Annotated in this window: 56 protein-coding genes and 1 tRNA gene (1 of these 57 only partly in view); 30 read left to right on the top strand and 27 right to left on the bottom strand. The window is 64.5% G+C overall.

The genetic code is table 11. From position 1 onward, the window contains the following. From folK to pgi, 5 genes are all read left to right on the top strand, one after another. A protein-coding gene (gene folK / locus CSC73_RS12605; RefSeq protein ID WP_163840784.1) for a 2-amino-4-hydroxy-6-hydroxymethyldihydropteridine diphosphokinase crosses the window boundary here: on the top strand, nt 1-269 show its 3' portion. Its footprint begins 226 nt before the window's first position; only the last 269 of its 495 coding nucleotides appear in the window; its start codon lies beyond the left edge, outside the window; the stop codon is at nt 267-269. A 10-nt stretch (nt 270-279) separates the two neighbouring features. Further along, the gene (panB, locus tag CSC73_RS12600) at nt 280-1,092 is read left to right on the top strand and encodes a 3-methyl-2-oxobutanoate hydroxymethyltransferase (RefSeq protein WP_163840783.1); all 813 of its coding nucleotides are present in this window, start codon (nt 280-282) and stop codon (nt 1,090-1,092) included. Nucleotides 1,093-1,132: 40 nt separating this feature from the next. Next, entirely contained in the window at nt 1,133-1,975 is an 843-nt protein-coding gene (panC, locus tag CSC73_RS12595; RefSeq protein ID WP_163840782.1) for a pantoate--beta-alanine ligase, read from the top strand. A gap of 285 nt (nt 1,976-2,260) precedes the next feature. After that, nucleotides 2,261-2,641, top strand: a complete 381-nt coding sequence (gene panD, locus CSC73_RS12590; protein ID WP_163840781.1) for an aspartate 1-decarboxylase — start codon at nt 2,261-2,263, stop codon at nt 2,639-2,641. After that, the gene (gene pgi / locus CSC73_RS12585) at nt 2,638-4,155 is read left to right on the top strand and encodes a glucose-6-phosphate isomerase (protein ID WP_163840780.1); all 1,518 of its coding nucleotides are present in this window, start codon (nt 2,638-2,640) and stop codon (nt 4,153-4,155) included. Before panD ends, pgi begins: the two co-directional genes overlap by 4 nt. Before the next feature lie 182 nt (nt 4,156-4,337). Here pgi and queG read toward each other — a convergent pair whose 3' ends face one another. Further along, nucleotides 4,338-5,405 (bottom strand): tRNA epoxyqueuosine(34) reductase QueG, encoded by a 1,068-nt coding sequence (queG, locus tag CSC73_RS12580; RefSeq protein ID WP_163840779.1) that lies wholly within the window; start codon nt 5,403-5,405, stop codon nt 4,338-4,340. Between the two features lie 23 nt (nt 5,406-5,428). On the opposite strand from queG, the gene CSC73_RS12575 reads away from it, so the two are divergent. The 6 genes from CSC73_RS12575 (at nt 5,429) to CSC73_RS12550 (ending at nt 12,929) form a co-directional block, all read left to right on the top strand. Further along, on the top strand, nt 5,429-6,913 hold the full coding sequence (locus CSC73_RS12575) for an NAD(P)H-hydrate dehydratase (protein WP_163840778.1): 1,485 nt from the start codon (nt 5,429-5,431) through the stop codon (nt 6,911-6,913). After that, nucleotides 6,913-7,434, top strand: a complete 522-nt coding sequence (gene tsaE / locus CSC73_RS12570; protein WP_211840887.1) for a tRNA (adenosine(37)-N6)-threonylcarbamoyltransferase complex ATPase subunit type 1 TsaE — start codon at nt 6,913-6,915, stop codon at nt 7,432-7,434. Before CSC73_RS12575 ends, tsaE begins: the two co-directional genes overlap by 1 nt. Nucleotides 7,435-7,470: 36 nt before the next feature. Beyond that, nucleotides 7,471-9,069, top strand: a complete 1,599-nt coding sequence (locus CSC73_RS12565) for an N-acetylmuramoyl-L-alanine amidase (RefSeq protein WP_163840776.1) — start codon at nt 7,471-7,473, stop codon at nt 9,067-9,069. A 65-nt stretch (nt 9,070-9,134) separates the two neighbouring features. After that, nucleotides 9,135-10,988 (top strand): DNA mismatch repair endonuclease MutL, encoded by a 1,854-nt coding sequence (mutL, locus tag CSC73_RS12560; protein ID WP_163840775.1) that lies wholly within the window; start codon nt 9,135-9,137, stop codon nt 10,986-10,988. Nucleotide 10,989: 1 nt separating this feature from the next. After that, the gene (locus CSC73_RS12555; protein ID WP_163840774.1) at nt 10,990-11,943 is read left to right on the top strand and encodes a DUF1684 domain-containing protein; all 954 of its coding nucleotides are present in this window, start codon (nt 10,990-10,992) and stop codon (nt 11,941-11,943) included. An 11-nt stretch (nt 11,944-11,954) separates the two neighbouring features. Continuing rightward, nucleotides 11,955-12,929, top strand: a complete 975-nt coding sequence (locus CSC73_RS12550) for a TraB/GumN family protein (RefSeq protein WP_163840773.1) — start codon at nt 11,955-11,957, stop codon at nt 12,927-12,929. Between the two features lie 132 nt (nt 12,930-13,061). Here CSC73_RS12550 and rnfB read toward each other — a convergent pair whose 3' ends face one another. From rnfB to CSC73_RS12525, 5 genes are all read right to left on the bottom strand, one after another. Further along, nucleotides 13,062-13,478: an Rnf electron transport complex subunit RnfB gene (rnfB, locus tag CSC73_RS12545; protein WP_163840772.1), complete on the bottom strand. Its 417-nt coding sequence runs from the start codon at nt 13,476-13,478 to the stop codon at nt 13,062-13,064. 22 nt (nt 13,479-13,500) lie between these two features. Next, a complete protein-coding gene (metG, locus tag CSC73_RS12540) occupies nt 13,501-15,582 on the bottom strand; it encodes a methionine--tRNA ligase (RefSeq protein ID WP_163840771.1) in 2,082 nt (693 codons plus the stop codon). Between the two features lie 122 nt (nt 15,583-15,704). Next, nucleotides 15,705-16,145, bottom strand: coding sequence for a DUF2147 domain-containing protein (locus CSC73_RS12535; RefSeq protein ID WP_163840770.1), 441 nt, complete (start codon nt 16,143-16,145; stop codon nt 15,705-15,707). A 186-nt stretch (nt 16,146-16,331) separates the two neighbouring features. Further along, on the bottom strand, nt 16,332-18,329 hold the full coding sequence (locus tag CSC73_RS12530) for an alpha/beta hydrolase family protein (RefSeq protein WP_163840769.1): 1,998 nt from the start codon (nt 18,327-18,329) through the stop codon (nt 16,332-16,334). 117 nt (nt 18,330-18,446) lie between these two features. Further along, entirely contained in the window at nt 18,447-21,128 is a 2,682-nt protein-coding gene (locus tag CSC73_RS12525) for a TonB-dependent receptor domain-containing protein (protein WP_246197511.1), read from the bottom strand. A gap of 442 nt (nt 21,129-21,570) precedes the next feature. Between CSC73_RS12525 and apbC the strand changes: the two genes are divergently transcribed. Next, nucleotides 21,571-22,410, top strand: a complete 840-nt coding sequence (apbC, locus tag CSC73_RS12520) for an iron-sulfur cluster carrier protein ApbC (RefSeq protein WP_425502315.1) — start codon at nt 21,571-21,573, stop codon at nt 22,408-22,410. Nucleotides 22,411-22,488: 78 nt separating this feature from the next. Continuing rightward, complete coding sequence (dcd, locus tag CSC73_RS12515; protein ID WP_093280459.1) at nt 22,489-23,055, top strand: dCTP deaminase; 567 nt, start codon at nt 22,489-22,491, stop codon at nt 23,053-23,055. Nucleotides 23,056-23,148: 93 nt separating this feature from the next. Here the strand turns inward: dcd and pcp are convergent, their stop codons facing one another. From pcp to CSC73_RS12475, 9 genes are read right to left on the bottom strand one after another with little or no spacing between them, the layout of a single operon-like run. Then, nucleotides 23,149-23,802 carry a pyroglutamyl-peptidase I gene (pcp, locus tag CSC73_RS12510; protein ID WP_211840886.1) on the bottom strand — a complete coding sequence of 218 codons (654 nt, stop codon included), beginning with the start codon at nt 23,800-23,802 and terminating at the stop codon, nt 23,149-23,151. Then, nucleotides 23,799-24,767: a DUF979 domain-containing protein gene (locus CSC73_RS12505; RefSeq protein WP_163840766.1), complete on the bottom strand. Its 969-nt coding sequence runs from the start codon at nt 24,765-24,767 to the stop codon at nt 23,799-23,801. Before CSC73_RS12505 ends, pcp begins: the two co-directional genes overlap by 4 nt. Continuing rightward, on the bottom strand, nt 24,754-25,458 hold the full coding sequence (locus tag CSC73_RS12500) for a DUF969 domain-containing protein (protein WP_163840765.1): 705 nt from the start codon (nt 25,456-25,458) through the stop codon (nt 24,754-24,756). The genes CSC73_RS12505 and CSC73_RS12500 overlap by 14 nt, the downstream gene beginning before the upstream one ends. Continuing rightward, nucleotides 25,455-26,210 (bottom strand): 5-oxoprolinase subunit PxpA, encoded by a 756-nt coding sequence (locus tag CSC73_RS12495; protein WP_163840764.1) that lies wholly within the window; start codon nt 26,208-26,210, stop codon nt 25,455-25,457. Before CSC73_RS12495 ends, CSC73_RS12500 begins: the two co-directional genes overlap by 4 nt. A gap of 22 nt (nt 26,211-26,232) precedes the next feature. Beyond that, on the bottom strand, nt 26,233-26,406 hold the full coding sequence (locus tag CSC73_RS18375) for a LiaI-LiaF-like domain-containing protein (RefSeq protein WP_170299066.1): 174 nt from the start codon (nt 26,404-26,406) through the stop codon (nt 26,233-26,235). Nucleotides 26,407-26,456: 50 nt separating this feature from the next. Then, complete coding sequence (locus CSC73_RS12490; RefSeq protein ID WP_163840763.1) at nt 26,457-27,410, bottom strand: 5-oxoprolinase subunit C family protein; 954 nt, start codon at nt 27,408-27,410, stop codon at nt 26,457-26,459. Beyond that, nucleotides 27,407-28,105, bottom strand: coding sequence for a 5-oxoprolinase subunit PxpB (gene pxpB, locus CSC73_RS12485; RefSeq protein WP_163840762.1), 699 nt, complete (start codon nt 28,103-28,105; stop codon nt 27,407-27,409). The genes CSC73_RS12490 and pxpB overlap by 4 nt, the downstream gene beginning before the upstream one ends. Continuing rightward, nucleotides 28,102-28,509, bottom strand: a complete 408-nt coding sequence (locus CSC73_RS12480; RefSeq protein WP_163840761.1) for an HIT family protein — start codon at nt 28,507-28,509, stop codon at nt 28,102-28,104. Before CSC73_RS12480 ends, pxpB begins: the two co-directional genes overlap by 4 nt. Beyond that, on the bottom strand, nt 28,506-29,165 hold the full coding sequence (locus CSC73_RS12475) for a dienelactone hydrolase family protein (RefSeq protein WP_163840760.1): 660 nt from the start codon (nt 29,163-29,165) through the stop codon (nt 28,506-28,508). Before CSC73_RS12475 ends, CSC73_RS12480 begins: the two co-directional genes overlap by 4 nt. Before the next feature lie 243 nt (nt 29,166-29,408). Between CSC73_RS12475 and CSC73_RS12470 the strand changes: the two genes are divergently transcribed. After that, nucleotides 29,409-30,023, top strand: a complete 615-nt coding sequence (locus CSC73_RS12470; RefSeq protein WP_163840759.1) for a hypothetical protein — start codon at nt 29,409-29,411, stop codon at nt 30,021-30,023. 18 nt (nt 30,024-30,041) lie between these two features. Here the strand turns inward: CSC73_RS12470 and greB are convergent, their stop codons facing one another. The 3 genes from greB to CSC73_RS12455 are packed head-to-tail and all read right to left on the bottom strand — an operon-like array spanning nt 30,042 to nt 32,526. Further along, on the bottom strand, nt 30,042-30,545 hold the full coding sequence (gene greB / locus CSC73_RS12465; RefSeq protein WP_163840758.1) for a transcription elongation factor GreB: 504 nt from the start codon (nt 30,543-30,545) through the stop codon (nt 30,042-30,044). Continuing rightward, entirely contained in the window at nt 30,545-31,000 is a 456-nt protein-coding gene (locus CSC73_RS12460; protein WP_163840757.1) for a hypothetical protein, read from the bottom strand. The genes greB and CSC73_RS12460 overlap by 1 nt, the downstream gene beginning before the upstream one ends. A gap of 32 nt (nt 31,001-31,032) precedes the next feature. Continuing rightward, a complete protein-coding gene (locus CSC73_RS12455; RefSeq protein WP_163840756.1) occupies nt 31,033-32,526 on the bottom strand; it encodes a helicase HerA-like domain-containing protein in 1,494 nt (497 codons plus the stop codon). 136 nt (nt 32,527-32,662) lie between these two features. Here CSC73_RS12455 and CSC73_RS12450 point away from each other — a divergent pair, with 136 nt between their 5' ends. After that, nucleotides 32,663-34,231, top strand: coding sequence for a transglycosylase SLT domain-containing protein (locus CSC73_RS12450; protein ID WP_163840755.1), 1,569 nt, complete (start codon nt 32,663-32,665; stop codon nt 34,229-34,231). A 110-nt stretch (nt 34,232-34,341) separates the two neighbouring features. Here the strand turns inward: CSC73_RS12450 and asd are convergent, their stop codons facing one another. Beyond that, nucleotides 34,342-35,184 (bottom strand): archaetidylserine decarboxylase, encoded by an 843-nt coding sequence (gene asd, locus CSC73_RS12445; protein ID WP_163840754.1) that lies wholly within the window; start codon nt 35,182-35,184, stop codon nt 34,342-34,344. Then, nucleotides 35,181-35,834, bottom strand: coding sequence for an SCO family protein (locus CSC73_RS12440; RefSeq protein WP_163840753.1), 654 nt, complete (start codon nt 35,832-35,834; stop codon nt 35,181-35,183). Before CSC73_RS12440 ends, asd begins: the two co-directional genes overlap by 4 nt. Before the next feature lie 262 nt (nt 35,835-36,096). Here CSC73_RS12440 and prmB point away from each other — a divergent pair, with 262 nt between their 5' ends. The 7 genes from prmB (at nt 36,097) to CSC73_RS12405 (ending at nt 44,008) form a co-directional block, all read left to right on the top strand. Then, a complete protein-coding gene (gene prmB, locus CSC73_RS12435; protein WP_163840752.1) occupies nt 36,097-37,026 on the top strand; it encodes a 50S ribosomal protein L3 N(5)-glutamine methyltransferase in 930 nt (309 codons plus the stop codon). Nucleotides 37,027-37,263: 237 nt separating this feature from the next. Further along, nucleotides 37,264-38,367 (top strand): chorismate synthase, encoded by a 1,104-nt coding sequence (gene aroC, locus CSC73_RS12430; RefSeq protein ID WP_163840751.1) that lies wholly within the window; start codon nt 37,264-37,266, stop codon nt 38,365-38,367. Then, nucleotides 38,360-39,343, top strand: coding sequence for a 2-hydroxyacid dehydrogenase (locus tag CSC73_RS12425; protein ID WP_163840750.1), 984 nt, complete (start codon nt 38,360-38,362; stop codon nt 39,341-39,343). Before aroC ends, CSC73_RS12425 begins: the two co-directional genes overlap by 8 nt. A 139-nt stretch (nt 39,344-39,482) precedes the next feature. Next, nucleotides 39,483-40,502 carry an aspartate-semialdehyde dehydrogenase gene (locus CSC73_RS12420; RefSeq protein ID WP_163840749.1) on the top strand — a complete coding sequence of 340 codons (1,020 nt, stop codon included), beginning with the start codon at nt 39,483-39,485 and terminating at the stop codon, nt 40,500-40,502. A 144-nt stretch (nt 40,503-40,646) separates the two neighbouring features. Beyond that, nucleotides 40,647-42,371, top strand: a complete 1,725-nt coding sequence (locus tag CSC73_RS12415) for a motility hub landmark protein FimV (protein WP_343042723.1) — start codon at nt 40,647-40,649, stop codon at nt 42,369-42,371. Nucleotides 42,372-42,392: 21 nt separating this feature from the next. Then, the gene (gene truA / locus CSC73_RS12410) at nt 42,393-43,181 is read left to right on the top strand and encodes a tRNA pseudouridine(38-40) synthase TruA (RefSeq protein WP_163840748.1); all 789 of its coding nucleotides are present in this window, start codon (nt 42,393-42,395) and stop codon (nt 43,179-43,181) included. A 191-nt stretch (nt 43,182-43,372) separates the two neighbouring features. Continuing rightward, nucleotides 43,373-44,008 (top strand): phosphoribosylanthranilate isomerase, encoded by a 636-nt coding sequence (locus CSC73_RS12405; RefSeq protein WP_163840747.1) that lies wholly within the window; start codon nt 43,373-43,375, stop codon nt 44,006-44,008. Between the two features lie 9 nt (nt 44,009-44,017). On the opposite strand, the gene CSC73_RS12400 is transcribed toward CSC73_RS12405, so the two are convergent. Beyond that, nucleotides 44,018-44,914 carry a LysR family transcriptional regulator gene (locus CSC73_RS12400; protein ID WP_163840746.1) on the bottom strand — a complete coding sequence of 299 codons (897 nt, stop codon included), beginning with the start codon at nt 44,912-44,914 and terminating at the stop codon, nt 44,018-44,020. Between the two features lie 103 nt (nt 44,915-45,017). Between CSC73_RS12400 and trpB the strand changes: the two genes are divergently transcribed. From trpB to CSC73_RS12375, 5 genes are all read left to right on the top strand, one after another. After that, complete coding sequence (gene trpB / locus CSC73_RS12395; protein ID WP_163840745.1) at nt 45,018-46,235, top strand: tryptophan synthase subunit beta; 1,218 nt, start codon at nt 45,018-45,020, stop codon at nt 46,233-46,235. A 164-nt stretch (nt 46,236-46,399) separates the two neighbouring features. After that, nucleotides 46,400-47,200: a tryptophan synthase subunit alpha gene (gene trpA, locus CSC73_RS12390; RefSeq protein ID WP_163840744.1), complete on the top strand. Its 801-nt coding sequence runs from the start codon at nt 46,400-46,402 to the stop codon at nt 47,198-47,200. 74 nt (nt 47,201-47,274) lie between these two features. Beyond that, on the top strand, nt 47,275-48,174 hold the full coding sequence (gene accD / locus CSC73_RS12385; RefSeq protein ID WP_163840743.1) for an acetyl-CoA carboxylase, carboxyltransferase subunit beta: 900 nt from the start codon (nt 47,275-47,277) through the stop codon (nt 48,172-48,174). Nucleotides 48,175-48,307: 133 nt separating this feature from the next. Further along, complete coding sequence (gene glmM / locus CSC73_RS12380) at nt 48,308-49,663, top strand: phosphoglucosamine mutase (RefSeq protein WP_163840742.1); 1,356 nt, start codon at nt 48,308-48,310, stop codon at nt 49,661-49,663. A gap of 186 nt (nt 49,664-49,849) precedes the next feature. After that, entirely contained in the window at nt 49,850-50,788 is a 939-nt protein-coding gene (locus CSC73_RS12375; RefSeq protein ID WP_163840741.1) for an isopenicillin N synthase family dioxygenase, read from the top strand. A gap of 283 nt (nt 50,789-51,071) precedes the next feature. On the opposite strand, the gene CSC73_RS12370 is transcribed toward CSC73_RS12375, so the two are convergent. After that, nucleotides 51,072-51,878 (bottom strand): SDR family NAD(P)-dependent oxidoreductase, encoded by an 807-nt coding sequence (locus tag CSC73_RS12370; protein WP_163840740.1) that lies wholly within the window; start codon nt 51,876-51,878, stop codon nt 51,072-51,074. A gap of 81 nt (nt 51,879-51,959) precedes the next feature. Between CSC73_RS12370 and tpiA the strand changes: the two genes are divergently transcribed. The 3 genes from tpiA to CSC73_RS12355 all read left to right on the top strand — a co-directional run bounded on the left by tpiA (nt 51,960) and on the right by CSC73_RS12355 (nt 53,408). Then, nucleotides 51,960-52,712, top strand: a complete 753-nt coding sequence (gene tpiA, locus CSC73_RS12365; RefSeq protein ID WP_163840739.1) for a triose-phosphate isomerase — start codon at nt 51,960-51,962, stop codon at nt 52,710-52,712. A gap of 57 nt (nt 52,713-52,769) precedes the next feature. Further along, complete coding sequence (secG, locus tag CSC73_RS12360) at nt 52,770-53,273, top strand: preprotein translocase subunit SecG (protein WP_163840738.1); 504 nt, start codon at nt 52,770-52,772, stop codon at nt 53,271-53,273. Between the two features lie 50 nt (nt 53,274-53,323). Continuing rightward, a tRNA-Leu gene (locus CSC73_RS12355) sits at nt 53,324-53,408 on the top strand. A gap of 53 nt (nt 53,409-53,461) precedes the next feature. On the opposite strand, the gene CSC73_RS12350 is transcribed toward CSC73_RS12355, so the two are convergent. The 5 genes from CSC73_RS12350 to CSC73_RS12330 form a co-directional block, all read right to left on the bottom strand. Beyond that, the gene (locus CSC73_RS12350; protein ID WP_163840737.1) at nt 53,462-53,659 is read right to left on the bottom strand and encodes a hypothetical protein; all 198 of its coding nucleotides are present in this window, start codon (nt 53,657-53,659) and stop codon (nt 53,462-53,464) included. Beyond that, on the bottom strand, nt 53,643-54,119 hold the full coding sequence (locus CSC73_RS12345) for a class I SAM-dependent methyltransferase (protein WP_163840736.1): 477 nt from the start codon (nt 54,117-54,119) through the stop codon (nt 53,643-53,645). Before CSC73_RS12345 ends, CSC73_RS12350 begins: the two co-directional genes overlap by 17 nt. A gap of 38 nt (nt 54,120-54,157) precedes the next feature. Beyond that, a complete protein-coding gene (locus tag CSC73_RS12340; protein ID WP_163840735.1) occupies nt 54,158-54,442 on the bottom strand; it encodes a hypothetical protein in 285 nt (94 codons plus the stop codon). Beyond that, a complete protein-coding gene (locus CSC73_RS12335; protein ID WP_211840885.1) occupies nt 54,439-55,386 on the bottom strand; it encodes a hypothetical protein in 948 nt (315 codons plus the stop codon). The genes CSC73_RS12340 and CSC73_RS12335 overlap by 4 nt, the downstream gene beginning before the upstream one ends. 193 nt (nt 55,387-55,579) lie before the next feature. Then, entirely contained in the window at nt 55,580-55,753 is a 174-nt protein-coding gene (locus tag CSC73_RS12330) for a hypothetical protein (protein ID WP_163840734.1), read from the bottom strand. Nucleotides 55,754-56,178: the final 425 nt, after the last annotated feature.

The raw sequence follows: 56,178 nt of genomic DNA, 5'->3' as shown, positions 1-56,178 counted from the left end.
CTTTGCTTGCGGTGGAGCGCGATTTTGGCCGCCAGCGCGAGGCTGCGTCGCGCTGGGGCCCGCGCACCCTGGATCTGGACCTGCTGCTGTACGGCGATGCGGTGATCGCTGAGCCCGGCCTGCAGGTGCCGCATCCGCATCTGCACGAGCGCGCCTTCGCCCTGGTGCCTTTGCTCGAGATCGCCCCGGATATCCTCATCCCGGGACAAGGCCGCGCGCGGGACGCTCTGTCCAGGCTGGATATCTCGGCCATAGAGTCGTTAGGGTGATAATCAACCGATGAGCACACACGCCGAAATCAAGAAGTGGACCCTGCCGGCACTGGCCGCGGCCAAGCGCGAACAGCGCAAGCTGGTGATGCTGACCGCCTACGACTACAGCTTCGCGCGAGTGGCCGACGCCAATGGTGTGGACCTGGTGCTGATCGGCGATTCGCTGGGCATGGTGGTGCAGGGCCGGGATTCGACTTTGCCGGTCACGGTGGAACACATCGCCTACCACACCACGGCGGTCGCGCGCGGGTTGAGCCGGGCGATGCTGATCTCCGATCTTCCTTTCCAGTCCGACGCCACTCCCGAACGCGCGCTGCAGGCCTCCATCGCGCTGCTGCAGGCAGGCGCGGAAATGGTGAAGCTGGAGGGCGCAGGCCACAAACTGGAAGTCATCCGCTTTCTGGTCGAACGCGATATTCCTGTCTGCGCGCATCTTGGCCTGACCCCGCAGTCGGTGCTGAAGTTCGGTGGTTACAAGGTGCAGGGCCGCGACGAGCAGGCCGCCGCCAAACTTCGTTCCGACGCGCAGGCTGTGGCCGATGCCGGCGCCTCCATGATGGTGCTGGAATGCGTGCCGTCGCCGCTGGCGGCGGCCATCACCGCGGCCAGCGCCATTCCCACCATCGGCATCGGCGCCGGCCCGGACTGCGATGGCCAGGTGCTGGTGCTGCACGATTTCCTGGGCATCGATACAGGCCACCGCAAGCCGAAATTCGTCAAGGATTTCCTGGCCGAAGGCGGTTCCATCGCGGGCGCCATAGCTGCCTATGCCACTGCGGTGCGCGATGGCTCGTTCCCCGATGCGGAACATTCCTACTGAACGCTCCTAAAAAAAGCCGGCGCCCGCATAAGGAAGCGCAATGATCGAAACCATCACCGAACTCGATGCGCTGCGCGCGCGGGTCAATGGCTGGAAGCGCGAGGGGCTGCGGGTCGGCTTCGTGCCGACCATGGGCAATCTGCACGCCGGCCATTACTCGCTGGTGATGCTGGCGCGGCAGTACGCCGACCGCGTGGTGTCCAGCGTGTTCGTCAATCCGACCCAGTTCGGTCCCAACGAAGACTTCACCCGTTATCCGCGCACGCCCGAAGCCGACACCACCGGGCTGGAAGGCGCGGGCTGCGATGTGCTGTGGTTGCCGACGGTGGAATCCATGTATCCCTTCGGCGTCGAACTGGCCGCCAGGATCAACGTGCCTGGCGTCAGCAGCGTGTTGGAAGGCGCGCACCGCCCCGGCCACTTCGACGGCGTCTGCACGGTGGTCACACGCCTGTTCAACCAGGTGCAGCCCGATGTGGCCGCGTTCGGCAAGAAGGATTTCCAGCAGCTGGCCGTGATCCGGCAGATGGTGACCGACCTGGCTTTCCCCATCGAGATCCTGGGCGGCAGCATCGTGCGCGAAAGCGACGGGCTGGCGATGAGTTCGCGCAACCAGTACCTGTCGGCGGAGGAGCGTCCGATCGCGGCCGAGATACGCAGGACGCTGCTGGCGATGCGCGCCGCCGTAGCGTCCGGACAACCCCGTCTGGAGGTGGAGGCGGAAGCTTCCCGCAGACTGGCCGCGGCCGGTTTCGCCGTGGATTACGCGGCGGTCAGGCGTCCAGACCTGAGCGAGCCGGAAGACGGCGAAAAATCGGCCAGGGTCGCGCTGATCGCGGCCAAGCTGGGCAGGACCAGGCTGATCGACAATCTGGAGTTCTAGTTTCTTCTCCCCTCGGGGGAAGAGCCTGCCCCGTACTTGATGCGGGGTGCCCGGAGGGCGGACGCCGCGCAGCAAGCACTCTTGGGGCGTGAGGGTATGGCTAAGCGACGACCTGCCGCTTTGTGGAGTCCGGCAATGAGCGGCTTTGCGGATGCAGCTGGATTGCCGTGATCTGTGACTCCGTCTCTCCGCCGTACCCTCACCCCAACCCCTCTCCCGATGGGAGAGGGGCTTTTAAGCATTCAATTGCTAAACTCCATTCCCCCTCGAAAAGTTTGCGCAGCCATGCAGCTCAGCCTCCTGAAAGCCAAGATCCACCGCGCCACCGTCACCCACTCCGAACTCAACTACGAAGGCTCCGTCGCCATCGACGCGCTGCTGCTGGAAGCCAGCGGCATCCGCGAGTTCGAGCAGGTGCATGTCTGGGACGTGACCAACGGCAGCCGCTTCAGCACCTATGCGCTACGCGCCGACGAGGGCAGCGGCATCATCTCCTTGAACGGCGGCGCCGCACGGCATGTGCAGGTCGGCGACCTGGTGATCATCGCCGCCTTCGCCTCCATGAGCGAACAGGAAGCGTCCGTGTTCAAGCCGAACCTGGTCTATGTCGATGCCGACAACCGCATGACCCACACCAACCATTCCATTCCCAAGCAGGCGGCATGAGCATGAAGCCGGGCTTCGACACGCTGCAATCCCACGCTTCCCGCCTGCTGGGCGAAAAACCGCCGTCGTTGTTGGCGAAGGATCCGATGCGCGCGCGCGATTTCGCGTTGCGCCAGGGACCGCTGTACTTCAATTTCGCGCGGCAGTCCTACGACCGCGATGCGCTTGCCGCGCTGCTCGGCCTGGCGCAATCGCGCGACATGGCTGGCGCGTTCCGGCGCTTGTTCGACGGAGAGAAAGTCAACGTCACCGAAGGCCGCGCCGCGCTGCATACGGCTCTGCGCGGCAACCATTCGGGCGCGGCGATGGCGCGCGAAGCCTATGCGACCGCCAGTGCGACCCGCCAACGCATGGGAGCGGTGGTCGCGGAGCTGGAGGCCAGCGGCATCACCGATATCGTCAGCGTCGGCATCGGCGGTTCCGACCTGGGGCCGCGACTGGTGGCCGACGCGCTGCGCGCGCCGACGGGCGGCCGTTTCCGCGTGCATTTTCTTTCCAACGTGGACGGCGCCGCCGCGCAACGCACGCTGGCGCCGCTGGATCCGGCGCGCACCGCCGCCATCCTGATCTCCAAGACCTTCGGCACGCAGGAAACGCTGCTCAACGGCGGCATCCTGCGCGACTGGTTGGGCGGCAGCGAGCGCCTGTATGCGGTCAGCGCCAATCCGGAACGCGCCGCCAGCGCTTTCGACATCGCTTCCGAGCGCGTGTTGCCGATGTGGGATTGGGTGGGCGGCCGCTATTCGCTGTGGTCGGCGGTTGGGTTGCCGATCGCGCTGGCGATCGGTTTCGATCGGTTCGAAGAGCTGCTGGGGGGGGCGTCGGAGTTCGACGCGCATGTATTGGATTCGCCGCTGGAAGCCAACATCTCGGTTCGCCATGCATTGACGGCCGTGTGGAACCGCAACGTTCTGGGCCACGCGGCGCACGGCGTGATGACCTACGACCAGCGCCTGGCCTTGCTGCCCGCCTATCTGCAGCAGCTGGTGATGGAAAGCCTGGGCAAGTCGGTGAAGCTGGACGGCGGCGCGGTGGAAGTGGACACGGTGCCGGTATGGTGGGGCGGGGCGGGCACCGATGTGCAGCACAGTTTCTTCCAGGCCTTGCATCAGGGCACGCAAATCGTGCCGCTGGATTTCGTCGGCACCCTCCGCAACGACGATCCGTATGCGGAAAACCATCTGGCGTTGATGTCCAATCTTTTCGCCCAGGCCGAAGCGCTGGCCAACGGCCAGTCCAGCGACGATCCGCATCGCGCCTACGCAGGCGGCCGGCCCAGTACGCTGATACTGCTGGACGCACTGACGCCGCAGTCGCTGGGTGGACTGATCGCCATGTACGAACACAGCGTTTACGCGCAGTCCGTGTTGTGGGGCATCAACGCCTTCGATCAGTTCGGTGTGGAGCTGGGCAAGCAGTTGGCCAATGGGTTGTTGCCGGCGTTGCGTGGCGAGGTCGAGGCGAGCGATCCGGTGACCAAGGTGCTGTTGGCGGAGCTGAAGGCGCGGGCCTAAAAAAACCAGCCGTCATCAGCCCAAAAAAACCAGTCGTCATCCCAGCGAAAGCTGGGATCCATCTTGATTTTCGCAGGATGTATCAGACACAAACGCAAACAGAAGCAGAATCAAGATCAAAATGGATCCCAGCTTTCGCTGGGATGACGACTTCGGGGTTTTTCTTGGTTTCTGTAGGTCCGTCACCCATGCCGCGCCAAAGCCCACCCCACATGCTCCCGCACCACTTCGGAATCATGGTCCCGGCGTGAAGCAAGCGCCGCCGTCACCGCTGGCGTAGCCGGCGCATTCCCCAATCCCACCGCGATATTGCGCAACCAGCGCTCGTACCCGCTGCGGCGGATCGCCGACCCCTCGGTGCGGCTGAGGAACTCGGCTTCCGACCATGCGAAAAGCTGCGGCAGGGTCGCCGTATCGAGATCGTTCCGCGCGCGGAAATCGGGCTCGTCCGTGCGTTTGGCGAACTTGTTCCATGGGCACACCAGCTGGCAGTCGTCGCAGCCGAAGATGCGGTTGCCGATGGCAGGGCGAAGTTCTTCGGGAATCGAGCCTTCGTGCTCGATGGTCAGGTAGGAAATGCAGCGGCGCGCATCCAGCCGGTAGGGTGCGACGATGGCCTGGGTGGGGCAGATGTCGATGCAGCGCGTGCAGGTGCCGCAATGCGCGCTGGCGGGTACATCGACCGGTAGCGGCAGGTCGACATAGATCTCGCCCAGGAAAAACCATGAGCCGCCGTCCTTGTCGATCAGGCAGGTGTGCTTGCCGATCCAGCCCAGGCCTGCATTTCTTGCCAAAGCACGTTCCAGCACCGGCGCCGAGTCCACGAATACGCGATGGCCGAACGGGCCGACTTCCTGCTGGATCCGTTCCGCCAGTTTCTGCAGGCGCTGCCGCATCAGCTTGTGGTAATCGCGGCCCAGCGCGTAGCGGGCGACATAGGCGCGTTCGCCGTTTTCCAGCGTGGTCCAGGCTTCTTCGCCATCGTTGCGGCCGTAGTCCAGGCCGACCGAGATCACCCGCAAGGTGCCCGGAATCAGCTCGTCCGGCCGTGCGCGCTTGTCGCCATGGCGCGCCATCCAGTCCATCGAGCCATACAGGCCCTTGGCCAGCCAGTCGCGCAGATGGGTTTCGTCCTCGCCCAGTTCGATGCCGGCGATCCCGCAGCGCTGGAAGCCGAGTTCCCGCGACAGCGCACGCACGCGCTGGGCGAGTGCGGCTGGATCCGGTGCGGCGGCGAAGGGCAAGGACATGGGTCAAGTATAGAATCCACGCCATGTACGGATTGCTGCCCCTGTTCGACACCCACGCCGCCCGCTTGCTCGATGCCCGCGCGACGGCGTTGCTGGGAGGCGACGGTTATGTGCTGATGCAGCGGGCCGGACAGGCCGCCTGGCAGCATCTGCTGCAGAACTGGCCCGCCGCGCAGCGCATCACCGTGGTCTGCGGGCCCGGCAACAACGGCGGCGATGGCTACGTGCTGGCGCGCCTGGCGCACCGCTCTGGCCGCGCCGTGAAAGTGCTGCATCTGGCCGAACACGTGCCCGGCACGGCACTGTCCCAGCGCGCATGCACCGACTATGTGGCGGTCGGCGGAGAGATCGCGATTTTCCCCGATGCCATACCGCAAGGCGATGTGGTGGTGGATGCTCTGTTCGGTATCGGCCTGTCGCGTCCGCCCGATGCGTTCGCCACGGCACTGATCGACGCCATCAACGGGCAATCGGCGCCGGTGCTGGCGCTGGATGTGCCCAGCGGATTGGACGCCGACAAGGGGGCGGCGCCCGGCAAGGCCGTCTTTGCTTCGCGCACCTTGCAGTTCATCGCGCGGCATGCGGGGTTGTGGACGGGTGAAGCGCTCGAACACACGGGCGAGCTCGCATTGGAGGGATTGGAGGTTCCGGGCGAGACTTTTTCCACCGTCGAATCCAGTGCGTCGCTGCTTACCCCCGAAGCGCTGTCGTATTGGTTGCTGCCGCGTCGCCGCAACACGCACAAGGGCGAGTCGGGCAGGGCGCTGTGCATCGGCGGCGATCATGGGCATGGCGGGGCCATCCTGTTGTGCGCCGAGGCGGCCCTGCGCAGCGGCGCGGGTCTGTTGAGCGTGGCGACTCGCGAATCGCACGTGCCGGCGATGCTGGCGCGGCGTCCGGAAGCGATGGCCCGCGGCGTGGAGTCGGGAGACGAGCTGAAACCGCTGTTTTCAGGCGTCGGTGCGATAGCTATCGGCCCCGGCCTCGGCAAGGACGATTGGGGTCGCGCCATGCTCAAGCTGGCGCTGGCGGCCGGCAAGCCGCTGGTGCTGGATGCCGATGCGCTGAACCTGATCGCCGCCGAGCCCCATGCGCTTGCCGATGCGATTCTGACCCCGCATCCAGGCGAAGCGGCACGCCTGCTCGGCATCGAAACGGCCGAGGTGCAGCGTGATCGATTCGCCGCGGCGCAAGCTATTGCAGAGCGTTACCAGGCGGTCGCCGTGCTCAAGGGCGCGGGCACGATCATCGCTGCGCCCGGGCAGACGCCGCGCGTGCTGGATGCCGGCAACCCAGGCATGGCGGTCGGCGGCATGGGCGATGTGTTGACCGGCGTGATCGTGGCTTTGCGGGCGAGCGGCCTGTCCGCTTTCGATGCGGCCAGTGCAGGTGCGCTGCTGCATTCGCTCGCCGGCGACGCCGCCGCGGAAGAGGGCGAGCGCGGGCTTTTGCCTTCGGATCTCTTCCCCCACCTGCGACGTCTTGCCAATCCGGAGGGGATCGATTGATGCATCTGCAGCTTCCCGCAAGCGAAGCGACCGAGGCACTGGGCCGCGCGCTGGCGTCCACGCGCCCGGCGCATGCGGTCGTGCATCTGCAAGGCGATCTGGGCGCTGGCAAGTCGACGCTTGCGCGCGCGTTGCTGCGGGCGCTGGGCGTAGAAGGTGCGATCCGCAGCCCGACCTACACTCTGGTGGAGCGGTATCCCATTCCCGAAGGCGAGGCCTGGCACCTGGATCTTTACCGCATCGGTGATGCGGGAGAACTGGATTTCCTGGGCCTTGACGACGCGATGGCCACCCTGTGGCTGGTGGAGTGGCCGGAGCGTGCGGGCGCTGCGTTGCCCAAAGCCGATCTGCGCGTGGAGTTGGCTACTCAGGGCATGGGCCGGGAGGCCCGGCTGCTGGCTGGCACGGCGACAGGCGAGCGCTGGCTGGAACAGCTGGCCGCTGCGGCCGAAGTTGCAGCGCTATCTTCCCGGGCACAACAGGAAGTTCCGGCAGGTTACGGATTATTAAGGGAAAAGTAGTTGCATTCCTTGGCGGATGGTGCTTGAATCCGCCGCATGCATAAGGGGATCACCCGTTTCGGCAGCACCACGGTGGGCATCGCGCTCGCCTTGGGTGTCGCGTGCCCCGTTTTGGCCGGCGAAGTCCGCAGTGTCAGCGTCGATACGGGCGCCACCGGCACCCGCGCCGAGATCCAGCTGGAAGGCAAGGGCGAGTACAGAACCCTGTCCCTGGCCGGTCCGGATCGACTGGTCGTCGATCTGCCTGCTTCCACAGCCGTGCGCGGCCTGAAGCTTCCGGCGGGCGCCGGCATAGTCAAGTCGGTGCGCACCGGCCAACCGACGCCGGATACCTTGCGCATCGTGTTCGATCTTTCGTCTTCGGTCGTGGCCATGAAGCCGCGTCTGGAACCCACCGCCAGCGGCGCGCGGCTGGTGTTGGAATGGCCCGGCGACGGTCCTGCGTCCGTAGCGACGGTAGCGAAAGCGACGGCGGCCGATTCTTCGCCTGCTACGCAACAAGCTGGCACGCCGCAAACCCCCGCGCAACAAACCAGCACCCAAGCAGCGGCACAAGCGACCGCGGCTTTGACCTCCGCCGCCGTGCAACAGGCTGCGGCCAAACCGCCGGCGGTTTTGCCGCAACTCTCCCCGCAAGCGATTCTCAACGGGCAAAGTACGCAGGCGGTGGTCCCTGCCGGCACAAGCGAGCCTCGTACCGGGCCGGCGCCGGCGCCGACACAACCGGCGCCTGTCCAATACACCATCGCGACCGGCGTGCCCGCACCCGCTACAACTGCGGCCTCCACGCCAACCGAAACCGCTTCCGCTAGCACCGAGCCCGCCTACAAGCCGATGCCGCAGGTACCGATGCGCGCCGGCATGCGTCCGCTGGTGATAGCCATCGACGCCGGACACGGCGGTCAGGACCCTGGCGCGCAAGGCCCCACCGGCAAGCGTGAAAAAGACGTCACCCTGGCGATGGCGCGCGAACTGGCGCGGCAGATCAACGCCACTCCGGGCATGAAGGCCTATCTGGTGCGCGATGGCGACTATTTCATCCCGCTGCCCCAGCGTGCGCAGAAGGCGCGCGCCAACAAGGCGGACATGTTCGTCTCCATCCATGCCGACGCCGCCGAAAACCGCAGCGCGCGCGGTTCGTCGGTGTACGTGCTTTCGCTCAAGGGCGCTTCCTCGCAGCGGGCGCGCTGGTTGGCGGACAAGGAAAACTCCTCCGACCTGGTTGGTGGCGTGCGTCTGCAGCAGGTGGACAACACCCTGTCCTCGGTCCTGCTGGACCTGGCCCAGAGCGGGCACATGAAAGCGTCGGAGGACGCCGCCAGCCACGTGCTGGACGGCCTGAAGCGCGTGGGCAACAACCACAAGCCGAACATCGAACGCGCCAACTTCGCCGTGCTGCGCACTTCCGACATGCCGGCAATGCTGGTGGAGACCGCCTTCATCTCCAACGCCGACGAAGAGCGGCGCCTGACCGACCCGGCCTACCAGCGCAAGGTGGCGGGCGCGGTGCTGGACGGCGTGCAGACCTATTTCCCCCGCCAGCCGCCGCCGGGCACGTTGTTCGCGGCGCGCGCCGCCGCCGCCGACGCGGCATCCCGCACCACCGCGAGCATCGGCAGCGCGGGCGCACCGTAAGCTCCACCCCTTCGGCTATCATCACGTCTGTTCTCCCGACGGCGCCCGCGCGTCGCCATCCGACCGTGCAGATCCGCCAACTCCCCGACACCCTAATCAACCAGATCGCCGCAGGCGAGGTGGTCGAACGTCCTGCGTCCGTGGTCAAGGAACTGGTCGAAAACGCGCTGGATGCGGGCGCGCTGCGCATCGACATAGACCTTGAGGAAGGCGGCATTCGCCTTATCCGCATCCGCGACGACGGCGGCGGCATAGCCCCGGAGGAATTGCCGCTGGCGGTCGCCCGCCACGCCACCAGCAAGATCGCCTCGCTGGACGATCTGGAAGCGGTGGCCACGCTCGGTTTCCGCGGCGAGGCCTTGCCTTCGATCGCCTCGGTCAGCCGTTTCTCGCTGTCCTCGCGCCGCGCCGGCGACGAGCATGGCTCGTCGCTGCGGGTCGAAGGCGGCAAGCTGGGCGAGATAGCCCCCAAAGCGCAGGCGCCCGGCACCACGGTGGAAGTGCGCGAACTGTTCTACAACGTGCCGGCACGGCGCAAGTTCCTGCGCGCCGAGCGTACCGAACTCAGCCACATCGAGGAATGGTTGCGTTCGCTGGCGCTTGCGCGCCCGGATGTGGAATTGCGCGTCAGCCACAACGGCCGTCCATCGCGCCGCTACAAACCCGACCTGCTGGACGCCTCGCTGCGTTTGAACGAAACCTTGGGCGAAGATTTCGCGCGTCAGGCCTTGCGCGTCGAGCATGCGGCGGCCGGGCTGCGCCTGCACGGCTGGATAGCATTGCCGAGTTACTCGCGTGCCAGCGCAGACCAGCAATACCTCTATGTAAACGGCCGCGCGGTGCGCGACCGCAACATCGCCCATGCGGTGAAGATGGCTTACCAGGATGTGCTGTTCCACGGCCGCCAACCGGCCTACGTGCTGTTTCTGGAAATCGACCCGCTGCGCGTCGACGTCAACGTGCATCCGGCCAAACACGAAGTCCGTTTCCGCGACACGCGGCTGGTGCACGATTTCGTCTATCGCGCCTTGCAGGACGCGCTGGCCGAAACGCGCGCCGGTGCGATCGCGGCAGCCACTCAAGGGGCTGCGGACAGGGCGCAGTATCCGGGCGCTGCGGTTGGGTTCGGTTCGCCGCAGCCGTGGTCGCCGACGCAACAGTCGCCACTGGGCCTGAGCGTCGGCGAAGCTCCTGCAGCCTATGCGGCGCTCTACTCTCAATCGGGCGCCTCGCAGGCGTTCTTCCCGGAAACGTTCTCTTCGGATGCGGTCTCTCCGCAGGCGTTCGCCTCGCAGTCTCCCGAGCAGCGTTTGCCCGTCAGCAGCGATGCCGCTATTCCTCCGCTGGGCTACGCCATCGCGCAACTGCACGGTATCTATATCCTGGCCGAGAACGCGGACGGCTTGATCGTCGTGGACATGCATGCCGCGCACGAACGTATCGGTTACGAGAAATTGAAGAGCGCACACGACGGCATAGGTCTGCATTCGCAACCGCTGCTGGTGCCGTTCAATCTGGTAGTGGCCGAGCGCGAAGCGGAGGTCGCCGAACGCGAAGCGGAAACGCTGGCCGCGCTGGGTTTCGATGTGACCCGCAGCGGTCCGCAATCGCTCAGCGTGCGCAGCGTGCCCGCATTGCTGGCGCAAGCCGAGCCGGAGGGCCTGTTGCGCGATGTGCTGACGGACCTGCGCGAGCACGGCGAAACCAGGCGCATAGCCGCCGCACGCGACGAGCTGCTTTCCACCATGGCTTGCCACGGCGCGGTGCGCGCCAATCGCCGCCTGACCATTCCGGAAATGAACGCGCTGCTGCGCGAAATGGAGATCACCGAACGCTCGGGCCAGTGCAATCACGGCAGGCCTACCTGGGCGCGTTTTTCGCTGGCCGAAATCGATCGCTGGTTCATGAGGGGACGCTGATATGGGGAAGCTCGCGCGATACGCGATGGCCGGGTCGATGTTGCTGGCGCTCGCCGCCTGCAGCGGTGGTGCGGACGACTCCGCTACGGGCAAGGCCGGGCCCGCCCCCGATCCGAATTTCCTCGCCGACAACGCCATCTGGCGCAATGAGCGCAAACAGGATCTGCTGAAGCCCGATGGCTGGACCAGTCTGGTGGGTCTGCATTGGCTGGAACTCAAGGCCCATTACGTCGGTAGCAGCGCCGGTAGCGGAATCCGCCTGGCGGTAGGTCCGCCGAAGCTGGGTATGGTGGAACAGCGCGATGGACACATCTATCTCACGCCGGAGAGCGGCGTTGCTCTGACCCTGAATGGCGAACCCTTGACCGGCAAGGGCAGGGTCGAGCTGAAAACCGATCACGATCCGGCGCCCAGTCTGGTCGGTTTCGACGAGGGCAAGGGGCTGTTGAGCGTGATCAAACGCGGCCAACGCTTCGGCCTGCGCATCAAGTACGCCGATGCTCCCACCCGCCTGCAGTTCACCGGGCTCGACTACTGGCCTGCCGATCCGGAATGGAAAATCGTCGGCAAGTTCGTCCCGCACCCGCCCGGCAAGACACTGCCCATCGTCGACATCATCGGCACTTCCACCGATGCGCCCAACCCGGGAGCGGTGGAGTTCGTACGCGAGGGCAAGACCTACCGCATCGAAGCGATGGGCGAACCGGGCAACGAACTTTTCCTGGTCTTCGCCGATCGCACCAGCGGCCACGGCAGCTATCCGGCGGGCCGCTTCATCGACACGCCAGGCCCCGATGCCCAGGGCAAGGTGGTGCTGGATTTCAACCGCGCCTACAACCCGCCCTGCGCCTTTACGACCTTCGCGACCTGTCCTTTGCCGCCGCCCGAAAACCGTCTGGATCTGGCCATCACCGCCGGCGAAAAGACCTACGCCTCCCCTCCCGCAACCTTGTGACCAGGACACCCATGCGTCTACTTCCCTCCCGCCGCTTCAAGCCGGTACTGCTGGCCGCGCTGGTCACCCTGGCTTTCGGCGTCAATGCGGACGCGGCCAAATCGCCGACCGTCGCTGCGCCGCCCGTCCCGCTGTTATGGAAGGTATCCGACGCCGACAATTCGGTGTACCTGCTGGGTTCGTTCCATTTGCTCAAGCCCGACGATTACCCGCTTTCCAAAGACGTGGATGCGGCTTTCGCCGATGCCGAATCGCTGGTGTTCGAGATGGCGCCGGAGGAGATGTCCTCTCCCGCGCTGGGCATGCAGATGGGGCAGGCGGCGCTGCGCACCGATGGCACGCAACTCGATAGCGAACTTCCGGCCACCACCGTCGCATTGCTGGGCGCATGGCTGGCCGCCAATGGTCCGGAACTGCAGAAAATGGGCCTGACACCGCAGGTGGTGCAGCTGTTCGAACCATGGTTCGTCGGCCTCACCATCACCATCACCGAAATGACCAAGCAGGGCCTGGATCCGAAACTCGGGCTGGATTCGCACCTGGCCGCGTTGGCGACGGAAGCGGGAAAGCCGACTGCGGGACTGGAAACAGGCGCGCAGCAGATAGCGTTCCTCGACGGGATGAGCAAGGAAGAACAGCTTCAGTTCCTTGCCGAGGCCTTGTCGGAATCCAAGGATGCGAAGGAAGAAACCGCCAAGCTGCACGCCGCATGGCGCGCCGGCAAGGCCGATGTGCTGTGGCAGGACATGGCCGTGCAGATGAAGAAGGAATATCCGAAGCTGTATCAGCGCATCAACATAGCGCGTAATGACGCATGGGTGCCGAAAATCGAGAAACGCCTGGCCGACTCCGACAAGGACGACACTCTGGTGGTGGTAGGCGCGTTGCATTTGCTGGGGCCGGATGGCGTGGTCGAAAAGCTGCGCGCCAAGGGCTACAAGGTCGAGCGCATCTGCACGCCCTGCAACCTGCCGGAACAGCGCTGATCGCGGTGTCCGATCGCTGTTCTTGTAGAGCCGAGCTTGCTCGGCTGCTCTAGTGCTTGATCGTCAACGGTAGAGGCAGCCGAGCAAGCTCGGCTCTACAAGGAAACTGCGTAGCTTCGCCGGGTACGGCCGTCACGACTGCCGGAGCACGTGTATCTCGATGCAGTCCACCGGACAGGCGGGCAGGCACAATTCGCAGCCGGTACACAGTGGTTCTATCACCACATGCATATGTTTGGCGCCGCCGATGATGGCGTCCACCGGACATGCCTGGATGCATTTGGTGCAGCCGATGCAATCGGCTTCGACGATCAGCGCGACGGCAGGAGGTTTGTGCGATCCGCGCGTCCGGTCGTAGGGCAGGACCGCCGTCGATAGAACATGCGCGAGCGCCCGTGCGCCCGCATCGCCGCCGGGCGGACAACGGTCCACGCCCGCCTCATGCAGAGCCATCGCTTCGGCATAGGGGCGGCAGCCGTCGAAGCCGCATTGCCCGCATTGGGTCTGCGGCAGAATGCGGTCGAGGCGGTCGGCAAGGGCAAGGTCCACGACGTCCGTACCCGCGCCGGAATCAGCGAACCGGCATCCCGGGTTCGGCGGTATCGTCCGCGTCCAGCAGGGCCAGCGCGCCGCCGTCGAAGCCTGCCGACAGGATCATGCCTTCGCTGGTGCCGAAGCGCATCTTGCGCGGCGCCAGGTTGGCGATGAAGACCACGCTGCGGCCCACCAGCTTTCCGGGCTCGCCGTAGCTCGCCCGGATGCCGGAAAAGATCTGGCGTTTGCCCAACTCACCCGCCTCCAGCTCGAAGCGCAGCAGCTTGTCGGAGCCTTCCACGAACTCGCAGGCGACCACCTTGCCAATGCGCAGGTCGAGTTTGGCGAAATCCTCCATCGAGACGAAAGCGTTCGTCTTGGTCCCATCTGGAGTGGCGGCCGTCGCTTTCTTGGCGTCTTCCTTGGGTGCGGCCGGTCTGGTTTCCGGTGACGCGGCCGGCGGTGCGCCCATGGTGTCTTTCGAGGCTTCGGTCATGGCGTCGATCTGTTTCGGGTCGATACGGGTGAACAGCGGCGAGTAGGGCTTGACCGCGTGCGCCAATAGCGGCGTGTCCAGATCCTGCCAGGCATAGACGGGTGCGGCGAGGAAGGCTTCGGCCTGGGTCGAGGTATGCGGCAGGATCGGCTTCAGGGCGGCGGCCAGCACACGGAACAGATTCAGGCCCTGCGTGCACACTGCCTGCAGCTCCGCATCGGCGCCGTCCTGCTTGGCGATGACCCACGGCTTGTTGTCGTCGATATAGCGGTTGGCTTCATCGGCCAGCGCCATGGTCTGGCGGATCGCGCCGGCCGGGTCGTTGCGTTCGTAAGCCTCGCGGATCGGCGCCAGTGCTGCGACGAAGCGCGCATACATCGCAGCATCGGGCAGCGTATCGGCCAGTCGCCCGTCGAATCGCTTTTCGATGAAGCCGGCGCAGCGGCTGGCCAGATTCACGAACTTGCCGACCAGATCCGCGTTGACGCGCGCGATGAAATCGCCCAAGTTGAGATCAAGGTCGTCGACACCGCCGGAAGATTTGGCGGCGTAGTAGTAGCGCAATGCTTCCGGCTCCAGACCAACGTCGAGGAAAGTACGGGCCATGACGAAAGTGCCGCGCGACTTGGACATCTTGGCGCCGTCCACGGTCAGGTAGCCGTTGACGTGCAGGCGCGTCGGTGCGCGGAAACCCACGCCCTTGAGCACCGCCGGCCAGAACAGGCCGTGGAAGTTGACGATGTCCTTGCCGATGAAGTGGTGCAGTTCGGTTTCGGTGCCGGCGATCAGGTGCGATTCGAAATCGATGCCGTTGCGCGCGCACAGATTGCGGAAACTGCTCAGGTAACCGATGGGCGCATCCAGCCAGACGTAGAAATATTTCCCAGGCGCGCCGGGAATTTCGAAGCCGAAATACGGTGCATCGCGGGAAATGTCCCATGCGCGCAGGCCGCCCTCGGCGTCCAGCCATTCCATCAGCTTCGCCTTGACGCCGGACAGTGCCACATCGCCGGCCATCCACTCGCGCAGGAACGATTGGAAGCGGCCCACTTCGAAGAAATAGTGCTCCGAATCGCGCAGCTCTGGGGTCGCGCCGGACAGGACCGATTTGGGTTCCTTCAGGTCGGTCGGCGCGTAGGTGGCGCCGCAGTTCTCGCAGTTGTCGCCGTACTGGTCGGGCGTGCCGCAGTTGGGACAGATGCCCTTGATGTAGCGGTCCGGCAGGAACATGCCTTTTTCCGGATCGAAGAATTGGGCCACGCTGCGGCGCGCGATGTGGCCGCCGGCTTCCAGCCGCGCGTAGAACGTCTCGGTGAGCTCGCGGTTGGCGGCCGAGTGGGTCGAATCGTAATGGTCGAAAGCCACGCCGAATGCCGCGAAGTCGCGCTCGTGCGAGGCCTGCATGCCGGCGATGAAGGTTTCCGGGGTCACTCCCGCCTTTTCGGCGGCCAGCATGATGGGCGTGCCATGGGTGTCGTCCGCGCACACGAACCAGGCGGTGTCGCCGCGCAGGCGCCGGGCGCGCACCCAGATATCGGCCTGGATATAGCCGACCAGATGGCCCAGGTGCAGGGGGCCGTTGGCGTAGGGCAGGGCGGTGGTGACGAGGGCGGTGCGGGTCATGGCGGAGTTCGTGGGGCGATCCGGCGATTATCGCATGCGCCGCGAAAAGCCCTCCCGCAAAAAAGCTCCGGCCCGACTTGAGCCGGGCCGGAAGGGACTGTCGTTGCGGTGAGGCTGTCGCGTTATTCGCGGACCCAGGTCTGCGCGCGGCAGATGAAGGCGATACAGCCCGAGACATCCAGCTTGTTGCCGCCGGCCTGCAGTTCGGCCTTGGATTTGTAGGTCTTGCCGTTGGCCGGATCCAGGATGGTGCCGCCGGACCATTCGTTGGCGCCGTCGGCCTTCAGGTTCCAGAGGATGGTCATGCCCTTGACCGGCTTGTTCTTGTTGCTGCCCGAGCACTTGTCGCAGACCGGGTTGGGGCCGCGTTCGGAATACAGGACCTCGACCACCTTGCCGCTGTAGTTGCCGTTGGCGGCCTTGGAGATCTCGACGATCGACTTCACCTTGCCGGTCTTGTCGTCGATGGTCTTCCAGCGCCCGGTGGCATCGGCGGCCATGGCCGACATGGAGAACGCCAGCAGTGGCAGGGCAAGCAGTGTGGCGATCGATTTGTTGCGCATGTTCCCCTCCCAGGGATGAGTTGGTCGGCCATTGGCCCGGAAAACCGCATAGGGCCAGACGGCTTCTTTATACCGCATTCGGGTGAGTATGGAAGCCGCGACGCCCGCCTGTTCAGTTTCCAGAAAAGGCCTGGCCATTGGCCGGGCCCGAAAATATCAGGGCATGCGATCAAGCGGCCGGCGCGTTTATTTGGCCGTGGCGGTCCCAGTCGCGCCAGCCCCGCCGATATGCCGCGCGAAGAAGTTCAACATTTCGGTATACAGCTTGAGATTGTTTTCTTCTTTATAGAAGCCGTGCATTTCTCCGGACTGGATGATCATGCCCTCCGGCGGATTACCGGCTGCGATCAGTGCCTTGTTCATCGCTTCGGTTTGTTCGGGTACTGCACGTGCATCGCGTGCGCCGGCCGCTAGATAGACCGGAATCTTTATATCCTTGACCAGACTGGTCGGGGAAGTGGCGCGCAGCTCCGTTTTGTCGGTACCCAACGTACGGCGCAGATAGCGCAATCCGGACTCGCGCTGCGGGATATCGCCCTTGTCGAACATCATCTCCATGTCGTAGACGCCTACGTAGCCGAATGCGCACTTGAACAGGTCCGGTTCGCGCGCCGGCGCCATCAGCGACGAATAACCGCCGAAACTGCCGCCGTAGATGCAGATACGATCCTTGTCGGCGTAGCCCTGCTTAATGGCCCAATGCGTCGCGTCCAGAATGTCGTTCTGGATGCCCTGTCCCCATTGCCTATGGCCGGCATCCTGGAACGCCTTGCCGTACCCGCCGGATCCGCGGAAATTGACCTGCAGCACCAGGTAGCCGCGGTTGGCGAACATCTGGGTTTCAGAGTTGAAGCCCCAGTCGTCGCGCGGGCCGATCGGGCCGCCGTGGGGATTCACGATCATGGGCAGATTCTTGCCGTTAGAACCGTGCGGAATGGTCAGGTAGCCGTAGATCTGCTTGCCGTCGCGCGAGGTGAACGAGAATGGCTTGACCGATGCCATCTTTTTCTTGTCCAGCCACTGTCGGCCCTGCATCAGGAAGCGCGCCTGGCCGGTATTGCGGTCGTACAAGTACAGTTCGCCTGGATTGCTGTCGCTGTACACGGAGACGACGATCTGTTTGCCGTCTTGCGTAAAGCTGGAGAAATCGACCATCTGTCCGGGGAAGGCGGCAGCCAGCGACGCGTATAGCTCCGAATCCGGGTGCGATTCATCGATCAATTTTACGTTGGGCGCGCCTGCTTCCGTGGCGACGGCGATCAGACGTTGTTGATCCGTGGACCACACCATGTTGGAAATGTCGGCTACTTTGTCTTGGAACAACGGCTTGAATTCGCCCGTCGTGGTGTCGAGCGTGCCGATGGCCGCCGGGCTCTTGTCGTCGCTCTGCCGGGCGTAAACCGTGCCGTCCGGCGCCGTGCGCACTACCGACAAGTGCTTTCCGTCGGTTTTCGAAGCGCTGATCAGGGTCCATTTTCCGGAATCGTCGCGACGGTACAGCTCGGAGCGTTCGTCATACTCTCCGTCCTCGTTCTTGCTGGACGAACATACTGCGAAGCGGGGCTGTTTGGCGGCATCCAGGGCGATCCCGCAGTTTTCTTTGGGCGCACGCGCCAGCGATTTGCGCCGACCGCTGATGGTGTCCATCAACACTACTTCTGTCCCGGAACCCTCCGAAGAGCGAGGGTAATAGACCTCCATAACCACGTTCAGGTCGTCATCAATTAACGTATCGAGTAGGGAGAAGCGCTCGTTTCCAACGGTTTTTCCCCGTTGGGTGGCGTCGCGCGTGCCGCGGAAAATCAACGGCTGCGGCTTGGTGCCGTCGGCATTGACCGCGAACCACTCGCCGGTGCCAAAGGGTTGTTCGTATTTTCCGAGTTTGCGCACCGCATTGAACATCAGGCGATCGGCGCTGGTCCAATAAAAACTACCGACGCTTTTTTCATCCGGGAGCTGGTTGAGCTTGACTACGCTGAGATCTTTGGTGCGCAGTACGGTCAAGATATCCTGATCGCCACGGTCCACCGTCATGGCGAGGTATTCGCCCGTGGGCGAAATCTTCGCGCTGCTGTAGGTCGGATGCTTGACGAAATCCTGGATGGGGATCAAATCGGGTGCGGCGTAAGCGCCGCATGAAGCCGATGCCATCGCGGCCAATACTATGGCTCGAATGCATTTCATGAATATCTCCCTTTAACTAAAGAATTGGCTCCCGATGACTTATGGCACCGGATGGCTTTCAACTCGCCAAAAAAGAGCCCGGCTCACGCCGGGCTCTGGGAAACGCATCGAACGTATTCAGTTGAACTTGTATTCGACCTGTGCGGAGATCTCGCGGCCCAACGGGCTGTAGGCCCTCCAGAAGTACGGATAGGTATTGAAACCGCTGTCCTTCGGGTGGAACTTGTTGAAGACGTTGTTCACGAACAACGAAACCTCCATCTTCTCGGTGATCTGCTTGCTGACGTTGAGGTTCCACAGCACGTATGGGGCGATGCGGCCGGTTTCTTGCCAGTTCGGAAGGCTTCCGTAACGGGTGGCGAACACATTGGCGCTCCAGTCGTCCAGGCTCCAGGCCACCGAGCCACGGACGCGGCTGCGGAAGTCGAAGTTGCTGAGATCGTCGCGCCAGTCTTCTTCGAGCGCATCGGTGGCGAACGGCTGCCGCTGGCTCTTGAGCGTGTGGGTCCAGGCCAGATCGAAGCCGAAATCGCCGAAGCGATCCGTATCCAGCCGATACTTGAACGCGGCGTCGATGCCCGTTACCCGCTGATAGGCCTGGTTGACCGGGCCGCTGCGGATATTGGTCACTCGATCGGTGGGCTCGCCCGGCGCGACTTCGCGGGTCACACGGCTCAGGATTTCCTGGCAGAAGCCCGAATCCAGCGCATAAGGGTAAGGCTGGCGCGTGCGGGTCAAGCCGGTGCGGCAGCCGCCTTCAGCGTCGATGATGTACGTGCTGCTGAGCGTGGTGACCGCGCCTTTCAGGCGGATATCGTAGTAGTCCACGGACACGGACATGCCATCGATGATGTCCCAGACCACGCCCGCCGACCAGGATTTTCCGGTTTCCTCTTCCAGGCTCGGTTCGCCCCTGCTGGTGGCGAACATGGAGTAGGTATAGGTGGTCGCAGCACAGGCAGGCGTGCCGGGCGTCAGGCCGGCGTTGAGGCAACGATAGGTATCCAGCGTATTGGTGAACGAGCCGCTGCCTTCGTTGTAGATGAAGTGCATGTCGGGCGCTTTGAAGCTGGTGGAGTAGTTGCCGCGGAACAACAGACTATCCAAAGGCCTGAATTCCAGGCCGGCGCCCCAGGTCTTGGCGTCATCGACCTGGGTGATGTCGTCGTACTTGTCCAGGCGTCCCGACAGGCTCAGGTCGAGCATGCTGAAGACTGGAACTCGGAATTCCGCACCGATGGCATAACGATCGCGATCGCCGCCGCCGTTGGTGCCGGTCAGGTTGTAGACGGTACGGTTGGTCGGCAGGATGCCTTCGGGCGAGCGTAGCTTGTAGCCCTGCTGCGTGCCTTCCAGAGTCGCGGCGAAACCTACCGGACCTGCAGGCAGGTTGAACAGGTCGCCGGATATCACAAAGCTACCCTGGTTGACCCAGGACTTGGCTTCGTACTTGAGAATGGTCGACAGGCTGCGGTATTGCTCGGGAGTCAGAGGCGAATACCAGCGGTCCAGATTGATGAGGTAACGCGGGGTGCCAGTGGTGTTCAGGCGTGGGCCCAGAAACCATTCGGTGACCGCCGAACCGTCGAAACGCGGCCGGGTGCGGTCGGCCTGGTACTCGGCGCGGCCGATGGTGAAATCCCAATCGAATCGGTCGAAGATCGTGCCGCGCAGGCCGAACGCCGCGTCCAGCGATTTCTCGGTGAACTTCTGCAACGTAGCTTCCACGCCGCCGAGTTCCTGCGGGGTGAAGATGCGCTGCAGGGTTACGTTGGCGTTGATGCCGGGATTGGTCGCGAATATGGTGCCGACGGTGCCGGTGCCGTCGATGTGGGCGCCGAGGAAGGTTTCCAGGCCGCCGGTGAGATCCGACTTGGAATGGTAGCCCTGCAGGCTGGCCCAGGCTTCGATGCCGTTGTCGAAGTTGTAAGTGCCGTAGAGGTAACCCGACCAATCGTCGTTGCCGTTGGCGATCGACTGATAGCCTACATCGTTCCAGTAACCGCAGGTGGTGCCTGTGGTCGTCACTACGCCAGTGGTGGCGTTGACGGTACGGAACGTGTGCGTGACGTATTCGTCGTTGAAACGTTCGCAGGTGCCTGCAGGAGGGGTGAAAATGGAATTGGTGCCGCCAGCGCTGCGCGCGATGCGCAAGGTGCCCACGGGTTGTGCCGGCAGGGTGTTGGTGACGTCCGGTAACGGATTGTCGGCGCGTGAATCCATGAAATCGCGTTGGTAGGCATACACCGTCTCGTCATTGAATTTTTCGAGAGCGTAGGTGATGGACCAATTTTCTCCGGTCTTGCCGCCGACCCATTGAAAATCGGCGAAGTCGCCGCCGCCGGTGGTGAGGGTGCCGGTGCGCAGCTTCAGTACGTCGCCTTCGTAGTTGGTCTTCAGGATGACGTTGACCACGCCGGCGACCGCGTCGGAGCCATAGATCGCAGAAGCGCCGCCGGAAAGGATTTCGATCCGGTCCACCGCTGCGGTTGGGATATTGCCGAAGTTCTGGAAGTTGCTCTGTCCGTTGTAGGGGAACGGGTAGTCGGCGGCGCGACGACCGTTGATCAACAGTAGCGTACGTCCCGGGCCAAGTCCGCGCAGGTTGACCACGCTGCCGTTCGGGGTGAAGCCGCCGGCTGAATTCAGCTCGTTCTGCACCGCGCCGAAGTTCTGGGTGATGGTCTTCAGTGCGTCGTTGACGGACACGAAGCCTTCTTTTTCGATCTGCGCCGTGGAGATCACCGTTACCGGAGAAGGCCCTTCGAGCTGCGAGCGGGAGATGCGGGAGCCGGTCACGACCACTTTGTCGAGGTCGACGGCGCTGTCGGAGCTGCTCGATTGGGACTTGTCCTCTTGTTTCGCGTCAGCTTGCTGCGCAAATGCTGACCCGGCAGCAGGCAATAGAATCGCGGTAAGCAGCGCTGCGCTCAAACGGCACCGCTTGGGTGACACTTGGATACCTCGTGACATGCTTGAATCCCCTAGTCTGATCAAAAGTAAACGACTAACCCTGCGGCAGTCCCTCGCCCTTAGTCGCAATGTCCGTCCCCTTACGGCTGAAAATTAACACGTGATTAACGCTATGTGTAAATTTTGTGAAATAACATCAAATGACACTTGTGAATCAGCAAATACGCTGCGTCGATTATTTAGGTAAAAGCAAAATGTTAGAGAAACTGAGAAAATGAGATCTGATTGATTTTTAGCTGGAGATAACAGCAAATTGGACGAAAATAAGCTGCGGATACAGTCTCACGCGGTCCAGCCCGGCCTGGCTCCCATCGCTCGGGTACGTAATGTGATTGCGGTGGGCTCGGGTAAAGGGGGGGTAGGCAAATCCACTACCGCCGTAAATCTGGCTCTAGCTTTGCACGCCGATGGTGCAAAAGTCGGGATTCTCGACGCCGACGTCTACGGCCCCAGCATCCCCACCATGCTTGGCCTGAGCGGCAAGCCGGACAGCCCGGACAACAAGTCCATCGAGCCGATGCGGGCGTTCGGGATCGAAACCATGTCGATCGGGTTTCTGGTCGATGCCGACACGCCGATGATCTGGCGGGGGCCGATGGCGACGTCGGCGCTGACCCAGCTGTTCACCGACACCCTGTGGGGGGATCTGGACTACCTGTTGATCGATCTGCCGCCCGGCACGGGCGACATCCAGCTGACGCTGGCGCAGAAGATCCCGGTGGCGGGGGCGGTCATCGTCACCACCCCGCAGGACATCGCCACGCTGGATGCGAAAAAAGCGCTGAAGATGTTCCAGAAAGTGGAAGTGCCGGTGCTGGGGATCGTCGAAAACATGGCCCTGCATGTCTGCTCGAACTGCGGGCACGAAGAACATCTGTTCGGCGAAGGCGGCGGCCAGCGCATGGCCGCGCAGTACGGCGTCCCCCTGCTGGGTTCGCTGCCGCTGGATATCGCCATCCGCGAACAGGGCGACGCCGGCCAGCCAGTGGTGATCGCCGCGCCGGAATCGGCGGTGGCCCAGGCGTACCGGCAGACCGCCCGCGCCATGGCCGCGCAACTGGCCTTGCGTCCGCGCGCGTCGATCCCCATCGCCTCGTCGCTGGTCTGAGACCGGCCGCGGCGCCTCGGCTAGAATTGGCGGCTTCGAATCCATAACGCCCGGCCGACCGGCCACAGGAAACAACGAATGAGCATCAAGAGCGACCGCTGGATCCGCCGCATGTCTGAGCAGCACGGCATGATCGAGCCGTACGAGCCCGGACAGGTGAAGCAGGTCAACGGCGAACGCATCGTCAGCTACGGCACTTCCAGCTACGGCTACGACGTGCGCTGCTCGCGCGAGTTCAAGATCTTCACCAACATCAACTCGACCATCGTCGATCCGAAGCATTTCGACAGCGGCAGCTTCGTCGACGTCAACGCCGATTCCTGCGTGATACCGCCCAACAGCTTCGCGCTGGCGCGTACGGTGGAATACTTCCGCATCCCGCGCAGCACCCTGGTGGTCTGCCTGGGCAAGAGCACCTACGCGCGCTGCGGCATCATCGTCAACGTGACGCCGCTGGAGCCGGAGTGGGAAGGGCATGTGACCCTGGAATTCAGCAATACCACGCCGCTGCCCGCGCGCATCTACGCCAACGAGGGCGTGGCGCAGATGCTGTTCTTCGAATCGGACGAAGTCTGCGAAACCAGTTACAAGGACCGTGGCGGAAAATACCAGGGCCAGACCGGCGTCACCCTGCCGCGTACCTGACCCAATCCTGTGTAGGAGCGGGCCCTGCCCGCGACGCTCTCTACGTGCGCCGCCAAGAGCGTCGCGGGCAGGGCCCGCTCCTACACAGGGTATTCAATGCTCCGCGCCAGCCGCCAGACGCTGATCTTCGGTGGTAGTGACGACGATACGCAGGCATACACGCAACGCCTCGGTGACAGTTTCCACAGGAAGGCCGAACGCCCCTGGAATACCAGCGGCCTGTTCGGGCGAATAAGGAATGTGGATGAACCCGGCGCGGATGTTGCGGCGCCTGCGAAGCGCATGCATCAGGCCGTAGAACACGTGGTTGCAGACGTAGGTGCCGGCCGTCTGGGAGACTTCCGCGGGGAATCCTGCGTCGCGCAGGCCCGCCAGCATCGACTTGATCGGCAGCGTGGAGAAGTAGGCCGCCGGACCGCCCGGGACGATGGCTTCGTCCACCGGCTGCCGGCCCTGGCTGTCGGGAATGCGCGCATCGTCCACATTGATGGCCACGCGTTCCAGCGAGATCCGCTCCCTGCCGCCTGCCAGTCCCACGCAAACGACCAAGGCAGGAGAGGTTTCGCGGAGCGCCGCGCGAAGAGCCTTCAGCGATGCGCCGAAGGCGACCGGAAGACGACGTGCGACCACGCGATGGCCGGCGATGCGCTTTCCGTGCAGGGTAATTGCCGCATCCCAGCTGGGATTGGTCGATTGTCCGTCGAAAGGCTCGAAGCCGGTCAGCAGAATAGTGGGAATACTTTTCATCGGAAGCACAACAGCAGCATCAGCGCGACATTGACCGCCATGAGCGCGAATGCCGTCATGGCTTGCGAACGGATCACCGCGTAGGGGTCTTTCAATTCCAGCAGTACCGCAGGCACGATATTGAAGTTGGCCGCCATCGGCGTGAGCAATGTGCCGCAATAGCCGGTGAGCATGCCGATGGCGCCCAGGCTGGCCGGGTCGGCGCCGTGCTTGCGGATCAACAGAGGCAGGCCGATGCCGGCCATCATCACCGGGAACGCGGCGAACGCGTTGCCCATGATGATGGTGAACAGCACCATGCCCAACGCGAACGCCAGCAGGCAGGCGGTGCGGCTTTCGATCGGAATCACGTGGCCGACCAGCGAAGCGATCACTTCGCCCACGCCCGTGGCCGCGAACACGCCGCCCAGCGTGGCCAGCACCATCGGCAACAGGACCGCCCATCCAAGGGAGTCCAGCAGGCGGCGTCCCTGAGCCAAAGGTTCGTTCGCACGGGCGCGCGTCACCCACAAGCCGGCAATCAGCGCGAACAGGCTGGCGATCGCCAGCGAACTCAATGTCAATGCCTTCGGGTCCATCAACCGGTCCATGCCCGGCACCCATTTGCTGGCGACGAACAGCGCCAGCGTGAGCGCTGGAATCAGCAGCGCGGGCACGAACAGGCGATTGCGCAGCACGTCCGCAAACGACTGGCGTCGTGCGCGCGCCTCGGCGCTGTCGGGTGCGGTGCCAAGACGACCTCTGGCGGCCAGTACGCCGAGCGCGATCACACCTGCCCCCATGACCTGTGCAGGCCATTGCACGCCCGATTTGGCGGCCTGCAGGATCTGCGTGCCGAAAGCGAAGGGACCGATCAATATCGCCCAGAAGGCGGCAGTGGAATAGCGCCCTTCACGCAGGTTGTACAAGGCCGTGATCAGCAGGAAAGCGCCGATCAGCCAGTAGAAGTAGTCAATCCGCAGCATCGGCCGATTCCGGCGTGGATCGGGAGCGTTCGCGCTCCAGCCGCCGCTGCAGCAGTTTCAGGCGGACCGCATGGATGAGGAAGGCGGCGATGGCGGTCGGCAGCGCCCACAATGCGATGGCGATGGGTTCCAGTTCGATGCCGTTGCGGGCGTAGAAACCCTGGATCAGCAGCACCGCGCCAATGGCGACGAAGACGTCTTCGCCGAAGAACAGGCCGATGTTGTCGGTAGCTGCCGCACTGGCGCGCACCTGATCGCGTTCCGAATCGGTCAGCGCTCCCAGGGTGCGTTCGGCTGCCGCTTCGCTCATCGGAGCAAAAAGGGGACGCACCGTCTGCGCCGGACCGGCTACGTGCGTCAGGCCCATCATGCTGGTCAATTGGCGCATCGCCAGATAGGCGATCTGGAAACGCGACAGGTTCAATCCGCGGAAGCTGACGATCCACTCGCGTGCGCGTTCGCGCAGACCGTAATGTTCCAGCAGGCCGATGACGGGCAGCGTCAGCAGGAACATCAGTAGGGTACGGTTCTCCACGAAGCTGGTTCCCAGCAAGGCAAGCAGATCGGGCAGGGCGATGCCGGCCAGCAGGCCGCTGGTCAGTCCCGCGACCACCACCACCAGCACCGGGTTGAAGCGCAGCACGAAGCCGGCCACCACCACGGCGATTCCCAACAGGGGCCAGTAATTCATCGCAGACGCTCCGGTGCCCGTACTTCGAATCCCGCATTCTCTATGGCCGTGCGCAGTTCGCGGGCGAAGCGCGCCGCGTCGGGCCGGTCGCCGTGCAGGCAGATGCTGTCCGCACGTAAAGGTATTAGTTCGCCGGTGCGCGCAGTGATTGCGCCATCGCGCAACAGGGCGATGACCTGCATTGCCGCCTGGGCGGAATGCTCGATGCTGGCATCGGCGCGGTTGCGCGGCGTCAACGTGGCATCGGCTTCGTAGCGGCGTTCGGCGAAGGCTTCATGCACGACCTGTAAGCCGAGCGCAGTGCCGGCATCGGTCAGGACGCTTCCCGCCAGACCAAAAAGAATCAGGCCCGGGTCATGGTCGCGCACCGCGCTGGCGACGGCGTCGGCCAGTTCGCGGTCGCGCGCTGCCTGGTTGTAGAAGGCGCCGTGCGGCTTGACGTGATTCAGGCGCAAGCCGGCTGCGCGCACGAAAGCGTCCAGTGCGCCGATCTGGTACAGCGTGAGGGCGTAAGCGTCGCCGGGCGAAATCGATTGCGCGGTGCGGCCGAAATTCTCGCGGTCGGCGAAAGACGGATGCGCGCCGATGGCGACGCCGTGTTCGCCGCACAGGTTCACCGTCTTCCGCATCAGTTCCGGGCTTCCGGCGTGGAAGCCGCAGGCGATGCTGGCCGAGCTGATGAAAGGCAGGATGGAGGCGTCGTCGCCGACGCCTTCTCCCAGATCGCAATTGAAATCGATGCCGGGCCTCATCTCGATACGGAACCGGGGGAATCTACTTCCCGCTGCGATTCTTGAACAACAAGCTGATGCCGACCACGATCAGGATCGCGGGCCACCAGGTTCTGACCACCGCACCCAGGCTGAGGTCGGTGATTCCCAGATTGTTGAGCAGGAAAAGCGCGCCGATCACGATCAGAACCAGAGCGGGAATGAGATTGGCTTTCATGGGCGGGGTCGGCTGCTGGAAAGTGATTGGATTATGCAGCTTGTCACGGCTCAAGGATGACGGGCGAGCTGCCGGTCGATGGCCAAGGCGGTGCGGGCTTGCCGATGCCGATGCTGCAGGTTGATCCGCCGGGCTTCGTCGATGCCGACCGCGGCGAAGGCGAGCACGGCGCCGGGTCCGGCCTGCGCCAGGCGCGGCAGATCCGCGGCGATCACATATCCCAGCCGGGCGTATCCCCCCACGGTCTGCGCATCGGCCAACAGGATGATGGGCTGGCCGTCGGCCGGCAACTGGATGCAGCCCACCGCAACGGGTTCGGAAACGTTGTGGTGCGGGATGTTCGGCAAAGGCTGTCCCCGCAGCCGGATGCCCTGGCGATTGGCATCGGCACTCACGGACCACGCCCGCTCCGCCAATGCAGCGGCGGCCGGATGTCCGCTGGATACGTAGCGGAGCGGGTGGGCGATGCCGCAATCGTAATCGTCCGCGCCGATCCACCATGCTGTCTTTTGCGGGGCTGCGGTAATGGTCGGCGGAGATTTGCCCAAGGGCAGTAGATCGCCCGCACGCAATGCGCGTCCCTCTTTTCCTCCGAAGCCGCCACGCAGGTCGGTACTGCGGCTGCCCAGGATCACCGGCAAGTCGAAGCCGCCGGCAACCGACAGCCACGCGCGGACGCCTTCGCGGATGCCGCCCAGTTTCAGTTCGCCTGCAGGCACCGTAAGCGGGCGCTGTCCGGGCAAGGGGTGGCCATTGGATGTCGCAGCGACCGCGGCCCCGACGATGGCGATCCTGGCGGGTTGCGCCAATTTCAGTGTGGGGCCTTGCAGGGTCAGCTCCAGCACCGCCGCATCGGAGTCGTTGCCGAGCAGGCGGTTGGCCAGTGCCGCAGCGTCGAGGTCCAGCGCACCGGCGCGCGACACGCCCACATGCCGCCATCCCTCGCGGCCGCGATCCTGCACGGTAGTCAGTGCGCCTGGCGCGATCACTTGCCAGGGCTTCATGGTTCTTTCAACCAGCGTTCGAAAGCGGCGGTATCGATGCGCTGGAACCGCACTTGATCGCCCGGCGTCAGCAGCGCGGGCGCTGCGCGGGCGGCATCGAACAACACCAGCGGCGTGCGCCCCAGCAGCCGCCAACCGCCCGGGCTTTCGCGCGGATAGATGCCCGTCTGGTTGCCGCCGATCGCCACCGAGCCTGCAGGCACGCGGGTGCGCGGGGTAGTCAGGCGCGGCAATGCCAGGGAATCCGGCAGGCCGAGCAGATAGGGGAACCCCGGCGCGAAACCGATCATCGCGACGGCGTAGCTGGCGGAGCTGTGACGTTGGATGAGTTCATCGGCGGCGATGCCGAGTTCGCTCGCCGCCTCGGCCAGATCGGGCGCCATTTCCGGTTCGTAACAGACCGGGATATCGATGATCTTTGCGATAGGCGCGGTTGCGGTTTCCTGGTTTCGCAGCGTTGCGCGTAGCTGGGCCGCGACGAAAGCATGCGGATCGGCGGCGTCGATTCTGCCGCTATCGAAGAACACCGCCAGACTCGCGTAGGCTGGCACGGCATCGCGCAGCCAGGATGGATTCCGTTCGCGCAGCTGTCTTGCGGCATCCAGTGCACGCGCATTGTGCGCGGCGTCGATGATCTTGCCGAAACGCACCAACAGTGCGTTGTCGGCCAACGGCTCGAACGTCGGCTGGCTCATCCCAGCCGATGCCGCCAATAGGCGATCCGGCTATCCAGCGAAGCTTGCGGATAGCGCTGCGCCGCACCGCTGCCCCAGACAGGCCCGGGCCAGGCCGCATCGCCCGCGTGGCGGCCGACCAGATGCACATGCAGTTGGCGCACTATGTTGCCCAGGGCGCCGATGTTGAGTTTTTCCGTCCCCGGTTCGGTACGTATCAGGTTGCCGGCCTGATTGATTTCTGCCAGCAGCAGGCGCTGCTGCGCGCCGTCCAGTTCCAGCCACTCCGACACTTCCTGCACGCGCGGCACCAGCACCAGCCAGGGAAAGCGGGCATCGTCCATCAGCCGCACCTGCGACAGCGGGCCGTCGGCGACGAAAACGCTGTCGGCGGCCAGGCGCGGGTCGAGGATGAAACCGGTCATCGCAGTTGCTCGTCGAAGAAGGCCAGTGTGCGCGAGCGCGCCAGCGCGGCGCTTTGCGGTTCGAAATCGGCGCGCGCATCGCAGTTGAAGCCGTGGCCAGCCGGGTAGACATAGAGCGGCATCTGCGGCAGCAGTTGCCGGTGTTTTTCCACCATTTCTGGCGGTATCGAGGCATCGCGTTCGCCGAAATGGAAAATCACCGGCGCCTTCGGCGTTTCGCCCAGGAACGGCACGTTGCGCGCGCCGTAGTAACTGGCCGACGGCAGGCCCAGACGCAAGGCGGCCAGCAGAGCGACGGTGCCGCCCCAGCAGTAACCGACGGTGCCCACCTTGCCGTGGCCGGCCAATGCGGCGGCGGCCGATGCGGTCATGTCCAGCGCTTTCTCCAAACCCAATCGTGTGATCAGGTCGCGGCCCCTGGCTATGCCCTCTGCGTCGTAGTCCAGTTCCACTCCAGGCTCAAGCACGTCGAACAGCGCCGGCGCCAGCACCGCGTAGCCTTGGCCGGCGAAATCGTCGGCCACGCTGCGGATATGGGCGTTGACGCCGAAGATTTCCTGGATGACCACCAGCGCGCCGCGCGGAGCAGCGGTGGGGAACGCTTTCCAGGCGGAGATCGGTCCGTGAGGCGTGTCGATTTCTATCCAGGCGCCCATGGGGCCTCCAAGGCAAAAGCAGAGGGCCACAGTTTAGGGCGGTAGTCCGCTCCCGTGTGTGTATCGCGGTTGGCTCGTCTTGCTGCGACCAACGCGCCGGCAGCATGTCCCTCGCCGTCGCCCATCTGCGTTACCTTTAACCAACGCGGCAGGGGTGCCGCTTGGATAGGGGGAACCATGGCCAGCACATATCTCCGCATATTTTTTCGTGCCGCTTTCCTGCCCGCCTGCGCTTGTTGGGCCGTGGCTGCTCCGACTTGCGCGACAGCCGCCGAACTGTTCATACCAGATGACAAGCTGCTGGCGGACTACTACTTCAATGCCATGGAACTACCGCCGGGCATGGAACTGGAAAAGCGGCTGGATGCGGACTTGAATGCCGACGGTCTGACCGATATCGCTTTCGTCGCGCGCAATGACGAGTCGCGCGTGCTCGGCGTGCTGTTCGGCTTCATGGAGGAAATGGACATGGGCCATTCGCCTGCCGGCAAGACCGCGCTGGCGGTCGATGCGCTGGGTCCGGCATCGCTCAGCGCGCCCAAGGGCGTGCTGGTGGTGGAGGAGCTGACCGGCGGCACCACGGCCATCTCATCGACCTACCGCTACCGCTACGACGCCAAGAGCAAGCGCATGCGCCTGATCGGCGACGACGTGAAGCTGTACAGCCGCACCAACGCGCACGGCTGGCAGGAAATCAGCACCAATCGTCTGACTGGCCTGCAGATCCGCCGTTCGGCAGATCTGAGCGATGCGGGGGATTACGTTGAGAAACCGGAGACGCGCGGCAAGGTGCCCACCACGCCGTTGTACATCGAAGACGCACCCGCACCGGAAACCACGCTGGGCTGGGATCAGTAGCGAGGCCGACCGCAAGCGTCAGCTTTCGTACTCGACGCCGATGATGGCGAAGCTGGCGATGCCGGTGGGCAGGGAAGCTTCGAACTCGTCGTCGATGCGCTTCTTCAGCATGGCCCTAGCCAGTGGCGAATCGATGCTGATGTAGCCGCGCGAGGCGTCGGTTTCGTCCGGCCCCACGATGCGGTAACGCGACAACGCGCCGTTGGCGATGTTCTCCAGCTCCACGCTGGCGCCGAAGAAAACCGCTTCCGGATCCGCGGGCGGGGTATCGACCACGCGCAATTCCTCCAGGCGCTTGCTCAAGTAGCGCACGCGCCTGTCGATCTCGCCCAGCTGCTTCTTCCGGTAGTGGTACTCGGCGTTTTCCGAGCGGTCCCCTTCGGCGGCCGCCGCGGTGAGCGCTTTCACAACCTCAGGGCGCCGTACCCGCCACAGATCGTCCAATTCCGCCTTCAGGCGTTCATGGCCCTCGCGTGTGATCAGGGCGGTGCTTTTTTCTCCGGGCGGACGCCAGCGGCTCACTACCGCCCAGCGACGCGTTTGAAAACGCGCGTGCCCTTGTCGGTGCGCAATTCGTCGTTGGAGACGATTTCGAAGCTGACGTCTTCCGCCGATTTGCTGCTGGGATCCAGCAATAGGCCATTGCCGCCGTGGCCGCTCCAGGTGCCATCGCTGGAAACGGCGACGCCAGCGGCGTTCAACGTCTGCACGTAGCTGCCATCGGCACGCAGTTCCAGGACCGATTCGCCGTCGCTGAAACTGCCCGCGATCGCCTTGCTGTCCACCGTAGCGGTTTCGATGGTGGCCGGCGTGTTGTCGACCACGGAAGTGGCGTCCACGGGGTTGGCTTCGGGCGCGGCGGCCGGCGCCGTCACCGTCGCGGGCTGGGGCGCGGCCGCGGGTTCTTCGCGTTTGCAGGCTACGGCCAATGCGGCGGTGATTGCGAGCAGGCAGAAAGTGCGGAAAGAAATATTCATCCGATAGTTTCCTTTTCCAGATTGGAGAGTGTTCAGCGCTTGCCGCCGAAGATGCCGCCCAGCAAGCCGCGCAGTATCTGCCGGCCCACCTGGCTGCCCACGGTGCGCGCGGTCTGCTTGGCCATGGTTTCCATCATGCCCTGGCGGCGCTTGGTGCCGAACACGGCGTCCTTGATCGACTGGCCGAAGCCGCCCGCTTCCAGGTCGTCCTTGGCGGGGGGCGCATCGGCGGCCTGGGCGGCGGTTTCGGCGCGCTTGGCCAGCATCTCCGATGCGGATTCGCGATTGACCGGAGTGTCGTATTTCATTCCGACCGGACTGCCGGCGCGCGCCTGGGTGCGCTCGGCATCGCTGATCGAACCCATGCGGCAGCGTGGCGGCGCGATCAGGGTCTGCTGCACCGGCATGGGAATGCCTTTGTCCTGCAGCGTCGATACCAACGCTTCGCCGGTACCCAGCTTGGAAATGGCCTCGGCCACGTCGAGCTTCGGGTTGGGCACGAAGGTCTCCGCGGCCACGCGCACGGCTTTCTGGTCGCGCGGGGTGAAGGCGCGCAACGCATGCTGCACGCGGTTGCCCAGCTGGCCCAGGATGTTGTCGGGCACGTCGTCGGGGAACTGCGAGCAGAAGTACACGCCTACGCCCTTGGAGCGGATCAGGCGCACCACCTGCTCCACGCGCTGCACCAGCGCCGGCGGGGAGTCGTCGAACAGCAGGTGGGCTTCGTCGAACACGAACACCAGCTTGGGTTTGTCCAGGTCGCCGACTTCCGGCAACTGCTCGAACAATTCCGACAACAGCCACAGCAGGAAGCTGGAATAGAGGCGCGGGTTGAGGATCAGTTGCTCGGCGGCCAGGATGCCGATCACGCCGCGGCCGTCGGTGCCGGTGCGCATCAGGTCGGCCAGCTCCAGTGCCGGTTCGCCGAAGAAACCTTCGCCGCCGTTCTGCGCCAGGCGCAACAACGCGCGCTGGATCGCGCCGACCGACTGGGTGCTGACCAGTCCGTATTCGGTGGCGATGTCCTTGCGCTCGTCGGCCACCAGCGCCAGCAACGCACGCAGGTCGTCCAGGTCCAGCAACAGCAGGCCGCGGTCGTCGGCCAGCTTGAACACGATGTCCAGCACGCCGCTCTGGGTATCGTTCAACTCCAGGATGCGCGCCAGCAGGATCGAGCCGATCTCGCTGACCGTGGTGCGCACCGGATGGCCCTTCTTGCCGTACAGATCCCAGAAGATCACCGGGCTGGCGCCGGGCGCGTAATCGCCCACGCCCAGGTCTTTGGCGCGCTGCAGGATCTTTTCGTTGCCGTCGCCCGGCACCGCCAATCCCGCCACGTCGCCCTTCACGTCGGCCATGAACACCGGCACGCCCATGCGCGAGAAACCTTCGGCCAGAGTCATCAGGGTCACGGTCTTGCCGGTACCGGTGGCGCCGGCGACCAGCCCGTGGCGGTTGCCGAATTTGGGCAAAAGCGTGACGGCGATATCGTCGGTGGTGCCTTTACCTAGCAGGATGGGGTCCATGTCATTCCTAGCGATGAGTCGAAGCGTGAATTCTAGCGGCTCAACCTGTCGCGCAGGGCAACGGCGGCGCTTGTCAACCTTGCCCCGCGCAGCGCCCGGGAGCTAACCTGCCTTTTTTCCGTAGCCGTCCTCGCTGATGCCCTGCCCACAATTCCTGTTCCGCGCCTGGCCCCTGCTGGTCATGCTGCCGCTCGTTTCTGTTGCTCCGTCGGCCCTGGCCCAACGCGTTTCGGCTCGCGACAAGGAAGCTCTGGAAGTCCTCGACCAGCGCATGGCAGCTGCCGAGAAGCGCTACCGGGACGCGCTGGTGCTCAGCGCCAACAGCGATCCCAAGGGCACCGCCGAGGGCGATGCCGCGCTGGAGGACATGGAGGATGTGATGGACGCCTGCCTCAAGCAGCGGGGCTGCCAGGTGCACACCATGCTCACCGCCTACAAGCGCCTGCTGAAGCAGAACGTGGATGCCGAAGCTTCCGCATCGGACGAAGAAGGCGAAGTGGATCTGCTGGACGACGGCACCGACCATGCGGCGACCATCGCCATGCCCGAAGCCGCGCGCGCCGCGCGCCTGCTCAACGACCAGCGCCACGCCTTCGACAAGATGGTGCAGTACAACCCCGCCGTGCAGGCCGGCATCCGGCGCTGGCTCACCGATATGCGCGTGTCGTTGATCACCAGCTACGAGAACTACCAATACGTGCGGCCTCTGATGTGGCCGTCGTGGGAAAAGCACGGTCTGCCCGAAGCGCTGCTGTTCGGCATCATGGCCAAGGAATCCAACGGCCGCGTGCACGCCAGTTCGCGCGCCGGCGCCGCCGGGCTGATGCAGTTCATGCCGGCGACCGGCCGCCGCTTCGGCCTGGGGCCGGACGGCACCGGCTTCGATACGCGCTTCGACCCCACCGCCGTGGGCATGGCCAGCGCCGAATACCTGGACGAGCGCATGGGCACGCTCAACAAGAGCATCGAGCTTTCGCTGGCCGCTTACAACGGCGGGGAAGGCCGTGCCCAGCGGGTCTACAACCAGTTCGCCGACCGCAATTTCTGGGACGAAGTGGTCTACAACCAGTTCCCGGGCGAAACCAAGGACTACGTGCCCATGGTGATCGCGGCGGCATGGCTGTTCCTGCATCCCAAGCAATACGGGCTGGAATTCCCCAAGGTCGACGCCCAGCCCGCGGCTTTCCAACTGGCCAAATCCGCGTCGATCTACGAACTGACCATCTGCCTGGGCAATGGCGGCACGCGCGACGGCTACATGCGCGCACTGCGCAACCTCAACCCGCGCTACGAACCGGACCAGTGGATTCCCGCCGGCACGCAGATGAAAGCCACGGCCAAGATCGCCACCCTCTACAACCGCAACTGCATCAGCGGCCCGCGCGCGGACCTGGCCCGCACGCTGATCACGGCGAATGTGGAGTCGGCGATCGTCCGCAATCCGCTGGTCGGCAGCGTGGCGGTGGGCGACGTCACTCCGGTTCCCGGCGTTCCCACCACCGTGGCCACCGGAGAGCCCAAGCCGGCCAAACCCAAGGCCGAGCAGGTGCGCGACTACCGGGTGGCGCGCGGCGACACGCTGGGCAAGATCGCGCAGAAATTCAGATGCGAGGTGAAGGAGCTGGCGCGCGCCAATGGGTTGCGCGCGCCGGGCTACAGCGTGAGGCCTGGGCAGGAAATCAAGTTGCAGGGTTGCAAAAAATAGCCGCGCCAGACACGGACGTCGTAGGAGCGACGTAAGTCGCGAAGTCCTAGGCGAAATGTTCGCGACTTACGTCGCTCCTACGGCTTCCGTGAACAGGTGCCGGTGGCGCTCTAAATGCGCAGCGCCAGGACTTGTCCAAGCCTGACTGGCGATTCGGCGCTCAACTCAGGCGCAAGCTCTGCTACGCCCGGAGGCAATAGCACGATCACCGTGGATCCGTAATTGAAGCGTGCCATCTCCGCAAATCGTTCCAAGGTAATTCCCTTCCCGCGCCAATCCTTGCGTGTGACCGCATCGCCGTAACGCGGAATTTCCTCGCCGCTCCACACCGTTTCCACGCCCGATACCAACAGCGCGCCCACCATCACCGAGGCCATCGGCCCGAAATCGGTGTCGAAGTGGCAGACCAGCCGCTCGTTGCGCGCGAACAGGCGCGGCACCGTGGCCACCGCAGCCGTGCCCACGCTGAAAAGGCGGCCGGGCACATGCACGGTTTCGCGCAGGGTGCCGGTCCACGGCATGTGCACGCGGTGGTAGTCCTTGGGCGATAGATAGACGGTGGCGAACAGGCCGTTCTCGAAAGGCTTCGCGGCTTCGGCATCGCCCAGCAACTCGGCGGCGGTGAACGACTGGCCCTTGGCCTGGAAGATGCGGCCGTCGCGGATCGGGCCGCACTGGCTGATGCGGCCGTCGGCGGGCATCAACAAGGCGCGCGGATCGGGATCGGGCACGCGCGCGCCTGTTTTGAGCGCACGGGTGAAAAACGCGTTGAAGGTCGGGTAGGCCTTGGGATCGGACTGTGCGGCCTCGTTCAGATCCACGCCGAATTTCCGCGTCACCGTATCGATCAGCCACTGCTTGGTGCGCGGCGAAGACGAATACGCCAACCGCCGCGCCAGCGAAGACATCAGCCGGTGCGGCAACAGATAGGTGAGACGGGTGACCAGGCTCATTTCCGCGCTGCCAGGGTCAGAGCGGCCATGTCCTCGGCGATCGCCTTGGGGTGGAACGGAGGCTTGATGAAACCGACCATGCGCCCCTGCGGATCCAGCACGGCGATGTTGGCCGAGTGGTCCATGCTGTAGTCCTGCGGGTTCTTGTCGAAGTCCTTGCCCGGCATTTTCTGGAACACGAACATCAGCGACTTGGCGAACGACTCCAGCGCCGGCACGTCGGCGGTGGCCGCCAGGGTGTCCGCATGGAAGGCGTGCGCGTATTCGCCGATGCGCGTGGGGGTATCGCGTTCGGGGTCCACCGATACGAACAGCACGCGCGGGCGGGTGCTGTCGGGCAGCGATTTCCATTGGTTCTGCGCCTGGGCCAGTTCGGCCAGGGTGGTGGGGCAGATGTCGGGGCAGTAAGTGAAGCCCAGGAAGACCAGCGTCCAATGTCCGTTCAGTTCGCCCGGGGCCAGCTGGGTGCCGTCCGACTGGCGCAGCGAAAAAGCGGGCAGGGTGCGCGCCTGCGGGAACATGGTGATGCTTCGGGTCTCAGGCCATTGCGGGCCAGCGGCCTTGGTCCCGAAGTATTTCTGCGCGGCCAGCAACCCCAGGCCGGCGGCCAGGGCGATGATCAGGATGACGCCGATTCTGCGGTTGAACATGGACGGGAGCTCACAGGTGATGGCTTGAATAAATCTGGAAACCGTTCGTGGCGAGCCTGTCGAACCACGCTCTTGGCGTGACCCTTCAGGTCGCAGCGGTGGTTTTCTTTTTACTCGAAAAGCGTGGTTCGACAGGCTCGCCACGAACGGGGTTCTAGCGGTTCGATCGTCCCGGAATGCCTGACAATCAAGACGGCAATGATACCGGCGCTTCGGTTTGCATACCCCTATAATCTCCGTCCGACCCGAGAAAAGCCTTGCCATGACCGCCGACCCGGCCGCCGAACTGCATACGATCATCGACCTGATCCGCTACGGCGCCAGCCGTTTCAACGCCTCGGACCTGACCTTCGGGCACAGCTACGACAACGCGCTGGACGAAGCCACGCAACTGGTCCTGCACACCTTGCACCTGCCCAACGATCTGGGCCCGGCCTACGGCGTGGCCCGGGTGACGGCGCCGGAAAAAGCCGAGATCCTGGCCCTGTTCCAGCGCCGCATCGACGAGCGCGTGCCGATCGCCTACCTGACCGGCGAGGCCTGGTTCGCCGGGCTGAACTTCAAGAGCGACAACCGCGCGCTGGTGCCGCGTTCGCCGATCGCCGAACTGATTGAAAGCGGCTTCGAGCCCTGGCTGGGCGGCCGCGAAGTGCTGCGCGCGCTGGACCTGTGCACCGGTTCGGGTTGCATCGCCATCGCCATGGCCCACTACAACCCCGAATGGCACGTGGACGGCGTGGACATCAGCGACGACGCGCTGGCGCTGGCGGCCGAAAACAAGGCGCGCCTGCATGCCGACAACGTGCGTTTCATCAAATCCGATCTGTTCTCCGGCCTGTCGGGCCAGCACTACCAGCTCATCGTCACCAATCCGCCCTACGTGACCAATGCGGAAACCGATGCGTTGCCGAAAGAATATTCCTACGAACCCGAACTGGGCCTGCGCGCCGGCGACGACGGCCTGGATCTGGTGCTGAAGATCCTGCGCGATGCGCCCTTGCACCTGAGCCAGGACGGCCTGCTGATCTGCGAAGTGGGCGAAGCGGAACAGGCGCTGGTCAAGCTGCTGCCGGACGTGGAATTCGCGTGGATCGAGTTCAAGGTAGGGCAGATGGGCATCTTCGCGGTGGAGTGCAGCGAACTCATCGTCCACCATCCGCGGATCCGCGAACTGGCCAATGCGCGTCCTTGAGCCCGGACCCATGCGCCGTTCGAGGTGGGTTTACTCAATCCGTTCGTGGTGAGCCTGTCGAACCACGCTCTTCGCGAGTTGTTCCGGCTATGGGCAACTTGCTTTCCCGCCAAAAGCGTGGTTCGACAGGCTCACCACGAACGGGATTTTGGGACAGGCTCACCACGAACGGGATTTCCGCCAGGATCAACACCAGCGGTATTAATGTAAGGCAAGCCAGATCGGAGTAAACCCAGCGTGTCCAGCAACAGTTTCGGGAAATTGTTCACCGTCACCACCTTCGGCGAATCACACGGGCCGGCCATCGGCTGCGTGATCGATGGCTGTCCGCCGGGCCTGGAGATCGCGGTCGAGGAATTCCGCACCGACCTGGACCGCCGCGCCACCGGCAAATCGCGCCACACTTCGGCGCGGAACGAAGCGGACGAGGTGGAAATCCTCAGCGGCGTCTTCGAAGGCAAGACCACCGGCACGCCCATCGCCTTGCTGATCCGCAACACCGATGCGCGCAGCAAGGACTACAGCAAGATTTCCGGACAGTTCCGCCCCGGCCACGCCGACTACACCTATTGGCAGAAATACGGCATCCGCGATCCGCGCGGCGGCGGGCGCTCCTCGGCGCGCGAGACCACCATGCGCGTGGCGGCGGCCGTAATCGCCAAGAAATGGTTGGCGCTGCACCATGGCGTGCACGTGCGCGGCTACTTGTCGCAGCTGGGCGAGATCACTCCGCAGGCGTTCGACTGGAACGCGGTGGAAGACAACCCTTTCTTCTGGCCTTCGGCCGAACAGGTGCCGGTGCTGGAGAGCTACATGGACGCGCTGCGCAAATCCGGCGATTCGGTCGGCGCGCGCGTCAACGTGGTCGCCGACGGCGTGCCGCCGGGCTGGGGCGAACCCATCTACGGGAAACTCGATGGCGAACTGGCCGCGGCGCTGATGAGCATCAATGCGGTCAAGGGCGTGGAGATCGGCGACGGCTTCGCGGCGGTCGCGCAGAAGGGCACGGAGCATCGCGACGAGATTTCCCCGCAAGGGTTCCTGTCCAACCATGCCGGCGGCATCCTCGGCGGCATTTCCACCGGCCAGCAGGTCGTCGCTTCCATCGTGCTGAAACCCACTTCCAGTCTGCGCCTGCCGGGCAACACCGTGGATATCCAAGGCAATGCGACCGAAGTGGTCACCACCGGCCGGCACGACCCCTGCGTGGGCATCCGCGCCACGCCGATCGCCGAGGCGATGATGGCGCTGGTGCTGATGGACCAGGCGTTGCGCCATCGTGCGCAGTGCGGCGATGTGGGTCCGGTCGTGCCGCTGATTCCCGGTCAGGTCCATGACTGAACCGCGCCCACGGGTGTGGGTGTCTCAGCCGCTGTTCGATGATGTGATCGCTCGGCTGGAGGAGCACTTCGAGGTCGTTTCCACATCGGGTGTCGCCGAATACACGCCGGAGCAGATCTCGGCCGCGTTGAGCAAGGCCAGTGGCGCGCTGGTGACCCTGAACGAGCGCATCGGCGCCGAACAGATCGCCGCGGCGCCGCAGCTGCGGGCGGTCGCCAACGTCGGGGTGGGCTACAACAATCTGGATATCCCGGCGCTCTCCAGGGCAGGAATAATCGCCACCAACACGCCGGATGTGCTGACCGAAACCACGGCCGATTTCGGTTTCGCCCTGCTCATGGCCACCGCGCGCCGCATCACCGAAGCCGAACGCTGGCTGCGCGAAGGCCATTGGCGGCAATGGTCGTTCCGGACCATGCTCGGCGCCGATCTGCACGGCAGCACCCTGGGCATCCTGGGCATGGGCCGGATCGGGCAGGGTATCGCCCGGCGCGCCTCGGGATTCGATATGCGGGTGCTGTACCACAACCGCAGCCGGTTGCCGGAAGCTGTCGAGCGCGAGGTGCGCGCTTCCTATGTAGGTTTCGACGCGTTGCTTGCAGGTGCAGACCATTTGCTGCTGGCGCTGCCGTATGCGAAAGAGAGCCATCACCTTATCGATGCGCGCGCGTTGTTGCAGATGAAACCGATCGCCACGCTTGTGAACATCGCCCGTGGTGGAATCGTCGACGAGGACGCGCTAGCCGATGCGCTGGCTGGTGGAAGACTGGCGGCGGCGGGGCTAGATGTGTTCGAGGACGAGCCCACGGTCAACCCGCGCCTGCTCGCGTTGCGCAACGTGGTGCTGACCCCGCACATCGCCAGCGGCAGCCTGGCCACGCGGCGGGCCATGGTCTCGCTGGCGGTGGACAACCTGATCGCCGCGCTGGGATACGGACCGAACGCAGGGGCTCCACCCAATCCGATCCGCGCGTAAAGCCCGGTTTCCGCTATCCTCCAATGCCGTTGTAGGAGCGGGCCCTGCCCGCGACGCTTTCGCGTACGCCAGCCCAGAGCGTCGCGGGCAGGGCCCGCTCCTACAGACCCTCTCCCACCCCCCACCCACCTGAGTAGAAATGAGCGAGAAGAAGAGCTTCAAAGTCGCTGTCGTCGGCGCCACCGGTGCCGTCGGCGAAGTCATGCTGTCGATCCTGGCGGAGCGCAAATTCCCGATCAGCGAACTGGTCGCTCTGGCCAGCGAGCGTTCGGCCGGCGCCGACGTCGACTTCGGCGGCCGCAAGATCGCCGTGCAGGACCTGGCCACCTTCGATCCGGCCGGCGTCGATATCGCCCTGTTTTCGGCGGGCGGCGGCATTTCCAAGGAATACGCGCCCAAATTCGCCGCCGCCGGCGCGGTGGTGATCGACAACTCCTCGGCCTTCCGCTACGACGACGACGTGCCGCTGGTGATCAGCGAAGTGAACCCCGAGGCGGCCAAAAACCGCCCGCGCGGCATCATCGCCAACCCCAACTGCTCGACCATGCAGATGCTGGTGGCGCTGGCGCCGATCCATCGCGCGGTCGGCATCGAGCGCATCAACGTGGCCACCTACCAGTCTGTCTCCGGTGGCGGTCGCTCGGCGTTGGAAGAACTGGGCAAGCAGACCGGCCAGCTGCTCAATTTCCAGGAAATCGATCCGCAGCGCTTCCCGGTGCAGATCGCCTTCAACCTGATCCCGCATATCGACGATTTCCAGGACAACGGCTACACCAAGGAAGAAATGAAACTGGTGTGGGAAACCCGCAAGATCCTGGCCGACGACAGCATCCAGGTGAACCCCACCGCGGTGCGCGTGCCGGTGTTCTACGGTCACTCCGAAGCGGTCAATGTGGAAACCAGAACCAAGATCAGCGCCGCCGACGTGCGCAAGCTGCTGGAATCGGCGCCCGGCGTGGAAGTGGTGGACGACACCGTCGCTGGCGGCTATCCGACTCCGGTCACCCACGCCTCCGGCACCGATCCCGTTTACGTAGGCCGCATCCGCGAGGATTTCTCGCATCCGCGCGCCATCAATCTGTGGGTGGTCTCGGACAACATCCGCAAGGGCGCTGCGCTGAACGCGGTGCAGGTGGCCGAGCTGGTAGCTGCCGAATAGGCCCGTAGGTCGGGGCTACGCCCCCGACATCAGGGAATCCGGAATCCACGCGCGTCGGGGGCGTAGCCCCGACCTACCGGGTGAAGACACATTGCGGGGGCCGAAAAAGCTATATTCCCCGGTGGGAATGAACGGGGAACGTGCTTGAAACATGGTTTTCTGAAACTAGCGCCGCGTTTGCTGCTCGGGGTCGCGCTGATCCTGGTCAGCAGCGGCGCCATGGCTTTGGGCCTGGGCGAAATCCGGGTCAAGTCCCAGCCCGGGCAGCCGCTGGTGGCCGAAATTCCGGTTATTTCCACCGAACCCGGCGAGCTGGAGCAACTGCAGGCCCGGTTGGCATCCCCGATAACCTTCGAACGAGTGGGGCTGGCGCGGCCGGAAGGCCTGGTCAGCGGGCTCAATTTCGCGGTCGCGGTCAGCGACGAGGGCAAGCCGGTCATCCGCGTCACCAGCACCGAGCCCGTGCAGGTCGCCGCGGTCAATTTCCTGATCGAAGTCGATTGGGGCCAGGGCCGGCTGGTGCGCGAGTACTCCGCGCTGGTCGACACGCCCGACGCTCTTGCTACCGCAAGCCAGCCGATCATCGACGCGCCGCTGCCGCCGCCCGCCGACACCATCATCCGCGAACCGGAGCCCATCGCCGCGACCGAACCCGCGCCGGCTCCGGCTGCCGAGCCCGTCGCTCCCACGCCTGCTCCCGCCGCGGCCGTTCCCGCGCCGCGTGCGCCGGCAGCCGCGCCTTCGCCAGCGCTGGCGAGCGGCAGCGAACTGGAAGTCCAGCGCGGCCAGACCCTATCGCAGATCGCACGCGATCTGGGACAGGGCTACAGCCTGGACCAGACCATGCTGGCGCTGCTGCGCGCCAATCCCGAAGCCTTCATCAACGGCAACATCAATCGCCTGAAACAAGGCGCGGTATTGCGCGTCCCGCAATCGGCCGAACTGGCGCAACTGGGCGAAGCCGAAGCGGCGGCGCTGGTGCGCGACCAGATGGCCGAGTGGCGGCAGGCGCGCCGACCCATTCCGCAACCTGTCGAAACCACTGCGTCCCCGCTTGCCCCGGCGCCGCCGCGCACCGCGCCGGCAGCTCCGCGCACGGCGGAGGCGCGTCTGGAGATCGCGCCGCCCGATGCCGGCGCGGCGACGCGGGCGGGAACACAATCCGGCATAGATGCCGAAGGCGAGGGCGACATGCTGGCGAACCAACAACTCACGCTGACCAAGGAAGAGCTGGCGGCACGCGAATCGGAAGTGCAGGAACTGCGCGCGCAAGTGGCCGAGCTGGAGAGCCTCAAGCAACAGCAGGCCAAGCTGATAGCGATGAAGGACAGCGAACTGGCGGCCGCGCAACAGCGCCTGGCGAAGTCGCAGGGCGATGCCTCGCAACCCTTGTGGCTATGGGCGGGTTTGGGCCTGCTGGTCGCCGGTTTGGTGGTGGCCTGGCTGATCGGCCGCCGTAAAAAGCCGGTCATCGCGGCCGCCCGCCCGGGTTACGACAGCGCGGCTATGGCCGCGGCCATGCCTGCTGCGGAGCCTGCAGCCCAGGCGTCCGCGCAATCGAAGGCGGACCGTTTCGATGTGCCGCAGGACGGGACGCCGTCCGCGTTGCCCGAAGCGGAACCCGTCCGCGCGCCCGCGCCGCAGGCGTGGACAACGGCTGCAAGCAAACCCACCTGGCACACGGGCGAGGGGCTGAACGTAGCGCCATTGAACGCTGCACCGGCCGGGCGCGAGCGCCTCGAGCTGGCGATCGCCTATCTGGACCTGGGCGATCTGGAAACCGCGCGCGACCTGCTGAACGAAGTAGTCGCCGGCGGCGATGCCGCCGCCCGCAACGAAGCGACGCAGCTGCTGCGCGAGATCGGCTGACCGCCCAGCGATGGGTCGCTGATGCGTTACGCGTTGGGAGTCGAATACGATGGTGGCGAATTCCGTGGCTGGCAACGGCTGAGTCCGCATGGCCAGCCCGGCGAGCCGACCGTGCAGGCCACACTGGAAGACGCACTGTCCTCGGTGGCGGCCGCGCCGGTCGAAGTGATCTGCGCAGGGCGCACCGATGCCGGCGTGCATGCGGAGTGCCAGGTCGTGCATTTCGACAGCGATGCCCCGCGCACGCCGCGCAGCTGGAGCCTGGGCACCACCACCCGCTTGCCGCCTTCGGTCTGCGTGCGCTGGTGCGTACCGATGGCGGACGATTTCAACGCGCGCTTTTCGGCGCGGGCGCGGCGCTACCGCTACCGCATCCTCAACCGTGCGGTGCGGCCGGCCCTGGGCAGGCAGCAACTGAGCTGGGAGCGTTTGCCCCTGGATGCCGAAGCCATGCATCGCGCCGCGCAATCGTTGCTGGGAGAGAACGACTTCAACGCCTTCCGTACCGTGCACTGCCAGGCGCCGCATGCGGTGCGCGACCTGCAGAAGCTCTCGATCGTGCGCGAGGGCGAGCAGGTGAGGGTGGACATACAGGCCAACGCATTCCTGCATCACATGGTCCGCAACATCGTCGGATCGCTGTTGATGGTGGGGCGAGGCGAGAAACCAGAAAGCTGGATTGCGGAATTGCTCGCAGGGCGCGACCGGACACTGGCCGGGCCCACCGCACCGGCCGATGGCTTGGTCTTTCTGGGTCCACTGTATCCGCGGAAATGGGGCCTTCCGGAGGAAGTGAGCCTTCCGGACTGAGCTCCTGCTTTTTCTCCCCCTTTGAAAAAGGGGGGCAAGGGGGATTTGCTCTTGCTTTCGCTTCTGAATCAAGATCAAGAGCAAGATCAAAAGCAAATCCCCCGTAGCCCCCTTTTCCAAAGGGGGCAAAGCCAAAGCCAAAGCGGTTACGCTGTTCCCGATTCCCGATTCCCGATTCCCGATTCCCCGCCATGACCCACACCCGTATCAAGTTCTGCGGACTGACCCGCGCCGAAGACGTGCGTCTGGCGGTGGAGCTGGGCGTGGACTACGTTGGTCTGGTGTTCGCGTCGCGCAGTCCGCGCAGGTTGCTGTTGGGGCAAGCGCGGATGCTGCGCGAACTGGTGCCGGAAGAAATCGCGGTGGTCGCCCTGGTGATGGACAACACGCCGGTGGAGATCGAAGCGTTGATCGAAAACGTGCGTCCGGATCTGCTGCAGTTCCATGGCGGCGAACCCGACGCCTTCTGCGCCGGGTTCGGCCTGCCTTTCCTCAAAGCCATCGCCATGGCCAGCGAAGACGAAGACGCATCCGCACGGGCCGCCGAATTTCCGTCCGCTTACGGCTATCTGCTCGACGGCCACGCCAAGGGCGAGCAGGGCGGCAGCGGTCAGCGCTTCGACTGGAAACGGGTGCCGCACCTCGAAAAACCGGTCTTTCTGGCCGGTGGACTGACCAGCGAGAACGTGGCGACCGCTATCCGCACCGCACGGCCCTGGGGTGTGGATGTGTCCAGCGGCATCGAATCGGCGCCGGGAATAAAGAATCCCGACCGCATGCGTTTTTTCCTGGACGAGGCCCGGCGCGCCGACGCGCAGCCCGATTGAGCGTTCGCATCATGGCGCATCGCCGGCCAGCTCGCGCCGCAGCCATTCGGCCAGTTGGCCGATGCGCGCATCGGCCTCGTTACGGCGGGCGCAAAGCACCCACTGCCCCGGCGCTTCCACGAAGCCCCATGGCGCCGCCAAACGTCCGGACTCTATTTCCTCGCTGACCAGCGGTTGCGGCGCGATCGCCACGCCTAGTCCGGCCACCGCCGCTTCCAGCAGGTAATAGAGGTGTTCGAAACCCGCGCCGAAATTCAGGCTATCCGCTTGCAGGCCATTGCTTGCCGCCCACGCCGGCCACGCCTGCGGCCGCGAGCTGGTGTGCAGCAATGCCTCGTCCAGCAACGCCGCAGGCGGCCGGTCGCGCAGCGAGTCGAAGCCGGCATAGCGCGGACTCACCACCGGGCCGATCCTTTCGGCGGCCAGTTCATGCACCTGCCAACTTTCATGGAACGGCGGCTCCGCCAGCAGCAACGCGGCATCCAGGCCGCCCAAACGCGCATCGAAATCGCCTTCGTGCACCACCAGATGCAGTTTCAGGTCCGGCAGTTCCCGGCTGAGGCGTGGCAGACGGGGGATGACCCAGCGGGCCAGCACGCTGCCTGGGCACCCCAGCACCAGTGCCGAAGGGGCGCTGTCGCGACGCAGCTCCGACCAGGACTCCTCCAACTGCTGGAAGGCAGTGCCGGTGGCGTCGCGCAAGCGCACGCCAGCCGGTGTCAGAGCCAGGCCGCGGCCCTCCCGCGCGAACAGCGCTTTGCCCAGCTCGCCTTCCAGCGCTTTTATCTGCCTGCTGACGGCGCCATGGGTGACGTGCAGCTCGTTCGCCGCGCGGGTCACGCTTTCCAGGCGGGCGGCGGCCTCGAAAGCGTGCAGGGCATTGAGCGAGGGCAGTTTCCGGGGCATGAATAGGTGAGTTTTACTGACAACTAAGTGAGATCTTATAGCTTTATGGAGGATTTTGTGTGCGTTAAAGTGCAGGCTCCGTATTGATGCTGTTCGATCAACCATGAGCCAGGCCCCGACCACCGACTACCACGCCTATCCCGACGCCAGTGGCCACTTCGGGCGCTACGGCGGCCGATTCGTCGCCGAAACCCTGATCGGCCCGTTGCAGGAATTGGCCGCCGCCTACGACGCGGCGCGGGTGGATCCGGCTTTCATCGCCGAGTTCGAAAAAGACCTCAAGCACTACGTCGGCCGCCCCAGCCCCATCTACGAGGCCGAGCGTCTGTCGCGCGAAGTCGGCGGCGCGCGCATCCTGCTCAAGCGCGAAGACCTGAACCACACCGGCGCGCACAAGATCAACAACACCATCGGCCAGGCCCTGCTGGCCAGCCGCATGGGCAAGACCCGCATCATCGCCGAGACCGGCGCCGGCCAGCACGGCGTGGCCAGCGCCACCGTCGCCGCGCGCCTGGGCCTGGAATGCGTGGTGTACATGGGCGCCACCGACATCGAGCGCCAGAAGATCAACGTCTACCGCATGAAACTGCTGGGCGCGACGGTGGTTCCGGTCACCTCTGGTTCGCAGACGCTGAAGGATGCGTTGAACGAAGCCATGCGCGACTGGGTGACCAACGTGCGCGACACCTTCTACATCATCGGCACCGTCGCCGGCCCCGACCCGTATCCGCGCATGGTGCGCGATTTCAACGCCGTGGTCGGACGCGAGGCGCGCGCGCAGATGCTGGCCGACTACGGCCGCCTGCCGGATGCGATCACCGCCTGCGTGGGCGGCGGCAGCAATGCCATCGGTCTGTTTCATGCGTTCCTCAACGATGCCGAAGTGAAGATCGTCGGCGCCGAAGCGGCGGGCGATGGCATCGAGACCGGCCGCCATGCGGCTTCCATCGCCGCTGGCCGACCGGGTGTGCTGCATGGCAACCGCACCTACGTGATCTGCGATGACGATGGGCAGATCATCGAGACGCATTCGGTGTCCGCCGGACTGGATTACCCGGGAGTCGGGCCGGAGCATTCCTTCCTCAGCGATGCAGGTCGCGCGCAATACGTGGGCGTGACCGATGACGAAGCGCTGGCTGCGTTCCATACGCTGGCTCGCACTGAAGGCATCCTGGCCGCGTTGGAATCCAGCCACGCCGTCGCTCAGGCAATCAAATTGGCGCGCGAACTGCCCAAGGACGCGCTGGTGCTGTGCAATCTTTCCGGTCGCGGCGACAAGGATGTGCACACCATCGCCGCGCGCGAGGGTTTTGAGCTTTAAGCATTTTCCCTTCTCCCCTCGGGAGAAGGTGCCCGAAGGGCGGATGAGGGTACGGCGGAGCAGCGAGTGCCGAACTGCTGAAGCCGTTTCAACATCCGGGCTTCGCCGCACCCTCACCCCAACCCCTCTCCCGATGGGAGAGGGGCTCAACCGAGCCTCCTAACGTGAGTCGAATCGCCAGCCGTTTTTCACAGCTCAAATCCGCGCAACGCAAAGCGCTGATCCCCTTCGTCACCGCCGGCGATCCTTCGCTGGAAGCCACCGTGCCGGTCATGCACGCGCTGGTCGCCGCTGGCGCCGATGTGATCGAGCTGGGCGTTCCGTTCTCCGATCCCATGGCCGACGGTCCGGTCATCCAGCGCAGTTCCGAACAGGCCTTGCGGCGCGGCGCGGGCCTGCGTTATGTGTTGCAGGCGGTCGCCGAATTCCGCCAGCGCGATGCCGACACACCGGTGGTGCTGATGGGCTATCTGAATCCGGTCGAGATCCATGGCGACCAGCGTTTCGCCGAAGAAGCGGCGCAGGCCGGCGTCGACGGCGTACTGCTGGTCGACCTGCCGCCGGAAGAAGCCGGCGAGACGCGCCAAATTTTCAGCCGGCATGGCCTGGATCTGATCGCACTCGCCGCGCCGACCACCACGCCCGAGCGTATGGCCATGCTGTGCGAGTCCGCGCAGGGCTACCTGTACTACGTCAGCTTCGCCGGCGTGACCGGTGCGGGCCATCTGGATGCGCAAGCCGCAGGCGGACGGCTGCATGCGTTGCGCGCGCAGTCGCGGGTGCCGGTGGTGGCCGGTTTCGGTATCAAGGACGCAGCCAGCGCGGCGGCCATGGCGGTGGAAGCCGATGGCGTGGTGGTCGGCAGCGCATTGGTGGCGTGCCTGGCGGACGCCGCAAGCCCCGAGGAAGCGGTTTCCCGCGCTGCAGCATTCCTGGCTCCGCTGCGCCGGGCTTTGGACGGCTGAACTCAAAAAGCGGCGGCTGGGATAAACTCGCGCGCTGATCCAAGCGCTGAAACTGAACGGGATATCTCAAACGCATGAGCTGGCTGAGCAAACTGATGCCGTCGGGCATCCGCACCCAGGCGGGCGCCAACAAGAACAAGCGCAGCGTGCCCGAGGGGCTGTGGGAAAAATGCGAGCGTTGCGGTTCGGTGCTTTACCGCCCCGAGCTGGAAGAGAATCTGGAGGTCTGCCCCAAGTGCAGCTTCCATATGGCCATCCGCGCGCGCGCGCGCCTGAACGCGCTGTTCGACGCCGGGGCCGCCACGCAGGAGGTCGGTTCGGTGCTGGGTCCGGTCGACGCGCTGAAGTTCAAGGACCAGAAGAAATACGCGGACCGCATCAAGGCATCGCAGAAAGCCACCGGCGAGCGCGACGCGCTGATCGTGCTGCAGGGCCCGCTGAAGGGACGTCCGCTGGTCGCCGCTGCGTTCGATTTCGCCTTCATGGGCGGCTCGATGGGTTCGGTGGTGGGCGAGCGTTTCGCCCTGGGCGCCGAACGCGCACTGGAAATAGGGTCGCCGTTCGTGTGCTTTTCGGCCAGCGGCGGCGCGCGCATGCAGGAAGGCCTGTTTTCGCTGATGCAGATGGCCAAGACCTCGGCTGCGCTGGGCCGTTTGCGCGAGGCCGGCTTGCCTTACATCTCGGTGATGACCCATCCCACCACCGGCGGCGTGTCCGCCTCGTTCGCGATGCTGGGCGACATCAACATGGCCGAACCCGAAGCGCTGATCGGTTTCGCCGGGCCGCGGGTGATCGAGCAGACCGTGCGCGAGACCTTGCCCGAAGGTTTCCAGCGCTCCGAGTTCCTGGTCGAACACGGCGCCATCGACCAGATCTGCGACCGCCGCGAGATGCGTGACCGCTTGGCCGATCTGCTGGCGTTGATGCTGAAACAACCCAAGCCGCAGGAAGGCCCGCTGGTGGACGCCGCATGAACATAAACGTCGGGAATTGGGAAAGAGGAATGGGGAATCGGAAGAGCAAGAGCGATTGCTCCTCGCAGTCAGGACTCGTGCTTTTTCCATTCCCCATTCCCTATTCCCTATTCCCGGCTCCTGGAGCCACCGCATGAGCCGCAAATATTTCGGTACCGACGGCATTCGCGGCCGGGTGGGCGAGGGCCCCATTTCGGCCGATTTCATGCTGCGGCTGGGCAACGCCTACGGCCACGCGCTGCGCGCTTCGGTCAAGAGCGCCGGCGACTGGCGCAAGCCGGTAGTGATCATCGGCAAGGACACGCGCATCTCCAACTACATGTTCGAGGCAGCGCTTGAGGCCGGCCTGGTGGCGGCGGGCGTGGACGTGGAACTGATGGGGCCGATGCCCACGCCGGCGGTGTCGCACATGACCCGCTCGCTGCGCGCGGACGGCGGTATCGTGATTTCCGCTTCGCACAATCCGCACCACGACAACGGCATCAAGTTCTTCTCCGCCGAAGGCGAGAAGCTGGACGATGCGACCGAACTGGCCATCGAGGCGGCGCTGGAGCATCCGTTCCGCACCGTGCCTTCCGAACAACTGGGTAAAGCGGTACGCACGCGCGATGCCATCGGCCGCTATGTGGAGGCCTGCAAGAATTCCGTGTCGCGGCAGTTCGATCTGCAGGGCATGCGCATCGTGGTCGATTGCGCCAATGGCGCGACCTACCAGGTCGGGCCGATCGTGTTGCGCGAACTCGGCGCTCGCGTCGAAGCGATCGGCGTGGAACCCAACGGACTCAACATCAACGACGGCGTGGGTTCCACCCATCCCGAACTGCTGGCCGCGCGCGTACGCGAAACCGGCGCGGATCTGGGCATCGCTTTCGACGGCGACGGCGACCGCGTGCTGTTCGTCGACGGGCAGGGCGAAATCGTCGACGGCGACGGCCTGATCTACGTGCTGGCCAACGACTGGAAGAAGAGTGGCCGCCTGCGCGGCCCCGTGGTCGGCACGCTGATGACCAACTACGGTCTGGAAAAAGCCTTCGGCCAATCCGGTATCGAGTTCGTCCGCGCCAAAGTCGGCGACCGCTATGTGCATCAGGCGCTGGTCGAAGGCAAAGGCATCCTGGGTGGCGAAGCCTCCGGGCATCTGCTGTGCCTGGACCGCACCAGCACCGGCGACGGCATCGTCAGCGCGCTGCAGGTGCTGGAAGTGCTGGGCCGCACGGGCAGGTCGTTGCGGCAGGCGCTGGAAGGTCTGACGATGGTGCCGCAGAAGACCATCAACGTACGTCTGGCCAACGGCGCCAGGCCGACCGAAGCCGATAGCGTCAAGGCCGCCCTGGCCGAAGCGCAGGCCGCGGTTTCCGGGCGCGGGCGCGCTTTCCTGCGTCCGTCGGGCACCGAGCCGGTGGTGCGGGTGACCGTCGAAGCCGATGACGATGTCTTGATGCAGAACACGTTGGAGAAGCTGGCCGATGCGGTGCGCTCGGCGGCTTAGCTTTCCCTTCTCCCTCCGGGAGAAGGTGCCCGAAGAGCCTGCCCCGTACTTGATACGGGGGCGGATGAGGGAGCGGACTCTCCGCTTGCGATGCCGTTCCCGTGGGCTGCAATTCTCCCTCCCTCATCCGGCGCTGCGCGCCACCTTCTCCCGGTGGGAGAAGGGAACAAAAGCCAGAGCAAAAAAATGACAGCAAGAATTCCCACCCTAGACATCACCCGTTTCGACACCGACCGCGAAGCCTTCGTCGCCGAACTCGGCGCCGCCTATCGCCAATGGGGTTTCGCCGGTATCCGCAACCACGGCATCCCGCAGCCGGCGATCGATGCGGCCTACGAGGTGTTCCGCAATTTCTTCGCTCTGCCCGAAGAAACCAAGCTGAAGTACCACGTGCCCGGCAGCGGCGGCGCGCGCGGCTACACGCCGTTCGGTGTGGAGACGGCCAAGGATTCCAAGCACTTCGATCTGAAGGAGTTCTGGCATATCGGTCGCGAGATCCCGCGCGACTCGAAATATGCGGAAGTAATGCCGCCCAATCTGTGGCCCGATGAAGTGCCCGGTTTCCGCGAGCACGGCTACGGACTCTATGAGGCGCTGGACAAGCTCGGCTCGCGGGTCCTGTCCGCCCTGGCGCTGCATCTGGGGCTGGCGGAGAATTATTTCGCGGACAAGACCGACTCCGGCAACTCCATCCTGCGCCCCATCCATTACCCGCCCATCACCGCCGACGACATCCCCAACGTGCGCGCCGGCGCGCACGAGGACATCAACCTGATCACGCTGCTGGTCGGCGCCAGCGCCGCCGGTCTGGAAGTCAAATCCCAGCAGGGCGAATGGGTGCCTTTCACCTCGGATGCGGACACCATCGTGGTCAACATCGGCGACATGCTGCAGCGCCTGACCAACCACGTGTACCCGTCCACCACGCATCGGGTGGTCAATCCGCCGGGCGAGCAGGCGCGCAAGCCGCGCTATTCGGTACCGTTCTTCCTGCACCCCAATCCGGATTTCCTGATCGACGTGTTGCCATCGACCGTCACTGCAGGAAATCCCAAGCGCTATCCGGAGCCGATCACCGCCCAGGGTTATTTGGAAGAGCGGTTGCGCGAGATCAAGCTGAAGTAGGTTGTAGCTGAGGTAGGTCGGCCCTACGTGGCCGACGCGCGATATCTCCGGGTTCGTCGGTAGTCGGGGACGTAGCCCCGACCTACGCAAGAACTAGCTGAAGTAAGCCAGCAACCTTCCGTATGCCGCGGGAAAAATGAGCCGTCATCCCAGCGAAAGCTGGGATCCATTTTGCTCTTGCTTCTGTCTCGCCGATCGCGAAAATCAAGATGGATCCCAGCTTTCGCTGGGATGACGATGTCGGGTGTGACCCAGGCTGCGACACCGGCAGTTCGATCCGGCTTCAATCCACCTTGCGGATCTTCCCCGAATTCCTGCCCATCAATCCCAGCACCAGCCCATCGGGCAGGTGTTTGGCGACGAAACGAAGCAGCTTGTAGACGCGCCCCGGCACCACGACCACGCGTCCGCGTTCGACGCCGTCGATACCCGCCCTGGCCACCGCATCGGTTTCCAGCCACGCCCATTTCGGAAGCTTGGACATCATCTCCCGGGTGCCGGTGACGTCATGGAATTCGGACCAGGTGAAACCCGGGCATAGCGCGGTGACATGCACGCCGCGGTCCAGGTTTTCCAGCGAAAGCGATTCGCTGAACCTCACCAGGTAGGCCTTGACCGCTGCGTACAGCGTCTGTCCGTCTGCGCCCGGCACCAGGGCGGCGAAGGAAGCCACGTTGAGGATGCGGCCGTTGCCGGACGCGCGGATCGCCGGCAACAGCCGCCAGGTCAGTTCGCTGGTCGCGCCGATCATGACCTGCAGGAACTGCGCATGCGTCCGCCAGTCCTTGGTCAGATAGCGGCCGGGTACGCCGTAGCCGGCGTTGTTGACCAGAATCCTGACCGGCAAGCCGCGGCGCTGGATCTCGGTAACCAGGGCTTCGGGTACCTGGAGGTCGCTGAGGTCGGCGGGAATCACTTCCACCGCCACTTCGCGGCGCAATTCGGCGGCCAGTCGCTCCAGTTTGTCCACGCGGCGCGCGGTCAGGATCAAGGGCACGCCCCGGCGTGCGTATTCCCGCGCGATGGCCGCGCCGATGCCGCTGGAAGCGCCGGTGACCAGCGCGTAGCCGGCGGAAGCATTGGAAGGCATCGGTCGCATCCTGAATGAAGACGGGGCAGGGCATCGGCTATTCTTTGCGCCCCTGCCGTCGGGCTGGACAGGAATCACACGATGCGCCGCAAGATCGTAGCCGGAAACTGGAAGCTCCACGGCACCCGCACCTTCGCCACGGGCCTGGTCGCCGAGCTGGCCGCCGGCCTGCCGCTGCCGGGCGTGGAGGTGGTGGTGCTGCCGCCCATGCCTTACCTGGGCGACCTGATCGAGGACTTCGAGCGCCACGACATCTTCTTCGGCGCCCAGGACGTCAGCAGCAACGAAAAAGGGGCCTATACCGGCGAAGTTTCGGCGGCGATGCTGGTCGACGTGGGCGCCCGCTACGGGCTGGTCGGCCATTCCGAGCGCCGCCAATACCATGCGGAGAGCAGCGAGCTGGTGGCCGCCAAGTTCGTCGCCGCCAAGCATGCCGGGCTGGTTCCCATTCTCTGCGTGGGCGAAACCCTGGAACAGCGCGAAGCCGGCCGGACCGAGGCCGTGATCGCCGCGCAGCTGGCCCCGGTACTGGATCTGGCCGGTATCGGGGCGTTCGCGGAGGCCGTGGTGGCCTACGAACCGGTCTGGGCCATCGGTACCGGCCGCACCGCGACCCCGCGGCAGGCGCAGGACGTGCACGCCTTCATTCGTGGCGTGGTCAAGGCCCGCGATGCTAGAATTGGCGATTCGCTGCCGCTGCTGTATGGCGGAAGCGTCAAGCCCGACAATGCCGCGGAACTGTTCGCGCAGCCCGATGTCGATGGTGGACTGGTCGGTGGCGCCTCCCTGGTGGCCGCCGACTTCCTGGCCATCGCGCGGGCCGCGGCCCGCTGATCCACCGCCGGGCCTGGCGCACGCATCCTGTTTTGAAGAACTTATCGAGATCCACAAATGTTGATGTTGATCCTTAATGTGATCTATGTGCTGGTGGCCATCGCGATCATCGCGATGGTGCTGATGCAGCGCGGCAGCGGCGCGGCCGCGGGTTCGGGCTTCGGCGCGGGCGCTTCCGGCACCGTGTTCGGTGCGCGCGGCGCGTCCAACTTCCTGTCCAAGAGCACCAAGTGGCTGGCCATCGTGTTTTTCGGCATCAGCCTGTTCATGGCCTGGCAGGCCTCGCACAGCGCACGTCCGGTGGCGCAGCAGAATCTCGGCGTCATGGCCGAACAGCCGGCCGCTCCCGCGGCTGCGGGCGAATTGTCGAAGCCGGCGCAGTCGCCGTCGACGGTGCCCAGCGCGCCGATCGCCGCGCCTGGCGCAACGCCTTCTTCCGTGCCGTCGGCGCCCGCTTCTTCGGTGCCGGTCGAATCGGTTCCGGTGGAAGCTCCGGCAGTAAAGGAAACCGCGCCATCGACGCCCGCGCAGGCGCCCGTGGCACCGCCGCAAGGCGGCTGAAGACGGTTACAATAGTTTCCGCGCTCGGGCTTGCCCAAGCGCATACGTTTGCCCAGGTGGCGGAATTGGTAGACGCACTACCTTGAGGTGGTAGCGGCGAAAGTCGTAGGGGTTCGAGTCCCCTCTTGGGCACCAAGCAAGACGGCAGGTCAATGCCTGCCAAGGCTCGTGGCGTAATCGGACCGGGATCACTCCCGGTTGTTCCGTCGCCACTCGAGCACTTCCCCGATAATCCAGGTTGCCGGACGGCGGGCGATCCGCTTGGGGAATGTTGGCTTGCAGGCGATGGTCCGCAGCCAGTAGTCCGGAGACATGCCCCACAGCTTGGCGCAGTCCTCCGTGTTGGCCGGTAGTTCGTGGTCGGGGATCTTAAGTGCCGCGCTCATCGCCGACTCCTCCTTTCATGAAGGTGATCCAATGTGTTCCGCTCCTCTTGCCAGAAGGGTGGCCGAATAGCGGCTTGCGGTCAGTCAATGCCAGCACTTCGCGCACCGGAACCTGCACCTCCGACCACTTGAAGATCAGCACGCCCTCGGGACGCAGGACGCGGAAGCACTCCGCGAACCCGGCCCGAAGATCCTCGCGCCAGTCCGCACCGAGTCGCCCGTACTTGCTGGCCAGCCAACTACGCGCACCGGCCTGGACGAGATGGGGCGGATCGAACACCACCAGCGGAAACGAGCAATCCGCGAAGGGCATGTTGCGGAAGTCCATGCGAATGTCCGGATGGATGGACAGAACCCGCACGCCGGACACGTTGCGCTCAGACCTGTCCGTGACGGTGATGGACTCGTCACGCTGATCGCCGAACAAGCCGCGCTGATCGGTCGGGTCCAGCCACATCATGCGAGTGCCGCAGCATGGATCGAGCACGACAGCCTCACTCACGACCCCACCTCCCCCGCGCCGCCCGAGTCTAGGGCGAGTAGGCGGACTTTTCGGAACAAGATGTTCGGCATATCCCGAATCTCGATGTACGTCATGCCGGCGATCACGATGCGAGGATTTCCGTCCTCATCGTCGCCCATTCGATCCACTATTCCGGCCGGCGCCGCCTCAATCTCCGCCACCAGCTCAGCCAGCAGCACGTCCGGGTGCCCGGGGTATCGCGTGCGTCCGTCGTCTTTCAGAGTGGACAGGTAGGCTTTGGCGTTGGATAGGGCGGTCATGCTGCGGCCAACTCATGGGTGCGCGGAACCTTGAAGCCCGCAGCATTCGCATGTCCGCCACCGCCGTAATGGCGTGCAATCTGGCTAACGTCGGTCCCGCCATCCACTGACCGCAATCCGAACTGGCGACCGTCTGGCAAATCCCAATAGCACGCGGCGAAGTCCTCGCCTTGCGCCATCAGGTGGCCCGCATCGCTTACCAGCGTGTACGGCAGACTCGCCACTGGCACGTCATGCCCGGCGATAGTCATGCGCCGCTGGCACACCCTCACCAGTTCTGCCACGTCTTTATGGTGCTTGCGCTCGATTGCCTCGCCTTCCTTGCGAAGTTCTGCCGGGTCTATAGCCGCTAGGCGATCCCATAGCGTGAAGCTGTATTCGTAGCTGAAAACCGTAGCTTGAACTTCGCGAGTGCCGGGCAATGCGAACCGCCACAAGTCGCGATCCTCTACGTGATTCACCAGCGCAGGGCGAGGCACGCAAGGATGGAAGAAGTCCCACGCAATGCCTGCTCCGCTACGATCCATGTCGAAATAAGCGTAGATGATTGCCTTGCGGATGCCCTCCCACTGGTCCTGAATCACGCACCCTTGCACGTAATTCCATGTTCGGGGAGCGGTCCATCTATCGCTATCCATGCGGATCACGGTCAAGTGTTCTTCATTGGTAAACGAAAGGTCCGGCAAGTCCTCCGATGCGCTTTTGTGGTGATCCAGCACCAGAATCGACCTCGCGGAAAGCTGCATCTGCCGCATCGTCTCCGGCTTGTAGCAGAAGTCCACCAGCACAACGTCGCGGCCCTTCACGTCTGGCGGGTCGGCTTGATAGATGCCAGCGTAATACTCCGCATCATCGCCAAAGAATCTCCATGCCGCCCATGCAGCAGTAAAGCCATCAGCGCAATTCCCGTGGTAGATAACGATCACATTCTTGAAGTCCATCATTTCGATTCCTCAGAGTCCAGGGCGGCTATGGCTGCGTCCAGTGCGAGACCCAGCATGCGTGGATCAGTCTGCGGTCCTTCGGCTCCTCGCCGCCATGCGTTGTGGCTGCGGAGGATTTCAAGGGTCTTTTGACGGTTCAGCACACCTGAAGGCCACGCCTCCGCCCTCTCGCCAGCCTGTGGGGGTGTTGGGGTCATGTCAGTTCCTTGGCTTTGCGGCGCTCATCAATCTCGTAAAGCGCGTCACTCAGGGCAACCATTGCCCGCTCGCATTCCAGGTGTGCCGCATGGCTATCCATGAATCCATCCGCCTTGCCGAGCGCATTAAACGCGCAGACGACTCGCCTTGCAGCCGCTTCAAGAATCATGGCTCGAAGCCCTCGGGCAGGCCAAGCCAGTCGTACCTGCTATCCCATCGCGCTATCAAGCTCATGGTCTCGTGCAGCAGGGCCTCGCATGGGTTGTCGCTATCCGGTTTTGGGCGATACCCGGACATTACGAAGGCGTTCCCGCACTTTCGCAAAGTGTCCATGCACTCATTCACCGTAATTGGTTCGGGTTGCTTTGTGCGCTTCATTCGTCATCCTCAGTCCAGTCGTTCTTGCATTGGCGACACTTGCCCTTGACCGGTCCACCGCAGCACTCGTAATCGGCGCACTGACCCAAATCTAGGTACACCCAGCCAGAGCCGCCGCATTCTCTGCATACCGGCACCACTTCATCACCTGTCTCTTATACCCATCTGACGCTGCCTACGAAGAGGATAGCGTAGACTTGCGGGGGACCATTACAC

The sequence above is a fragment of the Pseudoxanthomonas sacheonensis genome, assembly GCF_010093305.1.
GTDB classification, from domain to species: Bacteria; Pseudomonadota; Gammaproteobacteria; order Xanthomonadales; family Xanthomonadaceae; genus Pseudoxanthomonas_A; species Pseudoxanthomonas_A sacheonensis.
This window is presented reverse-complemented; position numbering and strand designations above follow the sequence as displayed.

Coding starts and splice junctions, on each gene's coding strand:
- prmB (WP_163840752.1), top strand. CDS start 36,097: ATGACCGCCGACCCGGCCGCCGAACTGCATACGATCATCGACCTGATC.
- CSC73_RS12370 (WP_163840740.1), bottom strand. CDS start 51,878: ATGCCTTCCAATGCTTCCGCCGGCTACGCGCTGGTCACCGGCGCTTCC.
- CSC73_RS12340 (WP_163840735.1), bottom strand. CDS start 54,442: ATGACCGCCCTATCCAACGCCAAAGCCTACCTGTCCACTCTGAAAGAC.
- CSC73_RS12420 (WP_163840749.1), top strand. CDS start 39,483: ATGAGCGAGAAGAAGAGCTTCAAAGTCGCTGTCGTCGGCGCCACCGGT.
- asd (WP_163840754.1), bottom strand. CDS start 35,184: ATGAGCCTGGTCACCCGTCTCACCTATCTGTTGCCGCACCGGCTGATG.
- CSC73_RS12505 (WP_163840766.1), bottom strand. CDS start 24,767: ATGCTGCGGATTGACTACTTCTACTGGCTGATCGGCGCTTTCCTGCTG.
- CSC73_RS12450 (WP_163840755.1), top strand. CDS start 32,663: ATGCCCTGCCCACAATTCCTGTTCCGCGCCTGGCCCCTGCTGGTCATG.
- CSC73_RS12535 (WP_163840770.1), bottom strand. CDS start 16,145: ATGCGCAACAAATCGATCGCCACACTGCTTGCCCTGCCACTGCTGGCG.
- CSC73_RS12405 (WP_163840747.1), top strand. CDS start 43,373: ATGACCCACACCCGTATCAAGTTCTGCGGACTGACCCGCGCCGAAGAC.
- CSC73_RS12345 (WP_163840736.1), bottom strand. CDS start 54,119: ATGATGTGGCTGGACCCGACCGATCAGCGCGGCTTGTTCGGCGATCAG.
- panD (WP_163840781.1), top strand. CDS start 2,261: ATGCAGCTCAGCCTCCTGAAAGCCAAGATCCACCGCGCCACCGTCACC.
- tsaE (WP_211840887.1), top strand. CDS start 6,913: ATGCATCTGCAGCTTCCCGCAAGCGAAGCGACCGAGGCACTGGGCCGC.
- CSC73_RS12460 (WP_163840757.1), bottom strand. CDS start 31,000: ATGAATATTTCTTTCCGCACTTTCTGCCTGCTCGCAATCACCGCCGCA.
- CSC73_RS12490 (WP_163840763.1), bottom strand. CDS start 27,410: ATGAAGCCCTGGCAAGTGATCGCGCCAGGCGCACTGACTACCGTGCAG.
- pcp (WP_211840886.1), bottom strand. CDS start 23,802: ATGAAAAGTATTCCCACTATTCTGCTGACCGGCTTCGAGCCTTTCGAC.
- trpB (WP_163840745.1), top strand. CDS start 45,018: ATGAGCCAGGCCCCGACCACCGACTACCACGCCTATCCCGACGCCAGT.
- CSC73_RS12330 (WP_163840734.1), bottom strand. CDS start 55,753: ATGATTCTTGAAGCGGCTGCAAGGCGAGTCGTCTGCGCGTTTAATGCG.
- tpiA (WP_163840739.1), top strand. CDS start 51,960: ATGCGCCGCAAGATCGTAGCCGGAAACTGGAAGCTCCACGGCACCCGC.
- metG (WP_163840771.1), bottom strand. CDS start 15,582: ATGACCCGCACCGCCCTCGTCACCACCGCCCTGCCCTACGCCAACGGC.
- CSC73_RS18375 (WP_170299066.1), bottom strand. CDS start 26,406: ATGAAAGCCAATCTCATTCCCGCTCTGGTTCTGATCGTGATCGGCGCG.
- CSC73_RS12425 (WP_163840750.1), top strand. CDS start 38,360: ATGACTGAACCGCGCCCACGGGTGTGGGTGTCTCAGCCGCTGTTCGAT.
- pxpB (WP_163840762.1), bottom strand. CDS start 28,105: ATGAGCCAGCCGACGTTCGAGCCGTTGGCCGACAACGCACTGTTGGTG.
- CSC73_RS12440 (WP_163840753.1), bottom strand. CDS start 35,834: ATGTTCAACCGCAGAATCGGCGTCATCCTGATCATCGCCCTGGCCGCC.
- CSC73_RS12475 (WP_163840760.1), bottom strand. CDS start 29,165: ATGGGCGCCTGGATAGAAATCGACACGCCTCACGGACCGATCTCCGCC.
- CSC73_RS12375 (WP_163840741.1), top strand. CDS start 49,850: ATGACAGCAAGAATTCCCACCCTAGACATCACCCGTTTCGACACCGAC.
- accD (WP_163840743.1), top strand. CDS start 47,275: ATGAGCTGGCTGAGCAAACTGATGCCGTCGGGCATCCGCACCCAGGCG.
- CSC73_RS12575 (WP_163840778.1), top strand. CDS start 5,429: ATGTACGGATTGCTGCCCCTGTTCGACACCCACGCCGCCCGCTTGCTC.
- CSC73_RS12495 (WP_163840764.1), bottom strand. CDS start 26,210: ATGAGGCCCGGCATCGATTTCAATTGCGATCTGGGAGAAGGCGTCGGC.
- panC (WP_163840782.1), top strand. CDS start 1,133: ATGATCGAAACCATCACCGAACTCGATGCGCTGCGCGCGCGGGTCAAT.
- CSC73_RS12500 (WP_163840765.1), bottom strand. CDS start 25,458: ATGAATTACTGGCCCCTGTTGGGAATCGCCGTGGTGGTGGCCGGCTTC.
- CSC73_RS12565 (WP_163840776.1), top strand. CDS start 7,471: ATGCATAAGGGGATCACCCGTTTCGGCAGCACCACGGTGGGCATCGCG.
- CSC73_RS12350 (WP_163840737.1), bottom strand. CDS start 53,659: ATGAGCGCGGCACTTAAGATCCCCGACCACGAACTACCGGCCAACACG.
- CSC73_RS12480 (WP_163840761.1), bottom strand. CDS start 28,509: ATGACCGGTTTCATCCTCGACCCGCGCCTGGCCGCCGACAGCGTTTTC.
- secG (WP_163840738.1), top strand. CDS start 52,770: ATGTTGATGTTGATCCTTAATGTGATCTATGTGCTGGTGGCCATCGCG.
- CSC73_RS12555 (WP_163840774.1), top strand. CDS start 10,990: ATGGGGAAGCTCGCGCGATACGCGATGGCCGGGTCGATGTTGCTGGCG.
- CSC73_RS12550 (WP_163840773.1), top strand. CDS start 11,955: ATGCGTCTACTTCCCTCCCGCCGCTTCAAGCCGGTACTGCTGGCCGCG.
- CSC73_RS12455 (WP_163840756.1), bottom strand. CDS start 32,526: ATGGACCCCATCCTGCTAGGTAAAGGCACCACCGACGATATCGCCGTC.
- dcd (WP_093280459.1), top strand. CDS start 22,489: ATGAGCATCAAGAGCGACCGCTGGATCCGCCGCATGTCTGAGCAGCAC.
- queG (WP_163840779.1), bottom strand. CDS start 5,405: ATGTCCTTGCCCTTCGCCGCCGCACCGGATCCAGCCGCACTCGCCCAG.
- CSC73_RS12530 (WP_163840769.1), bottom strand. CDS start 18,329: ATGAAATGCATTCGAGCCATAGTATTGGCCGCGATGGCATCGGCTTCA.
- CSC73_RS12400 (WP_163840746.1), bottom strand. CDS start 44,914: ATGCCCCGGAAACTGCCCTCGCTCAATGCCCTGCACGCTTTCGAGGCC.
- glmM (WP_163840742.1), top strand. CDS start 48,308: ATGAGCCGCAAATATTTCGGTACCGACGGCATTCGCGGCCGGGTGGGC.
- panB (WP_163840783.1), top strand. CDS start 280: ATGAGCACACACGCCGAAATCAAGAAGTGGACCCTGCCGGCACTGGCC.
- truA (WP_163840748.1), top strand. CDS start 42,393: ATGCGTTACGCGTTGGGAGTCGAATACGATGGTGGCGAATTCCGTGGC.
- pgi (WP_163840780.1), top strand. CDS start 2,638: ATGAGCATGAAGCCGGGCTTCGACACGCTGCAATCCCACGCTTCCCGC.
- CSC73_RS12335 (WP_211840885.1), bottom strand. CDS start 55,386: ATGATGGACTTCAAGAATGTGATCGTTATCTACCACGGGAATTGCGCT.